48 protein-coding genes and 1 other RNA gene (1 of these 49 cut by a window edge) are annotated in these 57,523 nt (G+C 61.2%); 21 read left to right on the top strand and 28 right to left on the bottom strand.

All coding sequences use genetic code 11. From position 1 onward, the window contains the following. On the top strand, window positions 1-1,478 hold the 3' portion of the coding sequence (gene rlmKL / locus CAF90_RS26640; RefSeq protein ID WP_085609035.1) for a bifunctional 23S rRNA (guanine(2069)-N(7))-methyltransferase RlmK/23S rRNA (guanine(2445)-N(2))-methyltransferase RlmL. Its footprint begins 793 nt before the window's first position; the window shows 1,478 of its 2,271 coding nt (coding positions 794-2,271); the start codon falls outside the window, past its left edge; it ends in the stop codon at window positions 1,476-1,478. A 146-nt stretch (window positions 1,479-1,624) separates the two neighbouring features. Further along, window positions 1,625-4,009: a diguanylate cyclase gene (locus CAF90_RS26635; protein WP_085609034.1), complete on the top strand. Its 2,385-nt coding sequence runs from the start codon at window positions 1,625-1,627 to the stop codon at window positions 4,007-4,009. A 141-nt stretch (window positions 4,010-4,150) separates the two neighbouring features. Here the strand turns inward: CAF90_RS26635 and dacB are convergent, their stop codons facing one another. Further along, window positions 4,151-5,611 (bottom strand): D-alanyl-D-alanine carboxypeptidase/D-alanyl-D-alanine-endopeptidase, encoded by a 1,461-nt coding sequence (gene dacB / locus CAF90_RS26630; RefSeq protein WP_007952030.1) that lies wholly within the window; start codon window positions 5,609-5,611, stop codon window positions 4,151-4,153. Window positions 5,612-5,845: 234 nt separating this feature from the next. Here dacB and CAF90_RS26625 point away from each other — a divergent pair, with 234 nt between their 5' ends. Continuing rightward, entirely contained in the window at window positions 5,846-6,190 is a 345-nt protein-coding gene (locus CAF90_RS26625; protein WP_007952029.1) for a YggL family protein, read from the top strand. A 61-nt stretch (window positions 6,191-6,251) separates the two neighbouring features. On the opposite strand, the gene CAF90_RS26620 is transcribed toward CAF90_RS26625, so the two are convergent. Further along, on the bottom strand, window positions 6,252-7,442 hold the full coding sequence (locus tag CAF90_RS26620; protein ID WP_085609033.1) for a benzoate/H(+) symporter BenE family transporter: 1,191 nt from the start codon (window positions 7,440-7,442) through the stop codon (window positions 6,252-6,254). A 224-nt stretch (window positions 7,443-7,666) separates the two neighbouring features. Here CAF90_RS26620 and CAF90_RS26615 point away from each other — a divergent pair, with 224 nt between their 5' ends. Continuing rightward, entirely contained in the window at window positions 7,667-8,431 is a 765-nt protein-coding gene (locus CAF90_RS26615) for a GntR family transcriptional regulator (protein WP_007952027.1), read from the top strand. Between the two features lie 187 nt (window positions 8,432-8,618). Here the strand turns inward: CAF90_RS26615 and guaD are convergent, their stop codons facing one another. The 4 genes from guaD to xdhA all read right to left on the bottom strand — a co-directional run bounded on the left by guaD (window position 8,619) and on the right by xdhA (window position 14,778). After that, window positions 8,619-9,923 (bottom strand): guanine deaminase, encoded by a 1,305-nt coding sequence (guaD, locus tag CAF90_RS26610; RefSeq protein ID WP_085609032.1) that lies wholly within the window; start codon window positions 9,921-9,923, stop codon window positions 8,619-8,621. 13 nt (window positions 9,924-9,936) lie between these two features. Then, complete coding sequence (gene xdhC, locus CAF90_RS26605) at window positions 9,937-10,794, bottom strand: xanthine dehydrogenase accessory protein XdhC (RefSeq protein WP_085609031.1); 858 nt, start codon at window positions 10,792-10,794, stop codon at window positions 9,937-9,939. A 137-nt stretch (window positions 10,795-10,931) separates the two neighbouring features. Further along, entirely contained in the window at window positions 10,932-13,331 is a 2,400-nt protein-coding gene (gene xdhB / locus CAF90_RS26600; protein ID WP_085609030.1) for a xanthine dehydrogenase molybdopterin binding subunit, read from the bottom strand. Further along, the gene (gene xdhA, locus CAF90_RS26595) at window positions 13,324-14,778 is read right to left on the bottom strand and encodes a xanthine dehydrogenase small subunit (RefSeq protein ID WP_085609029.1); all 1,455 of its coding nucleotides are present in this window, start codon (window positions 14,776-14,778) and stop codon (window positions 13,324-13,326) included. Before xdhA ends, xdhB begins: the two co-directional genes overlap by 8 nt. Window positions 14,779-15,044: 266 nt before the next feature. Here xdhA and CAF90_RS26590 point away from each other — a divergent pair, with 266 nt between their 5' ends. The 7 genes from CAF90_RS26590 to CAF90_RS26560 all read left to right on the top strand — a co-directional run bounded on the left by CAF90_RS26590 (window position 15,045) and on the right by CAF90_RS26560 (window position 26,481). Then, window positions 15,045-15,704: a GntR family transcriptional regulator gene (locus CAF90_RS26590; protein ID WP_085609028.1), complete on the top strand. Its 660-nt coding sequence runs from the start codon at window positions 15,045-15,047 to the stop codon at window positions 15,702-15,704. 2 nt (window positions 15,705-15,706) lie between these two features. Further along, on the top strand, window positions 15,707-19,195 hold the full coding sequence (gene smc, locus CAF90_RS26585) for a chromosome segregation protein SMC (RefSeq protein WP_085609027.1): 3,489 nt from the start codon (window positions 15,707-15,709) through the stop codon (window positions 19,193-19,195). Between the two features lie 258 nt (window positions 19,196-19,453). Further along, a complete protein-coding gene (gene zipA / locus CAF90_RS26580; RefSeq protein WP_007951644.1) occupies window positions 19,454-20,320 on the top strand; it encodes a cell division protein ZipA in 867 nt (288 codons plus the stop codon). Window positions 20,321-20,407: 87 nt separating this feature from the next. Continuing rightward, on the top strand, window positions 20,408-22,765 hold the full coding sequence (gene ligA, locus CAF90_RS26575) for an NAD-dependent DNA ligase LigA (RefSeq protein ID WP_085609026.1): 2,358 nt from the start codon (window positions 20,408-20,410) through the stop codon (window positions 22,763-22,765). Window positions 22,766-22,922: 157 nt separating this feature from the next. Continuing rightward, window positions 22,923-24,089: a putative zinc-binding metallopeptidase gene (locus CAF90_RS26570; protein WP_085609025.1), complete on the top strand. Its 1,167-nt coding sequence runs from the start codon at window positions 22,923-22,925 to the stop codon at window positions 24,087-24,089. Window positions 24,090-24,200: 111 nt separating this feature from the next. Next, an RNA gene (gene ffs, locus CAF90_RS26565) (signal recognition particle sRNA small type) lies at window positions 24,201-24,297 on the top strand. Window positions 24,298-24,525: 228 nt separating this feature from the next. After that, a complete protein-coding gene (locus CAF90_RS26560) occupies window positions 24,526-26,481 on the top strand; it encodes a hypothetical protein (protein WP_085609024.1) in 1,956 nt (651 codons plus the stop codon). 9 nt (window positions 26,482-26,490) lie between these two features. On the opposite strand, the gene CAF90_RS26555 is transcribed toward CAF90_RS26560, so the two are convergent. Then, a complete protein-coding gene (locus CAF90_RS26555) occupies window positions 26,491-27,240 on the bottom strand; it encodes an ABC transporter substrate-binding protein (RefSeq protein WP_085609023.1) in 750 nt (249 codons plus the stop codon). 145 nt (window positions 27,241-27,385) lie between these two features. Here CAF90_RS26555 and dnaX point away from each other — a divergent pair, with 145 nt between their 5' ends. The 5 genes from dnaX (at window position 27,386) to CAF90_RS26530 (ending at window position 33,056) form a co-directional block, all read left to right on the top strand. Beyond that, complete coding sequence (gene dnaX, locus CAF90_RS26550; RefSeq protein ID WP_085609022.1) at window positions 27,386-29,464, top strand: DNA polymerase III subunit gamma/tau; 2,079 nt, start codon at window positions 27,386-27,388, stop codon at window positions 29,462-29,464. 67 nt (window positions 29,465-29,531) lie between these two features. Next, window positions 29,532-29,870: a YbaB/EbfC family nucleoid-associated protein gene (locus CAF90_RS26545; protein WP_007951650.1), complete on the top strand. Its 339-nt coding sequence runs from the start codon at window positions 29,532-29,534 to the stop codon at window positions 29,868-29,870. 262 nt (window positions 29,871-30,132) lie between these two features. Next, the gene (locus tag CAF90_RS26540; protein ID WP_085609021.1) at window positions 30,133-31,167 is read left to right on the top strand and encodes an NADP-dependent oxidoreductase; all 1,035 of its coding nucleotides are present in this window, start codon (window positions 30,133-30,135) and stop codon (window positions 31,165-31,167) included. A 66-nt stretch (window positions 31,168-31,233) separates the two neighbouring features. Further along, window positions 31,234-31,836, top strand: a complete 603-nt coding sequence (gene recR / locus CAF90_RS26535) for a recombination mediator RecR (protein ID WP_007951652.1) — start codon at window positions 31,234-31,236, stop codon at window positions 31,834-31,836. Window positions 31,837-31,907: 71 nt separating this feature from the next. Continuing rightward, window positions 31,908-33,056 (top strand): acyl-CoA dehydrogenase family protein, encoded by a 1,149-nt coding sequence (locus CAF90_RS26530; RefSeq protein ID WP_085609020.1) that lies wholly within the window; start codon window positions 31,908-31,910, stop codon window positions 33,054-33,056. A gap of 127 nt (window positions 33,057-33,183) precedes the next feature. Here the strand turns inward: CAF90_RS26530 and CAF90_RS26525 are convergent, their stop codons facing one another. Continuing rightward, on the bottom strand, window positions 33,184-33,732 hold the full coding sequence (locus tag CAF90_RS26525) for an adenine phosphoribosyltransferase (RefSeq protein WP_003223345.1): 549 nt from the start codon (window positions 33,730-33,732) through the stop codon (window positions 33,184-33,186). A gap of 78 nt (window positions 33,733-33,810) precedes the next feature. Further along, entirely contained in the window at window positions 33,811-34,545 is a 735-nt protein-coding gene (gene fnr / locus CAF90_RS26520; RefSeq protein ID WP_007951654.1) for a fumarate/nitrate reduction transcriptional regulator Fnr, read from the bottom strand. A 155-nt stretch (window positions 34,546-34,700) separates the two neighbouring features. Between fnr and CAF90_RS26515 the strand changes: the two genes are divergently transcribed. Beyond that, window positions 34,701-35,183: a hypothetical protein gene (locus CAF90_RS26515; RefSeq protein WP_085609019.1), complete on the top strand. Its 483-nt coding sequence runs from the start codon at window positions 34,701-34,703 to the stop codon at window positions 35,181-35,183. On the opposite strand, the gene hemN is transcribed toward CAF90_RS26515, so the two are convergent. The 7 genes from hemN to CAF90_RS26475 form a co-directional block, all read right to left on the bottom strand. Next, complete coding sequence (gene hemN / locus CAF90_RS26510) at window positions 35,180-36,562, bottom strand: oxygen-independent coproporphyrinogen III oxidase (RefSeq protein WP_011333280.1); 1,383 nt, start codon at window positions 36,560-36,562, stop codon at window positions 35,180-35,182. The genes CAF90_RS26515 and hemN overlap by 4 nt on opposite strands. A gap of 82 nt (window positions 36,563-36,644) precedes the next feature. Continuing rightward, complete coding sequence (locus CAF90_RS26505) at window positions 36,645-37,328, bottom strand: sulfite exporter TauE/SafE family protein (RefSeq protein WP_039770036.1); 684 nt, start codon at window positions 37,326-37,328, stop codon at window positions 36,645-36,647. Then, complete coding sequence (gene ccoS / locus CAF90_RS26500) at window positions 37,321-37,533, bottom strand: cbb3-type cytochrome oxidase assembly protein CcoS (protein ID WP_007951659.1); 213 nt, start codon at window positions 37,531-37,533, stop codon at window positions 37,321-37,323. Before ccoS ends, CAF90_RS26505 begins: the two co-directional genes overlap by 8 nt. A 22-nt stretch (window positions 37,534-37,555) precedes the next feature. Beyond that, window positions 37,556-40,006 (bottom strand): heavy metal translocating P-type ATPase, encoded by a 2,451-nt coding sequence (locus tag CAF90_RS26495; protein WP_085609018.1) that lies wholly within the window; start codon window positions 40,004-40,006, stop codon window positions 37,556-37,558. 133 nt (window positions 40,007-40,139) lie between these two features. Further along, window positions 40,140-40,679, bottom strand: a complete 540-nt coding sequence (locus CAF90_RS26485; RefSeq protein ID WP_007951661.1) for a FixH family protein — start codon at window positions 40,677-40,679, stop codon at window positions 40,140-40,142. 11 nt (window positions 40,680-40,690) lie between these two features. Next, the gene (gene ccoG / locus CAF90_RS26480; protein ID WP_085609016.1) at window positions 40,691-42,106 is read right to left on the bottom strand and encodes a cytochrome c oxidase accessory protein CcoG; all 1,416 of its coding nucleotides are present in this window, start codon (window positions 42,104-42,106) and stop codon (window positions 40,691-40,693) included. A 264-nt stretch (window positions 42,107-42,370) separates the two neighbouring features. Then, window positions 42,371-42,559 carry a hypothetical protein gene (locus tag CAF90_RS26475; RefSeq protein WP_085609015.1) on the bottom strand — a complete coding sequence of 63 codons (189 nt, stop codon included), beginning with the start codon at window positions 42,557-42,559 and terminating at the stop codon, window positions 42,371-42,373. Window positions 42,560-42,928: 369 nt separating this feature from the next. On the opposite strand from CAF90_RS26475, the gene CAF90_RS26470 reads away from it, so the two are divergent. Then, window positions 42,929-43,933, top strand: coding sequence for a metallophosphoesterase (locus tag CAF90_RS26470; RefSeq protein ID WP_085609014.1), 1,005 nt, complete (start codon window positions 42,929-42,931; stop codon window positions 43,931-43,933). A 76-nt stretch (window positions 43,934-44,009) separates the two neighbouring features. On the opposite strand, the gene CAF90_RS26465 is transcribed toward CAF90_RS26470, so the two are convergent. The 10 genes from CAF90_RS26465 to ccoN (CAF90_RS26420) all read right to left on the bottom strand — a co-directional run bounded on the left by CAF90_RS26465 (window position 44,010) and on the right by ccoN (CAF90_RS26420) (window position 51,742). Next, window positions 44,010-44,417, bottom strand: a complete 408-nt coding sequence (locus CAF90_RS26465) for a type II toxin-antitoxin system VapC family toxin (protein ID WP_085609013.1) — start codon at window positions 44,415-44,417, stop codon at window positions 44,010-44,012. Then, window positions 44,418-44,672, bottom strand: coding sequence for a type II toxin-antitoxin system Phd/YefM family antitoxin (locus CAF90_RS26460; RefSeq protein ID WP_039770179.1), 255 nt, complete (start codon window positions 44,670-44,672; stop codon window positions 44,418-44,420). A gap of 172 nt (window positions 44,673-44,844) precedes the next feature. Beyond that, window positions 44,845-45,828, bottom strand: coding sequence for a cytochrome-c oxidase, cbb3-type subunit III (ccoP, locus tag CAF90_RS26455; RefSeq protein ID WP_085609012.1), 984 nt, complete (start codon window positions 45,826-45,828; stop codon window positions 44,845-44,847). Beyond that, entirely contained in the window at window positions 45,825-46,010 is a 186-nt protein-coding gene (locus CAF90_RS26450) for a CcoQ/FixQ family Cbb3-type cytochrome c oxidase assembly chaperone (RefSeq protein WP_003175465.1), read from the bottom strand. The genes ccoP (CAF90_RS26455) and CAF90_RS26450 overlap by 4 nt, the downstream gene beginning before the upstream one ends. A gap of 5 nt (window positions 46,011-46,015) precedes the next feature. Next, complete coding sequence (gene ccoO, locus CAF90_RS26445; protein WP_011333287.1) at window positions 46,016-46,624, bottom strand: cytochrome-c oxidase, cbb3-type subunit II; 609 nt, start codon at window positions 46,622-46,624, stop codon at window positions 46,016-46,018. After that, complete coding sequence (ccoN, locus tag CAF90_RS26440) at window positions 46,624-48,066, bottom strand: cytochrome-c oxidase, cbb3-type subunit I (RefSeq protein WP_007960352.1); 1,443 nt, start codon at window positions 48,064-48,066, stop codon at window positions 46,624-46,626. Before ccoN (CAF90_RS26440) ends, ccoO (CAF90_RS26445) begins: the two co-directional genes overlap by 1 nt. Window positions 48,067-48,547: 481 nt before the next feature. Further along, complete coding sequence (gene ccoP, locus CAF90_RS26435) at window positions 48,548-49,501, bottom strand: cytochrome-c oxidase, cbb3-type subunit III (protein WP_085609011.1); 954 nt, start codon at window positions 49,499-49,501, stop codon at window positions 48,548-48,550. Next, the gene (locus CAF90_RS26430) at window positions 49,498-49,695 is read right to left on the bottom strand and encodes a CcoQ/FixQ family Cbb3-type cytochrome c oxidase assembly chaperone (protein WP_085609010.1); all 198 of its coding nucleotides are present in this window, start codon (window positions 49,693-49,695) and stop codon (window positions 49,498-49,500) included. The genes ccoP (CAF90_RS26435) and CAF90_RS26430 overlap by 4 nt, the downstream gene beginning before the upstream one ends. Before the next feature lie 3 nt (window positions 49,696-49,698). Beyond that, window positions 49,699-50,307: a cytochrome-c oxidase, cbb3-type subunit II gene (gene ccoO, locus CAF90_RS26425; RefSeq protein ID WP_007960355.1), complete on the bottom strand. Its 609-nt coding sequence runs from the start codon at window positions 50,305-50,307 to the stop codon at window positions 49,699-49,701. A gap of 10 nt (window positions 50,308-50,317) precedes the next feature. Continuing rightward, on the bottom strand, window positions 50,318-51,742 hold the full coding sequence (gene ccoN, locus CAF90_RS26420; RefSeq protein ID WP_085609009.1) for a cytochrome-c oxidase, cbb3-type subunit I: 1,425 nt from the start codon (window positions 51,740-51,742) through the stop codon (window positions 50,318-50,320). Between the two features lie 95 nt (window positions 51,743-51,837). Here ccoN (CAF90_RS26420) and CAF90_RS26415 point away from each other — a divergent pair, with 95 nt between their 5' ends. The 3 genes from CAF90_RS26415 (at window position 51,838) to CAF90_RS26405 (ending at window position 54,318) form a co-directional block, all read left to right on the top strand. Beyond that, window positions 51,838-52,518: an alpha/beta family hydrolase gene (locus CAF90_RS26415; RefSeq protein ID WP_085609008.1), complete on the top strand. Its 681-nt coding sequence runs from the start codon at window positions 51,838-51,840 to the stop codon at window positions 52,516-52,518. Window positions 52,519-53,504: 986 nt separating this feature from the next. Then, on the top strand, window positions 53,505-53,870 hold the full coding sequence (locus tag CAF90_RS26410) for a DUF6124 family protein (protein ID WP_085609007.1): 366 nt from the start codon (window positions 53,505-53,507) through the stop codon (window positions 53,868-53,870). Between the two features lie 88 nt (window positions 53,871-53,958). Next, complete coding sequence (locus CAF90_RS26405; RefSeq protein WP_085609006.1) at window positions 53,959-54,318, top strand: DUF6124 family protein; 360 nt, start codon at window positions 53,959-53,961, stop codon at window positions 54,316-54,318. Between the two features lie 524 nt (window positions 54,319-54,842). Here CAF90_RS26405 and CAF90_RS26400 read toward each other — a convergent pair. Both CAF90_RS26400 and CAF90_RS26395 read right to left on the bottom strand, forming a co-directional pair. Beyond that, the gene (locus tag CAF90_RS26400) at window positions 54,843-56,408 is read right to left on the bottom strand and encodes a PAS domain-containing methyl-accepting chemotaxis protein (protein ID WP_085609005.1); all 1,566 of its coding nucleotides are present in this window, start codon (window positions 56,406-56,408) and stop codon (window positions 54,843-54,845) included. Between the two features lie 102 nt (window positions 56,409-56,510). Next, entirely contained in the window at window positions 56,511-57,302 is a 792-nt protein-coding gene (locus tag CAF90_RS26395; protein WP_085609004.1) for a CPBP family intramembrane glutamic endopeptidase, read from the bottom strand. Between the last annotated feature and the right edge of the window lie 221 nt (window positions 57,303-57,523).

The following is a 57,523-nucleotide window of genomic DNA, read 5'->3' as shown; positions in this document are numbered from 1 at the left end:
TTCGTGGTTATGAAGCCGACCCACGGCTGATCCAGCCGGGCCGCAACAACGTCGAACGCGCCGGTCTGAGCGAGTGGATCAAGATCTATCAGGGCGAAGTCGCGACCTTCGAACCGCGTCCGGACCAGAACCAGAAAGGTCTGGTCATCTGCAACCCGCCGTACGGCGAGCGTCTGGGCGATGAAGCCAGCCTGTTGTACCTCTACCAGAACCTCGGCGAGCGTCTGCGTCAGGCCTGCCTGAACTGGGAAGCCGCGGTGTTCACCGGCGCGCCGGACCTGGGCAAACGCATGGGCATCCGCAGCCACAAACAGTATTCGTTCTGGAACGGCGCGCTGCCGTGCAAGCTGCTGTTGATCAAGGTCCTGCCGGATCAGTTCGTCACCGGCGAGCGCCGCACCCCGGAGCAGCGTCAGGCCGAGCGCGAGCAAGCCGCCTACGATCAGACGCCGAACGAGCCGCAAGAGCGCAAGTTCAACAAGAACGGCAACCCGATCAAACCGACGCCGGCCCCGGCGCCCGTGATCGAGCAGCCGCGCCTGAGCGAAGGCGGGCAGATGTTTGCCAACCGCCTGCAGAAGAACCTCAAGGCGATGGGCAAGTGGGTCAAGCGCGAAGGCATCGACTGCTACCGCGTCTACGATGCGGACATGCCGGAATACGCCATGGCCATCGACCTGTACCACGACTGGGTGCACGTTCAGGAATACGCCGCGCCGAAGTCGATCGACCCGGAAAAGGCCTCGATCCGCATGTTCGATGCGCTGGCGGCCATTCCGCAGGCGCTGAACATCGATAAGAGCCGCGTGGTGGTCAAGCGCCGCGAGCGTCAGAGCGGCACCAAGCAGTACGAGCGTCAGGCGGCCCAGGGCAAGTTCAATGAAGTGACCGAGGGTGGCGTGAAGTTGCTGGTCAATCTCACCGACTACCTCGACACCGGGCTGTTCCTCGATCACCGGCCGATGCGCATGCGGATTCAGAAAGAGGCCGCCGGCAAGCGCTTCCTCAACCTGTTCTGCTACACCGCGACCGCTTCCGTCCACGCAGCCAAGGGCGGCGCGCGCAGCACCACCAGCGTCGACCTGTCGAAAACCTACCTCGACTGGGCGCGCCGCAACCTGTCGCTCAACGGTTTCTCCGACAAGAACCGTCTGGAGCAGGGCGACGTGATGGCGTGGCTGGAGAATTCCCGCGACGAATACGACCTGATCTTCATCGATCCGCCGACGTTCTCCAACTCCAAGCGCATGGAAGGCATCTTCGACGTGCAGCGTGATCAGGTGCAGTTGATCGACCTGGCCATGGCCCGTCTGGCCAGCGGTGGGGTGTTGTATTTCTCCAACAACTTCCGCAAGTTCCAGCTCGAAGACAACCTGGCCGAGCGTTACGCGGTCGAGGAAATCACCGCCAGCACCATCGACCCGGATTTCGCCCGCAACGGCAAGATCCACCGCGCCTGGAAAATCACGGCTCGTTGACACTCTGCAAAATTGGATCCACAGAGCCTTGATTTTTAAAGGCTCTTGGATCCGTTCAGAGCTAGCCAAATTAGTGGCTAATAGCTATAACTCACACACGGCCGATGGGGTTTTTCCCGCAGATGCTGACGTAGTGAGTGGCTTTTATGTCGTTGCACCCCGTGCGCCCGAAGATATTGGGTTTTATCAGCGAAGAAGTCTCGGCCTGGCTGGTCGCGCTGCTGGTATTGCTCGCCGGCGGGATTCTCACGGGGCTGCTCGCCTGGGGCACCCTCAATCAGTTTCACAGCCAGTTGCGCCAACGCTTTCAGCTGCTGGCGAACGAGCGCTACAGCCGGATCGAAGAACGTTTTCAGGATCAGGAGCAACGCCTCGATGGCCTGCGCCGGTTCTTCGCCAACTCCGAATCGGTGTCTCGCGCCGAATTCGACGGCTACACCCAACCTTTATTACTGCGCACCCAGGCCTATTCGTTCGCCCTGCGGGTGAGCGGCGCCGAGCGTGCAGCCTTTGAACAGCGGGCGCGGGATGAAGGCCTGAGCACCTTCAGCGTGCGCGAACTCAATGCCCGCGGCGAACTGCAACTGGCTTCGGCCCGCGATGAATACGTAGTGGTGTTGTACAGCCAGACCCAGAGCCGGCTCGGCTCGCCGCTGGGGTACGACTTGCTGGCCCAGCCGCTGCGCCGCACGACCCTGGAGCGCGCCGACCAGATTGGCGGCCTGGCGGTGTCGCAGCCGATGCATCTGGTGGCGATCGAACCCGCCTATGCGCGCGGCGTGCTGCTGGTCGGGCCGGTGGTGCGTCCCGGCGAGACAAAGTCATTCGGCTACGTGATGGCCGTCATCAGCATGCGTCAGCTGCTGGCGGACGGTTTGCCGGATGCGTTCCATGATTATCTGTCGGTGCGCATTCTTGATCTGTCTACCAACGATCAGCATGAAGTGCTGTTCGAATCGACCAATGAACCGGCGCCGAGCGATCTTTCCGCTACCCGGCTGGTGCGCATGGCCGATCACGACTATCAGGTGGATATCCTGCCGAGCGAGGCGTTCATGCAGGCCAACCATTCGGCGGTGGGTAGCGTGGTGGTGCTGGGCGGGTTGCTCAGTCTGCTGTTGAGCGCGCTGCTTTATGTGCTGGTCAGTCAGCGCCAGCGCGCGTTGCGCATGGTCGAGTTGCGCACTCAGGAACTGCATGAGCGTGAACAGGAACTGCGCGGCACCCACGGCCAGTTGCGCGGGGTACTCAACGCGGCGACCCAGGTGGCGATCATTGCCACCGACCTGCGCGGCGTGATCAACACCTTCAACCCCGGCGCCGAGCAGATGCTCGGTTATCTCAGCAGCGAAGTGGTCGGCCACATGACCCTGGAAAACCTGCACTTTCCCCGGGAACTGGTGGCCCGCGCGGCGGAGCTCAGCGCTCGTTATGGCAAAACCATTCCGACCTGTCAGGCGATGCTGGTGGAGGGCGGCGAAGTCGGCGGGCACGAGGCGCGGGAATGGACGCTGGTGCGCAAGGACGGCAGCCACATCCCAGTGAACATGCTGGCCACGCCAGTGCTGGACGAGCAGGGGCTGTGGGTCGGACATCTGGCGATCTGCATCGACATCACCGAGCGCAAACGCGTGCACGAAGCTCTGGCCGCGCGGGACGTGCTGTTGAAGAAACTCAGCGCCCACGTTCCCGGCGGGATCTATCAATTCAAGATGGAGTTCGACGGGCGCTTCAGTGTGATCTACGCCAGCGACGGCATCCGCGAGATCTACGAGCTGGAGCCGGACGTGCTGCTGCTCAACGCCGAAGCCATTTTCACGCGCATCCACCCGCAGGACGTCAGCCGCGTGCGCAAGTCGATCCGTGCCTCGGCAGACAACCTCAGCCCGTGGCGCGAGGAATACCGCGTGCAACTGCCCGAGCGCGGCCTGCGCTGGGTTCGCGGCGAGGCGACCCCGGAGGAACTGCCGGGCGGCGGCGTGCTGTGGCACGGTTATATCTCCGACATCTCCGACCTGAAGCGGGTTGAAGAAGAGTTGCGCGCGCTGTCGGTGACCGACGCACTGACCGGCATTCACAACCGGCGCTATTTCCAGGAGCGCCTGACCACCGAAATGGCCCGGGTCGAACGTGGCGGTGGCGAGTTGTCGGTGATCATGCTCGATATCGACCACTTCAAGCGGATCAACGATCAGTACGGTCACGCAGCGGGCGACCGCGTGTTGCAGGCGGTCTGCGAGCGCATCGGCCATCGTCTGCGGCGTACCGACGTGTTCTGCCGGTTGGGCGGCGAAGAGTTCATGGTGCTGTGCCCGGACATCGACGGCGATCACGCGCACATGCTGGCCGAAGAGTTATGGCAAAGCCTGCGCGGTGCGCCGATCGACGTGGTGGGGGTGGTGACGGCCAGTTTCGGGATTGCCAGCTGGCGACCCGGGGAGGGCGCGGACGCGTTGTTGCTGCGGGCGGATTCGGGGGTTTATGCGGCGAAGCAGGGCGGACGGGATCGGGTTGAGCGGCAGATGAACTAGATATCGAGCCCGTGATCGTTCCCACGCTCTGCGTGGGAATGCCTCCGGGGACGCTCCGCGTCCAGTGACGCAGAGCGTCACGGGCTGTATTCCCACGCGGACGGTTCGACGCCTCGACGTGGGAACAATCATTTACGGGGATTACAAAACCGAAGCGGTCTGCGGCGTCCGCGGCTGCTTGTACAGATCCAGCAGCACCTGATCCAGCACCGACGACGCGCCGAACGGGGCCTTGTCGTTGAGGATCGCCACCACCGCCCAGGTGTTGCCGTTGACGTCGCGGCTGAAGCCGGCGATTGCCCGCACGGTGTTCAGGGTGCCGGTCTTGACGTGGGCTTCGCCGCGCATCGCGGTGGTTTTCAGGCGTTTGCGCATGGTGCCGTCGGTGCCGGCAATCGGCAGCGAGCTGATGTACTCGGCGGCGTACGGGCTGTGCCAGGCCGCCTGCAGCATGCTGGCCATCTCACGGGCGCTGACCCGCTCCGAACGCGACAGACCGGAGCCGTTCTCCATCACCAGGTGCGGCGCGGTGATGCCTTTCTTCGCCAGCCACTGACGGACCACGCGTTGCGCGGCCTTGGCGTCATCGCCGTCGGCGTCGTTGCGGAATTTCTGGCCCAGGCTCAGGAACAGCTGCTGAGCCATGGTGTTGTTACTGTATTTGTTGATGTCGCGGATGATTTCCGCCAGATCCGGCGAGAACGCCCGGGCCAGCACTTTGGCGCTGCTCGGGGTCGGGGCCAGACGATCCTTGCCCTGGATGCTGCCGCCCAGTTCCTTCCAGATCGCCCGCACGGCGCCAGCGGTGTAGGTCGCGTGGTCGAGCAGCGACAGGTAAGTCTGCGAGCTGCAGCCTTCGCCCAACTGGCCGGCCACGGTCACGGTCACGCTGCCATCGGCCTGCGGCACCGGGTTGTAGCGCACGCCGCCGGTGCACTGTTTGGAGTTGAGCGCTTTGACGGTGTTTTCGATGTTGATGCTGGCAATCGGCGGTTCGACCGAGATCAACACCCGGCCATTGTCGTTGCGGGCCACGAAACGCAGGGCCTTGAGGTTGACCAGCAGCGAATCCGGCTTGACCAGGAACGGCTTGTTCTCGTCGTTGCCGTCATCGTTGAATTCCGGCAGTTGCGGCTGCACGAAGAAGCTGCGATCAAGCACCAGATCACCGGTGACCTGGGTCACGCCATTGGCGCGCAGGTCGCGCATCAGCAGCCAGAGTTTTTCCATGTTCAGCTTCGGATCGCCGCCACCCTTGAGGTAGAGGTTGCCGTTGAGGATCCCGCCGTTCAGGTCGCCGTCGGTGTAGAACTCGGTTTTCCACTGATGGTTGGGGCCGAGCATTTCCAGCGCCGCGTAAGTGGTGACCAGCTTCATGGTCGAGGCCGGGTTGACCGAGACGTCGGCGTTGTACACGGTCGGCGTGCCCGGGCCGTCCAGCGGCACCATCACCAGCGACAGGGCAGTGGGCTGCAGCTTGCTGGCCTTGAGGGCTTTTTCGACGTTGGGGGTCAGGGCGGTGTTGATGGTGGCAGCGGAGACGGGCAGGGCCAGCGGCAGAAGAAGACCGGCCAGGAGCAGAGGACGCAACGATTTGATCATATGAAATAAAACCCTACAGCCGAGGGGAAAAAAGACGAGGACATGGATGAAAAGGCCCTCAGTGGTCATGAAAGTGTCGGCATTATGCCCCAAGGTGTAACAGCTTGTGCCTTTCGCAAGGGCGCCAATTCGTTATTTTTTTACAGGCGGTCGCACGCACGTCCCAGAGAGTCGGGCAATCGCCGGCTTAAACTGGTAAAGTGCCGGCCGTTATTACTTAAGAGGATTGTTCCAATGGCGACTAACCGTTCCCAGCGTCTGCGCAAAAAACTGTGCGTCGATGAATTTCAAGAGCTGGGTTTCGAACTGAACCTGGGCTTCAAAGAAGACCTGTCCGAAGAAGCCATTGACGCTTTCCTCGAAGCATTCATCAAAGAAGCCATGGAAGCCAACGGTCTGGGCTATGTCGGCGGCGACGACTTCGGTCTGGTTTGCCTGCAGAAGCGTGGTTCGGTCTCCGAAGAGCAGCGCGCTGCTGTTGAAGCCTGGCTGAAAACCCGCTCCGAGCTGACTTCTACTGAAATCAGCCCGCTGCTGGACGTTTGGTATCCGGAAAAGCCGATCAACGCGGCTAAGTGATACTGAAAAAAACGGCGACCTGAGGGTCGCCGTTTTTTTATGCCTGCTTTTTAACCAGGCCTCAATCCTTGCGCCAGTTGAGGATCAGCAAGGTCAGCACCCCCGCGACAATCCCCCAGAACGCCGAACCGATGGAAAACAGCGTCAGCCCCGACGCCGTGACCATGAAGGTGATCAGCGCCGCTTCCCGTTCCTTCACTTCGGTCATGGCGATGCTCAAGCCGTTGATGATCGAGCCGAACAGCGCCAGCGCAGCAATCGACAGCACCAGCTCCTTCGGCAGCGCGGCAAACAGTGCCGCCAGCGTGGCGCCGAACACCCCGGCAATCCCGTAGAAAATCCCGCACCACACCGCAGCGGTGTAGCGTTTGTTGCGATCTTCATGGGCATGTGGCCCGGTGCAGATCGCCGCGCTGATCGCCGCCAGGTTGATGCCGTGGGAACCGAACGGCGCAAGCAGCAAGGAAGCGATGCCGGTGGCGGTGATCAGCGGCGAGGCCGGGACGTTGTAGCCGTCGGCGCGCAGCACGGCGATGCCGGGCATGTTCTGCGAGGTCATCGCTACGACAAACAGCGGGATGCCGATGCTGATGGTCGCGGCCAGGGAAAAGTGCGGCGTGGTCCAGACTGGTGTCGCGACTTCCAGATGAAAGCCGCTGAAGTCCAGCAAACCCATGAAGCCCGACAGCGCGGTGCCGATCAGCAGCGCAGCGAGCACCGCATAGCGCGGCGACAGGCGTTTGACGATGAGATAAGTGAAGAACATCCCCAGCACCAGGCCGGTGCGGTGTTGCGCGGCGACGAAGATTTCGCTGCCGATCTTGAACAGAATCCCCGCCAGCAGCGCTGCCGCGAGGGACGCCGGAATCTTTTTCACCAGCCGTTCGAAGCTGCCGGTCAGGCCGCAAATGGTCACCAGTACCGCGCAGGTGATATAGGCGCCGATGGCTTCGCCATACGTAACGCCGCCGAGGCTGGTGATCAGCAACGCCGCGCCGGGTGTCGACCAGGCGATGGTAATCGGCGTGCGATAACGCAGGGACAGGCCGATCGAGCACACCGCCATGCCGATGGAGATCGCCCAGATCCACGACGAAATCTGCCCGCTGGTCAGGCCCGCCGCTTGCCCGGCCTGGAACATCAGCACCAGCGAACTGGTGTAGCCGGTCATCATCGCGATGAACCCGGCGACGATGGCGGAGGGCGATGTGTCCGCCAGCGGGCGCAGTCGGGTGTGGGTAATTTCGTTCATGACAGCGGCGTTCCTTGTTCAAGCCACGGATTTCGGGTTTAAGCCTAAACTCAAACGTAACGGAGCGTTGCAATACAGCCAAAGCCACAAACAGCCGTACAGTCGTGTTGCCACCTTCCATTGTGTACAATCGCGCTGTTTTTTACGCGATACTTGCCAGCGACCCACTGTGCCGTATTACAGTCACGGTCAATTCGCCGCAGTTCTTCCCGACTCGAGTGCCCATGAACGAACAGTTGCAACCCCTCAAGAAACAACCGCGAGCAGGCAAAGCCGGCCGCAGCGGAACCCAGGACGATATTGTCTATGCGCATATCTTCGAGGCCATCCTCGAACAGCGTCTGGCGCCCGGCACAAAGTTGAGCGAAGAAGCGCTGGGGGAAATTTTCGGGGTCAGCCGCACCATCATTCGCCGTGCGCTCTCGCGTTTGGCCCATGAAGGCGTGGTGCTGTTGCGGCCGAACCGTGGCGCGGTCGTCGCGAGCCCGAGCGTCGAAGAGGCGCGTCAGGTGTTCCTCGCCCGACGTCTGGTGGAACGCGCGATCACCGAGCTGGCGGTGCAGCACGCCACCGCCGAGCAGATCGCCGAACTGCGCCAGATGGTCAACGACGAGCGCGACAGCTTCTCCCGTGGCGATCGTGGCGCCGGCATCCGTCTCTCGGGCGAATTCCACCTGAAACTGGCCGAAGCGGCGAAGAACGCGCCGTTGATCAGTTTCCAGCGCAGCCTGGTTTCGCAGACGTCGCTGATCATTGCCCAATATGAAAGCGGCAACCGCTCGCACTGTTCCTACGACGAGCACACCCAGTTGATCGACGCCATCGAAGCGCGCAACGGCGAGCTGGCGGTGGACCTGATGATGCATCACATGGATCACATCGACAGCAAGCTCAACCTCGACGAGGAAAGCGCGTCCGACGATCTGCATGCGGTGTTCTCGCATCTGTTGCAGACCAAGAAGCCGGGGCGGCCGGCGGTCAAGCTCTGAGGCGAATCGACAGGCAATAAAAATCCCCCGGACTGCAAAGTACCGGGGGATTTTTTTTGTCCGTCTGATCGTGATGATCGTTCCCACGCTCAGCGTAGGAATGCAGCCCGTGACGCTCTGCGTCACTGGACGCGGAGCGTCCCCAGAGGCATTCCCACGCAGAGCGTGGGAACGATCGAGCAATCAATTAGCGCTGGTGTACCAGCGCGCCTGCCGCATAGGTCTGGGCCACAGTGCGGTCATCGCCCAGGGTCATCAACACGAACAGCGTCTCGGCAATGTTGTTGGCTTGCTTCAAGCGGTAGCTCAGCAGCGGCGTGGCGTTGTAGTCCAGCACCAGGAAGTCGGCGTCGGAGCCCGGTTGCAGGTTGCCGATCCTGTCTTCCAGACGCAGTGCCCGCGCACCGCCGAGGGTGGCGAGGTACAGCGACTTGAACGGGCTCAGGCGCGCACCTTGCAGCTGCATCACCTTGTAGGCTTCGTTCAGGGTTTGCAGCAGCGAAAAACTCGTGCCGCCGCCGACGTCAGTCCCGAGGCCGACGTTCAGCTTGTGCTTTTCGGCCATTGGCAGGTTGAACAGGCCGCTGCCGAGGAAGAAGTTCGAGGTCGGGCAGAACGCGACCGCCGAGCCGGTCTCCGCCAGACGCGCGCATTCGTCGTCGCACAGGTGCACGCCGTGGGCAAACACCGAGCGCTCGCCGAGCAATTGATAGTGATCGTAGACGTCGAGGTAGCCTTTGCGCTCCGGGAACAGCTCCTTGACCCACTCGACTTCCTTGAGGTTTTCGCTGATGTGGGTCTGCATGTACAGATCCGGGTATTCGCTGAGCAACTGGCCGGCGAGGGTCAGCTGTTCCGGGGTGCTGGTCGGGGCGAAACGCGGGGTGACTGCATAGTGCAGACGACCCTTGCCGTGCCAGCGCTCGATCAGCGCCTTGCTGTCGACGTAGCTCGATTCCGGGGTGTCGGTCAGGTAGTCCGGCGCGTTGCGATCCATCATTACCTTGCCGGCGATCATCCGCAGGTCCAGCTTCTCGGCGGCTTCAAAGAACGAGTTCACCGATTGCGGGTGCACGCTGCCGAACACCAGCGCGGTGGTGGTGCCGTTGCGCAGCAGTTCCTTGATGAAAATGTCCGCCACTTCATCGGCGTGGGCCTTGTCGGCGAACTGGCTTTCGCACGGGAAGGTGTAGGTGTTCAGCCAGTCCAGCAGTTGCTCGCCGTAGGCGCCGACCATGCCGGTCTGCGGCAAGTGGATGTGGGTGTCGATGAAGCCCGGGGTGATCAGCGCATCCTTGTGATGCGTGATCTCGATGTCCGCCGGCAGGGTCGGCAGCAGTTCGCTGGCGTGGCCGAGGGCGCTGATCTTGCCGTCATCGACCACCAGCAGGCCGTCCTCGAAATACTCGTAGGAGGCTTCGATGCCGACCTCGGCAGGGTCGGCGATGCTGTGCAGGATGGCGGCGCGGTAGGCTTTGCGAGTCAGAGGCATGAGGGTTCTCTAATCAGTTTGAGGCTTTGAGTGTGGCGGCCTGACTGCGGCGCGAAACCGGCAGCAGTTTGGCAATCGGTTCGGCGCTGGCGGTGTGCTGGCCGAAATTGGCGTTATAGGTGGCGATAATTTCGCCGGCGATGGAGATGGCGATTTCCACAGGCAACTTGCCTTTGACTTCGCCGATGCCCATCGGGCAGCGCATGCGTTGCACGACACTGGCGTCGAAACCACGATCACGCAAACGGTGTTCGAACTTGGCCCGTTTGGTCTTCGAGCCGATCAGGCCGAACCAGGTGAAGTCGTTACGCTTGAGGATCGCGGCGGTGAGTTCCAGATCCAACTGATGGTTGTGGGTCATGACGATGCAGTAGCTGCCGGCGGGCAGGTCGTCGATTTCATCCACAGGCTCCTCGGCGACGATTTTGCGCACGCCGTGGGGAATCTGCTCGGGGAATTCCTCTTCCCGGGAATCGATCCAGCGCACCCGGCAGGGCAGGCTGGCGAGCAAGGGTACCAGCGCGCGACCGACATGGCCGGCGCCGAACACGGCGATCTGCGCCTGCACCTGGCCCATCGGTTCGAACAACAGCACTGTGGCGCCGCCGCAGCACTGACCGAGGCTGGCGCCGAGGCTGAAGCGCTCCAGATGGGTTTCCTGCTTGCCGCTGGCGAGCATCTCGCGAGCGATCTGCATGGCTTTGTATTCCAGGTGCCCGCCACCGATGGTGTCGAACGTCTGGCGGGCGCTGACGACCATCTTCGAGCCGGCATTGCGCGGCGTCGAGCCGAGCTCTTCGATGATCGTCACCAGAACGCAGGGTTCGCCCTGGTTCTGCAGGTCGGCGAGGGCGTCGATCCAGTTGTACATGTTCACCTCGACATCTGTCGTTGTCTGTTCGGGCCTCTTCGCGAGCAAGCCCGCTCCCACATTGAATTTGCACAAGTCCAACAGTCAGCGCATATCACTGTGGGAGCGGGCTTGCCCGCGAAGGCCGCACCTCGGTCTTAGAGCGGAGCCAACTCGGTTTCAGCTTCTACGGCTTTCACCGCCTTGAGCTGGCGCATCTGCTCGCAACCCCACAACACCCGCTCCGGGGTCGCCGGCGCGTCGATCTTCGGTTGATGCTTGTAGTCACCAAGGCTGGCCACCGCATCCTTGATCGCGCACCACGCAGCGATGCCGAGCATGAACGGTGGCTCACCCACAGCCTTGGAGTGGAACACCGTGTCTTCCGGGTTCTTGCGGTTTTCCACCAGCTTCACCCGCAGGTCCAGCGGCATGTCCGCCACGGCCGGGATCTTGTAGCTGGCCGGGCCGTTGGTCATCAGCTTGCCCTTGTTGTTCCACACCAGTTCTTCCATGGTCAGCCAGCCCATGCCCTGAACAAAACCACCCTCGACCTGGCCGATGTCGATGGCCGGGTTCAGCGAGGCGCCGACGTCATGGAGGATGTCGGTACGCAGCATCTTGTACTCGCCGGTCAAGGTGTCGACGATCACCTCGCAGCACGCCGCGCCGAAGGCGAAGTAGTAGAACGGCCGACCACGGGCCTGGCTGCGGTCGTAGTAGATTTTCGGGGTCTTGTAGAACCCGGTGCTCGACAGCGACACCTGATTGAAATACGCCAGCTGGATCAGCGCTTCAAAGGTCAGGATATGGTCACGAACCCGCACGTGGCCGTTGTGGAATTCCACGTCCTCTTCGCTGACCTTGTAGTGCCGCGCGGCGAATTCGACCAGTCGCTGCTTGATGATCTCGGCAGCGTTCTGCGCGGCTTTGCCGTTCAGGTCGGCGCCGCTGGAGGCCGCGGTTGGCGAGGTGTTCGGCACCTTGTCGGTGTTGGTCGCAGTGATCTGCACGCGGTCCATTTCCACCTGGAACACTTCGGCCACGACCTGCGCGACTTTGGTGTTCAGGCCCTGGCCCATTTCCGTGCCGCCGTGGTTCAGGTGAATGCTGCCGTCGGTGTAGACGTGCACCAAGGCACCTGCCTGGTTGAGGAAACTGGCGGTGAAGGAAATGCCGAATTTTACCGGGGTCAGCGCCAGGCCTTTTTTCAGGATCGGGCTGTTGGCGTTGTAGCGACGGATCGCTTCGCGGCGCTCGGCGTACTGGCTGCTTTCTTCCAGTTCGGCGGTCATCTCTTCGAGCATGTTGTGCTCGACGGTCTGGTAGTAATGGGTGACGTTGCGCTCGGTCTTGCCGTAATAGTTGGCCTTGCGCACGGCCAGCGGATCGAGGTTGAGGTGACGGGCGATGGCGTCCATCACTTCTTCGATCGCGACCATCCCTTGCGGGCCGCCGAAACCACGGTAGGCAGTGTTCGACGCGGTGTTGGTCTTGCAGCGGTGACCGTTGATGGTCGCATCGCCGAGGTAGTACGAGTTGTCCGAGTGGAACATCGCCCGGTCGACAATCGAGGCCGACAGGTCAGGCGAGCAACCGCAGTTACCGGCCAGATCCATGGCGATCCCGTGCAGGCGCCCGGTGCTGTCGAAGCCGACGTCGTACTCGACGTAGAACGGGTGGCGCTTGCCGGTCATCAGCATGTCTTCGACCCGTGGCAGGCGCATCTTGGTCGGCTGGCCGGTGAGGTGCGCGATCACTGCGCACAGGCACGCCGGGCTGGCGGCCTGGGTTTCCTTGCCGCCAAAGCCACCGCCCATGCGGCGCATGTCGACCACGATCTTGTTCATCGACACGTCGAGGACTTCGGCCACCAGTTTCTGCACTTCGGTGGGGTTCTGGGTCGAGCAGTAGACGATCATGCCGCCGTCTTCGGTCGGCATCACCGAGGAGATGTGGGTCTCCAGATAGAAGTGTTCCTGGCCGCCGATGTGCAGCGTGCCTTGAATGCGATGTTCGGCCGTGGCCAGAGCCGTGGTCGAATCGCCGCGCTGATGGGTGTGGCTGTCGAGCACGAAGTGGCGCTTGCGCAGGGCTTCGACCACGTCCAGCACCGGTTCCAGATCTTCGTATTCGATGATCGCAGCCATGGCGGCTTTGCGTGCGGTTTCCAGGTCTTTCGCGGCAACGGCCAGCACCGGTTGACCGACGAACTGCACGTCATCGATGGCCAGCAGCGGATCGCCCGGCAGCAGCGGGCCGATGTCTTTCAGGCCCGGCACGTCTTCGTGGGTGATGGCGATGCGCACGCCTTCGAAGGCGTAGCAGGGCTGGGTGTCGATGCTGATGATTTTCGCGTGGGCGCGATCCGACAGCCGCGCGTAAACGTGCAACTGGTTGGGGAATTCCAGGCGGTCATCGATGTACTGCGCTTCACCGGACACATGCTTGGCGGCGCTGTCGTGCTTGACGCTGCGGCCGACACCGGTGGTCAGGTCCTTGGCGAACAATTCAGCCAGTTCAGCTTGAGTTTTCTCTACGCCGTGATGGTTAGACATAAGCGGTCACCCGAGTCTCGATGTGCGGTGTTTGCAGTTCGATGAAGTATTTGCGCAGCAGGTTCTGCGCGCTGAGCAGGCGGTATTCCTTACTGGCGCGGAAGTCCGAGAGCGGGGTGAAATCCTCGCCCAGTGCGGTGCAGGCGCGTTCCACCACTGCGTTGTTGAACGGCTGACCGAGCAGCACGGCTTCGCAATGAGCGGCGCGTTTCGGGATCGCGGCCATGCCGCCGAAGGCGACGCGGGCGTCGGTGATCACGCCGTTCTCGACCCGCAGGTTGAACGCGGCGCAGACGGCAGAGATGTCGTCGTCCAGACGCTTGGAGACTTTGTAGGCGCGGAAACGCTGCTCGGCCGTGGCGCGTGGGACGATGATTTTTTCGATGAACTCGCTTTCCTGACGCGCGGTGACCCGGTAATCGATGAAGTAATCCTCGAGGGCCAGCGTGCGGCGGGTCTCGCCCTTGCACAGCACGATCTGCGCGCCGAGGGCGATCAGCAGCGGTGGCGAGTCACCGATCGGCGAGGCGTTGCCGATGTTGCCGCCGAGGGTGCCCTGGTTGCGAATTTGCAGGGAGGCGAAGCGGTGCAGCAGTTCGCCGAAGTCCGGGTACTCGGCGTTCAGCGCTTCGTAGCAGTCGGAGAGGGCGGTGGCGGCGCCGATTTCAATGCGATCTTCGAAGTGCTCGATGCGCTTCATTTCGGCGACGTTGCCGACGTAGATCATCACCGGCAGCGTGCGGTGGAACTGAGTGACTTCCAGCGCCAGATCAGTGCCGCCGGCCAGCAGGCGAGCCTGTGGATAAGCGTCGTAGAGATCGGCCAGATCGGCGACGGTCAGCGGCACCAGGCAGCGTTTGTCGCCGCTGTTGAGTTCGCCGATCGATGTCGGGGCAATGGCTTTGAGGCGGGAGATGGTTTCCGCTTCGCGGGCGTCGAACTGGTCCGGTTGCTTGCCGCAGCAGGATTGTTCGGCAGCGGCCAGAATCGGCCGGTAACCGGTGCAGCGGCAGAGGTTGCCGGCCAGCGCTTCGTGGGCCTTGGCCTGATCCGGTGCATCGCTGTTCTTTTGCAGGGCGAACAGCGACATCACGAAACCGGGGGTGCAGAAACCGCACTGCGAACCGTGGCACTCGACCATGGCTTTCTGCACGCTGTGCAGTTCGCCCTTGTGCTTGAGGTCTTCGACACTGATCAATTGCTTGCCGTGCAGCGACGAAACGAACGTCAGGCACGAGTTGAGGCTGCGATAGCGAATGTGCTCGCGGCCATCGTCATCCGTCTGCAACTCGCCGACCACCACCGTACAGGCGCCGCAGTCACCGCTGGCGCAGCCTTCTTTGGTGCCGGATTTACCCACGTGTTCGCGCAGGTAGTTGAGCACAGTCAGGTTCGGGTCCAGGGCGTGCTCGCTACGGAGTTCCTGGTTAAGTAAAAACTGGATCACGGAAGGCCTCGCAGACTCATTATTGTTGTTGAGCGACTTGAGCCGAATTTAGCAGGTCTGACTTTTCGGTCAATGGTTTTCTGACTTAAAGGTCAGGAAAAACCGTTTTGTCGCTCAACCACGTGTCTCTTCAGTATTGACCCTCATTGGATCAAGCGCTTTTTTGCGGGATTCGTGCCAAAAACCGCTGTGCGGGCACTCCGCCATGACCGCGCATTGCGCTACACTGCGCCGCTTGTGCAGATCGAAGAGTTTGAAGGACAACCATGACGTTCAAGGCGCCGGACAGCCTCGCCGAGCAAATCGCTCACCACCTCGCCGAACGGATCATTCGCGGCGAAATGAAGCCGGGAGAGCGTATCCAGGAACAGAAGGTCACGCTGGCGCTGAACGTCAGCCGCGGCTCGGTCCGCGAAGCCTTGCTGATCCTCGAGCGCCGTCACCTGATCGCGATCCTGCCGCGCCGCGGCGCCCATGTCACCGAGCTTACGGCGCACAAGGTGCAGAGTCTGTGCACGCTGATGAGCGAGTTGTACATCCTGCTCGGCAACGCAGTGGCCAATGGCTGGCAAGTCCAGTCCGACATGACGCCGTTCGTGCAGATCCAGCAGCGCCTGACCGCCAGCTACGAGCGTCAGGACATCCGCACCTTCGTTGACGACAGCTTCAACGTGATGCGCGCCGCGTACCCGTTCGCCAATAACCCGTACCTGCAGGAAACGGTGGAGAACCTGCAACCGGCCATGAGCCGCGCGTACTTCCTCGCGCTGGAGCAGCGCAAGGCCGAGATGAGCGAATTCCTCGAACTGTTCGAACGCCTGCTCGCCGCCGTCCTCGCCCGTGACCTGCCGCAGATCCGCATCGTGCTGACGGCTTACGCCCAGCGCAGCTGCGATCTGGTGGTGTCCGCCCTGACGGTTGCCTGACCTTGCGGCTCAAGTGCATCAAGCTGGCGGGGTTCAAATCCTTCGTCGACCCGACCACGGTGAACTTCCCCAGCAACATGGCGGCAGTCGTCGGGCCGAACGGTTGCGGCAAGTCGAACATCATCGACGCCGTGCGCTGGGTAATGGGCGAAAGCTCGGCCAAGAACCTGCGCGGCGAGTCGATGACCGACGTCATCTTCAATGGCTCGACCAGCCGCAAACCGGTGAGCCAGGCGAGCATCGAGCTGGTGTTCGACAACTCCGACGGCACGCTGCTGGGCGAGTGGGCGGCCTACGCGGAAATTTCGATCCGCCGCAAGGTGACCCGCGACAGCCAGACGACTTATTACCTCAACGGCGCCAAATGCCGTCGTCGCGACATTACCGACATCTTCCTCGGCACCGGCCTCGGCCCGCGCAGCTACTCGATCATCGAGCAGGGGATGATCTCCAAGCTGATCGAGTCCAAGCCTGAAGACCTGCGTAACTTCATCGAAGAAGCCGCCGGTATCTCAAAGTACAAGGAGCGCCGGCGCGAGACCGAAAACCGCATCCGCCGCACCCACGAAAACCTTGCCCGTCTGACCGACCTGCGCGAAGAGCTCGAACGCCAACTCGAACGCCTGCACCGTCAGGCCGAGGCCGCCAAGAAGTATCAGGAATACAAAGCCGAAGAACGCCAGCTCAAGGCGCAGCTGTCGGCCCTGCGCTGGCAGGATCTGAACGATCAGGTCGGTCAGCGCGAATCGATCATCGGCAACCAGGAAATCAGCTTCGAAGCGCTGGTCGCCGAGCAACGCAACGCCGACGCGGCCATTGAACGCCTGCGCGACGGTCACCATGACCTGTCCGAGCGCTTCAATCTGGTGCAGGGGCGCTTTTATTCGGTCGGCGGCGACATCGCCCGGGTCGAGCAGAGTATCCAGCACGGCCAGCAGCGTCTGCGCCAATTGCAGGACGATCTGAAAGAAGCCGAACGCGCACGCCTCGAAACCGAATCGCACCTGGGCCACGACCGCACCTTACTGCTGACTCTGGGCGAAGAGCTCGATCAACTGACTCCCGAGCAGGAAATCACCAACGCCGCGGCCGAAGAAGCCGCCGCTGCGCTGGAAGACTCCGAAACCGTCATGCACGGCTGGCAGGAACAGTGGGACGCCTTCAACCTGACTGCCGCCGAACCCCGTCGTCAGGCCGAAGTGCAGCAGTCGCGCATCCAGCAGCTGGAAACCAGCATGGAGCGTCTGGCCGATCGGCAAAAACGTCTGGGCGAAGAACGGGCGCTGCTGTCGGCCGATCCGGAAGACGCGGCGATCATGGAGCTCAGCGAACAGCTCGCCGAGTCCGAAGCGACCCTTGAAGATTTGCAGACCAGCGAAGAAGCCCAGGTCGAAAAGCTCGAGCAACTGCGCCAGGAATTGCAGCAAGCGCTGACCGCGCAGCAACAGGCACAGGGCGATTTGCAGCGCCTCAATGGTCGCCTCGCATCCCTCGAAGCCTTGCAGCAGGCTGCGCTCGATCCGGGCACAGGCACCGCTGAATGGCTGAAGGAACACAACCTCGCCGAGCGTCCGCGTCTGGCCGAAGGCCTGAAGGTCGAGGCCGGTTGGGAGCTGGCGGTGGAAACCGTGCTCGGCGCCGACCTGCAAGCGGTGCTGGTGGATGATTTTGACGGCTTCGATCTGTCCGGTTTTGCCCAGGGCGATCTGCGTTTGCTCAGCCCCGGCAATGACGGCGTGCGCGTGGCTGGCAGCCTGCTGGACAAGGTCGAGGCGCAGGTCGATTTGTCGCCCTGGCTCGCTCAGGTCAAACCGGTCGACAGCCTTGAACAGGCACTGGCCCTGCGCGGCCAACTGGCTGCCGGGCAAAGCCTGATCAGCCGCGACGGTTACTGGGTAGGCCGGCACTTCCTGCGGGTGCGCCGCGCCAGCGAAGCCGAAAGCGGCATGCTTGCGCGCGGCCAGGAAATCGAATCGCTGCATCTGGAACGCGAAGAGCGCGAAGCCACGGTCGAGGCCATGGAAGCCCGTCTGCAGACCCTGCGCGCGCAACAGCGTCAGCAGGAAAACGGTCGCGAACATCTACGTCGCTTGCTGCAAGACGAAGCCCGTCAGCAAGGTGAATTGAAAGCCCAGTTGTCCGCCGGTAAAGCCAAGGCCGAGCAGTTGAACCTGCGTCGCACCCGTCTCGATGAAGAGCTGGTCGAGCTCGCCGAGCAGCGCGAACTGGAACACGAAAACATCGGCGAAGCGCGGATCCAGTTGCAGGACGCCCTCGATGCCATGGCCCTTGACACCGAACAGCGCGAATTGCTGCTGGCCCAGCGCGACAGCCTGCGCGAGCGGCTGGATCGCGTACGTCAGGAAGCCCGCCAGCACAAGGACCACGCCCATCAATTGGCCGTGCGTCTGGGTTCGCTGCGTGCACAACATGATTCGACGCGTCAGGCCCTTGAACGTCTGGAAATGCAGGCCGAGCGGCTCACCGAAAAGCGTGAACAGCTCAGCCTGAATCTGGAGGAGGGCGAGGCGCCGCTGGAAGAGCTGCGCCTCAAACTCGAAGAGTTGCTCGACAAGCGCATGAGCGTCGACGACGAACTCAAGACCGCCCAGATCGCTTTGGAAGACGCCGACCGCGAACTGCGCGACGCGGAAAAACGCCGGACCCAGGCCGAGCAGCAATCGCAATTGATCCGTGGCCAGCTCGAACAGCAACGCATGGAATGGCAGGCCCTGACCGTGCGCCGCAAGGCCCTGCAGGATCAACTGCTGGAAGACGGCTACGATCTGCACGGCGTACTCAACACCCTGACCGCCGAGGCCAGCGAGAAGGCTGCCGAAGAGGAACTTGAACGCATCGCCGCGCGCATTCAGCGTCTGGGCGCGATCAACCTCGCGGCGATCGATGAATACACGCAACAATCCGAGCGTAAACGTTATCTGGATGCCCAGGACGCCGATCTGGTGGAAGCGCTGGAGACGCTGGAAAACGTCATCCGCAAGATCGACAAGGAAACCCGTAACCGTTTCAAAGATACCTTTGATCAGATCAATGGCGGTTTACAGGCGCTTTTCCCGAAAGTTTTCGGTGGTGGGCGCGCGTATTTGGAACTGACGGGCGAAGATCTACTCGATACAGGGGTGACGATCATGGCGCAGCCGCCCGGGAAGAAGAACAGCACCATCCATTTGCTCTCCGGCGGTGAGAAAGCCCTGACGGCACTGGCATTGGTTTTTGCGATCTTCAAATTGAATCCGGCGCCGTTCTGCATGCTCGATGAGGTTGACGCACCACTGGATGACGCTAACGTTGGACGCTACGCACGATTGGTCAAAGAGATGTCGCAGACCGTGCAGTTCATCTATATCACCCACAACAAGATCGCCATGGAAATGGCTGACCAGTTGATGGGCGTGACGATGCATGAGCCGGGTTGTTCGCGACTGGTAGCCGTGGATGTCGAGGAGGCGATGGCGATGGTGGATGCCTGAGCCGGCGCTGTCGGAAAAGGTATTTGTAGTCTGTAGGACATATTTACCGGCTTCGACTTGCTGGCCAATCGACATAATCGCGCAAGCCAATGAGACAGACGGTGTAAAGTTGTCTTTGGTCGTGCTAGTTTAATGTCAATTTTTCGTATACGTGGGCAAAACGCCTGTCAGAACATAGAGTTGGCGCCACGTTTTAAAGCGGTTTGCACAGTGTAAACCCCTTATTTTTCAGCATTTTTTATAGAGGCACGGGATTACATGGAAATCGGTCTGCGCGAGTGGCTGATCGTCATCGGCATCATTGTGATAGCCGGTATTCTTTTCGATGGCTGGCGCCGTATGCGCGGCGGCAAGGGAAAACTGAAATTCCGTCTTGACCGAAGTCTGTCCAACCTGCCGGACGAGGACACCAGCGCCGAGCTGTTGGGCCCGGCCCGCGTGCTGGATACCCATAAAGAGCCGCAACTGGACGAACACGATCTGCCATCGGTGAGCATGCCGGCCCGCGAAGCACGCGAGCCTCGCGAATCCGGTTCCAAGCGCGGCAAGCGTGGCAGCAACGGTCCGGCCCAGGGCGACCTGAACCTTGATCTGGATCTGGACGGCGGCCCGAGCTTCAGCAGCCGCGACGATGATTTCGTCGAGCCTGCCACCAAATCGTCGGCGGCAGTGGCTGATAAAGATCAGCCGCAAGCCGAAGAAGTACTGGTGATCAGCGTGATCTGCCGCGATCCGGCCGGCTTCAAGGGCCCGGCACTGCTGCAGAACATTCTGGAAAGCGGTCTGCGTTTCGGCGAGATGGATATTTTCCACCGTCACGAAAGCATGGCCGGCAACGGTGAAGTGCTGTTCTCCATGGCCAACGCGGTCAAGCCGGGTATCTTCGATCTGGACGACATCGACCATTTCAGCACCCCGGCGGTGAGCTTCTTCCTCGGCCTGCCAGGCCCGCGTCATCCGAAGCAGGCCTTCGACGTGATGGTGGCGGCAGCCCGCAAGCTGTCCCAGGAACTGAACGGCGAGTTGAAAGATGACCAGCGCAGTGTCCTGACCGCGCAGACCATCGAGCACTACCGTCAGCGCATCGTTGAATTCGAACGTCGCGCCCTGACCCAGAAGCGTTGATTGAAAAGGTTGCCTCGCAATAAAGGGGCAATCGGCAAAATAGATTGAGCAGCCTCGGCTGCTCTTTTGCTTTATGAGAGAACACCCATGACTGCCGCCGAAACCCGCATTCTAGAGCTGCGTGCTGAACTAGATCAGCACAACTACCGTTACCACGTTCTCGATGAGCCGAGCATTCCGGATGCCGAGTACGACCGGTTGTTCCACGAGCTCAAGGCGCTGGAAGCGGCCAACCCGGAACTGATCACCAGCGACTCGCCGACCCAGCGCGTCGGCAGCGTGGCGCTGACCGCGTTCACCCAGGTGCGTCACGAGGTGCCGATGCTCAGCCTCGGCAACGCCTTCGAAGAAACCGACATGCGCGAGTTCGACCGCCGGGTGACCGAAGGTCTGGATCTGCCGGCCGGCGACCTGTTCGGCGGTGGCGCGGCGGTGGAATACAGCTGCGAGCCGAAACTCGATGGTCTGGCGGTCAGCCTGTTGTATCAGGACGGCGTACTGGTGCGCGGCGCCACCCGCGGCGACGGCACCACTGGTGAAGACATCAGCGTCAACGTGCGCACCGTGCGCAACATCCCGCTGAAGCTGCACGGCGAAGGCTGGCCGGCGACCCTGGAAGTGCGCGGCGAAGTCTTCATGTCCAAGGCCGGTTTCGAACGCCTCAATGCCTCGCAACTGGAAGTAGGTGGCAAGACCTTCGCCAACCCGCGCAACGCCGCCGCCGGCAGCCTGCGCCAGCTGGATTCGAAGATCACCGCCAACCGTCCGCTGGAATTCTGTTGCTACGGCATCGGTCAGGTGTCCAACGACATCGCCGACACCCACATCGGCAACCTCAAGCAACTGCAAGCCTGGGGCATGCCGATCAGCCACGAATTGAAGCTGGCCAAGGGCATCGGCGAATGCCTGGATTACTACCGCGATATCGGCGAGCGCCGTAACTCGCTGGCCTATGAAATCGACGGTGTGGTGTTCAAGGTCAACAGCATTGCCGACCAGCGCGAACTGGGCTTCCGCGCCCGGGAACCGCGCTGGGCCATCGCCCACAAATTCCCGGCCATGGAAGAACTCACCGAACTGCTCGATGTGGAATTCCAGGTCGGCCGCACCGGCGCCGTCACCCCGGTGGCGCGGTTGAAACCGGTCAAGGTTGCCGGCGTCACCGTGGCCAATGCCACGCTGCATAACATGGACGAAGTCGCCCGGTTGGGCCTGATGATCGGCGACACGGTGATCATTCGCCGCGCCGGTGACGTGATCCCGCAAGTGGTGCAAGTGGTCATGGAGCGTCGCCCTGAAGACGCGCGGCCGGTGCAGATTCCGGAGAGCTGCCCGGTCTGCGGCTCCCACGTCGAACGCACGCAACTGGTCAAGCGCAGCAAGGGCAAGGAAACCATCAGCGAAGGCGCGGTGTATCGCTGCGTTGGCCGACTGGCCTGCGGTGCGCAACTGAAGCAGGCGATCATTCACTTTGTATCGCGCCGCGCGATGGACATCGAAGGCCTCGGTGACAAGAGCGTCGAGCAACTGGTCGATGAAGGTCTGGTCAGTTCGCCGGCTGATCTTTACGCGTTGAAGTTCGAGGACATCGTCGATCTCGAAGGCTTTGCCGAGGTTTCGAGCAACAAGTTGCTGGCCGCCATCGAGGACAGCAAGAAGCCGGGTCTGGCGCGCTTCATCTATGCGCTGGGCATTCCGGATGTCGGCGAGGAGACAGCCAAGGTTCTGGCACGTTCGCTCGGGTCGCTGGAGCGTGTTCAGCAAGCCTTGCCGCAGGTGCTGACGTACTTGCCGGACATCGGCCTGGAAGTGGCGCACGAGATTCACAGCTTCTTCGAAGATGCGCACAACCAGCAGGTGATCACCGAGCTGCTGGGCCACGGTTTGCAGATTCAGGATCAGGGCGAGCTGGGCGCCGAGTTTGCCGCGAGCACCACGCTGGGTGGCTTCCTCGACAAGCTGCACATTCCTTCGGTCGGGCCGGGTGGCGCGCAGAAGCTGGCGGACAAGTTCGAATCGCTGGAAGGGGTGATGAACGCGGACTGGCTGGACATGCGCCAGGCGTTGCCGGAGAAGCAGGCCAATTCGGTCCGCGAGTTTTTCGCCTTGCCCGAGCATCGTCAACTGGCTGAAGACGCCGAGAAGCAACTGCGCGATTTCGGCATGCACTGGCAGAGCGAAAAGAAAGTCGTCGAAGGCCTGCCGCTGGCTGGCGAAACCTGGGTGCTGACCGGCAAGGTCGAGCTGATGAGCCGCGATGTCGCCAAAGAACACCTGGAAAGCCTCGGCGCCAAGGTCGCCGGTTCCGTGTCGGCCAAGACCCATTGCGTGGTCGCCGGGCCGGGCGCGGGGTCGAAACTGACCAAGGCCAACGAACTGGGCGTGAAAGTGATGGATGAAGAGGCGTTTATCGCGTTCCTGAAAGGACACGGTATCAGCGCTTAACCGATGATCGTTCCCACGCTCCGCGTGGGAATGCCGCCCCGGACGCTCCACGTCCGCTGTGACGCAGAGCGTCACGGTATGCGTTACCACGCGGAGCGTGGGAACGATCTGCGTGCAGGAATGATCTAGTCTTGGCAAGCCCAAGGGAGAGATCGCCATGTACCGCTTTTTCGAGCAGCTCAGTTCCCGCATCGTCGCGCCGTTCATGGGCGAATCCTCGCGCAACAGCAAAATCTGGCCGTGCCGCTGCGGCCAGTCGCTGTTCTTTCGCAACAGTCAGTGCCTGGCCTGCAACGCGGCGCTGGGTTATCAACCGGAACACAGTCGCCTGACCTCGCTGCAACCGGGGCCGCAAGAGGGCACCTGGACGCTGGACGTTGATCCCGAGGCTGGACTGTTCCGGCGCTGCGCCAACCTCAACACCCCGGCGGCCTGCAACTGGCTGCTGCCCGCCAACGATCACGACACCCTGTGCGCGGCCTGCGATCTGAATCGCACCATCCCCGATCTGTCCGTCCCGGAAAACCCCGAACGCTGGCGCAAAGTGGAAATCGCCAAGCGGCGGCTGGTGGCGCAACTGATCAGCCTCGGCCTGCCGGTCGTCCCGAAAACCGTCGACGAAGCCACCGGCCTGGCCTTCGATTTCATCGGCGTCGACCTGCAAGGCAACGCGCCGATGACCGGCCACGCCAACGGCCTGATCACCCTCGACATCGAAGAAGCCGACGACGCCCACCGCGAGCGGGTCCGGGCGCAGATGCATGAACCTTATCGCACGCTGCTAGGGCATTTTCGCCATGAGGTCGGGCACTACTACTGGGATCGCCTGATCGACAACGGCCCGTGGCTCGGTTCATTCCGCAATCTGTTCGGCGATGAACGCGCCAGTTATGCCGAGGCGCTGGAGCGGCATTATCAACAGGGCGCGCCGGCGGACTGGTCGCAGCACTACGTCAGCGCCTACGCCACCATGCACCCGTGGGAAGACTGGGCGGAAACCTGGGCGCATTACCTGCACATGATGGACGCAGTGGACACGGCGCTGGGCTTCGGCATGAGCGCCCGGGAGATGGACCTCGACTACCAGCCGTTTCCGCCGAGCACGCTGTACGATCCCGAGCATCCCGGCGGCGCGGCGTTCCTGTCGTTCGTCAACGCATGGATCGAACTGGCCGGCATGCTCAACGAGCTGTCCCGCAGCATGGGCCAGCCGGATTTCTATCCGTTCGTGCTACCGCCGGCGGCGATCGCCAAGCTGCACTTCATTCATCTGGTGATCCAGCAAGAGGGCGGCCGCGCGGACGAGGTGCTTCAGGCGCAATAGCAAGTGCTTGAAGCCCTTCATATTTTTAATCTGCAACCAGCGGTTGTAACTTCGTCTCAGATAGGTACAATGGCGCGGCTCGCCGACAGGCGAGTGTCGTTATGGTGACCCTATCGGTCCCCCCGCAACGATTACCCGTGAACCTGGTCAGAGCCGGAAGGCAGCAGCCACAGCGGGAACATTGTGTGCCGGGGTGTGGCTGGTAGGGTTACCACCTTAACGAACATCGAACGCGTCGACTGAACTGCATGGGTTTTGCCCACTGCGGTTTTTTTATGCCTGCGATTTGCCGGTTCGTACCCAAACCTCCTGCTCTCGAGTGCGCCGACACGGGGTAATCATTTGCTCTTCAATCGCGCATACTCGCAGCCGCCGAAATAAATGAAGAGTCTGGCTGGGATCGACCTTAGGGTCTGCGCCCTGGCCGCGAGGTTTTATGCTCCCGGAACATTCCGATCTATCCAGCCCTGTGTTCTTGCCCGTCACGGATGAAACCTGCGCGAACCTGTTGCAGGCGGGTGGGGCCAAAGTGCTCGAAAGCCTGACCGATCCGGAGTTGGCGGCGGTGCTGGTCATCCAGAATCTGGTGCAGACGAAAGAGCAGGATCTCGGCGCCGTGGCGGCCGAGAAGATTCTGGCCAAGCTGTTGGCGTGGGCTGTCGATACTCGTCAGGCAACGACCGCGGGCCTGCTGTCCGAAGCCCAGCGACTGTTCGACCCGCGCAAACTGTATTTCGGCCTGAAGGTCCTGAACCCTCTGAACCTGCGTTTTCTGTTGGCTGAAGAAATATCGGCACGCGACTACTTGTTGCCCGACGGCCAGTGGGATTTCGAATACAAAGTCCGGCGCCATCGCAGTCATGACCCGTTCAGCCAGCCGATAGTGACGCCCCGTTACCGCGAGCGCTGGTTGAGCCCGGCGCAGGACAAACTGGTCAGGACCTTCCGCGCCAACCTGGACGAAGACCTGCACGTTCAAGGTTACGCGGGTATCGGCAAGAGCCATCTGCTGGTCGCTTTGCTGGAACATCTGCGCCCGGAAAAGACCCTGTTGCTGGCGCGCACCCCGGCCAAACTGGAAGTTCTTCGCCAGCGCATGGTGGGGCCGAGCGAGAAGAAGGCCGGCAAGACCTTCCTGGCGTTTGCGCAGTCGCTGATGCTCGGGCGCAGGCCTCAGGAGGAGGCAGGGCGAATCCCGACCCGTCAGGCGCTGGCGCAGGAACTGAATATCTTCGGTTTTCGCCACCACGACGGGCAGGCGACCCTTGAACTCTGCCTCAAAGTGATCGAACGCTACTGCCGCTTCCGCGATCACACCTTTTCGGCGAAGCATCTGCCGCATTTCAACCAGCCGCTCTCCAGCGTCGACGCTCAGGTGTTGCTGGAGTATTCGAGCCGGGTGTGGGGCTACCTCGAGCTCAACCCGGCGTGGGGCAGCCAGACTGGCTTCGAAGCGCTGCTGATGATCAAGCGCGCCTGCATCGCCGGCTGCGTGGTGCCCGCGCGCTACACGCACGTGCTGATCGACGAGAGCCAGGACATTCCCGGCTCACTGTTGCAGATTATCGAACGCGGTCGTCAGGTGTTGATCACCCTCGGCGACGAGTACCAGCAGGCCAGCGGTGTGCCGGTCAAACGGCACCGTGAGGTTCGCCAAAGCGATATCAGCTATTCCGTGCGTTCGGGTCGCAACGTCGAACGGCTGGTCAACCCGCTGATCGCCCGGCATTCGCAGAAGGGCAAGATTCCGTTCGAAGGCGCCAGCGATGCTGATGTCGTCATCAAGGAATACCCGGAAGGTTTCGTGCCGTCCGAGGGTTGCGTAGTGCTGACGGCATCGCCGTGGGACAGCATGATCTGGGCCATCCACCTGCACGATTCCAACTGCAAGTTCAGATTCCCGGACAAGCGAACCCAGGATGAGCTCAAGCATTTCATGGCCACCGCCATCGAACTGTTCAAACCTGATTTCTATCGTTCCGAATTCAGCGAAAACGGCGTGCATCCGTACTTCAGCGACCTGCCTGACTGGCAAGCCGTGTGCGATGCCAATCAGTTCGACGAGTCGTTTCTGCGGGTCAAGGCCAAGCTGGAAAGCGGCTTCATGATTGCCGACCTGACACGCCTGAACCGAATGATCGACAACGCCGGCAATGGCTGCCTGCTGATGCTCGCGGAAGAGGCGGGGGGCATGGAGTTCGACAAGGTCCTGCTGACACCGGGGTTGCTGACCAACGAGAAATTCAAGGATGCCTACGCGTTCGACCAGCGGATCTGCGCCGTGTACATCGCCATCTCCCGCGCCAGGCTGAAGCTATACGTGCCGTACGATGTGGTGGCGTGGGTCGAGTATCACGAGTACCAGCAGTTTCGTGATACGGCGGGGCATTGAGGGGCTGCCTCACGGTTCGCCGCCCGCGCTGCCGGTATACAACCGAATAATGTCATCAATCTCCCCCGACATTTTCATTCGCAGCAACGTCCTCAATATCCGCTGCACCGGCACATTCGGATCGTTGCGCACATAGCAGCCGACTTTCTGCTCCTGCAACACCGCCACCGCTTGCAGTTGCTGCCCCGGCAGCAGGCGCTGGTTGAACCAGTCCAGGGTCCATTGATTGCTCACGGCGTAGCGGTAGCGGCCGGCCAGCAGTTTGTCGAGCACTTGTTCCTGATTGCGTGCGTCTTCGCGCCAGAGTCGGTCGGTGTCGAATATCGGTTGCAGCGTAGGGTAGCTGTAGCCGAGCACGGTGCCGATCGACTGGCGGGGCAGGTGGGCAGGATCGGCGTTGGGCGGTTGGTCCTGGCGGCTGATCAGCAGGTCACGCTGGAACAGCAGCGGAATGCTCCAGATGTAATCCCCGGACAGGTTCGGCAGCCAGGATTGTGCGGCATAGCAGCGCACGTCGACTTCGCCGTGTTCCATGGCGTTCTGCACCCGGGCGCGGGGCAGGACGTGAAATTGTGCTGGCACGCCGACCTGGGTCGCGAGGCTGAGCATCATGTCGTAGAGGATGCCCTGGGTCGGGCGGCCGCGTTCGATCTGCACCATCGGCATTGCCCAGCTGTCGGCAACCACGAAGCGCAGCGGCGGTGGCGACGCCATCGCGCTCAGGCTCAATCCCAGTAATGCCCCCACGGCCCACCGCATAAACGCTCCGGTAATTCCTGATCCCGAGCCGACAAAAGCCCTCGCTCATGCAGCTTAGCCAGAATAGACGAGCACACCGGATGCAATTTTGGCCTTGCTCCGCTAGCATTAGCCGCTTCTGCTTCCTTTGCCGCGACGGTTTTCGATGAGTTATCAGGTTCTTGCACGTAAATGGCGTCCGCGCTCGTTCCGCGAAATGGTCGGCCAGACCCATGTGCTCAAGGCTCTGATCAATGCCTTGGACAGCCAGCGGCTGCACCACGCCTACCTCTTCACGGGTACGCGGGGCGTCGGCAAGACCACGATTGCGCGGATCATCGCCAAATGCCTGAACTGTGAAACAGGTATCACTTCAAGCCCCTGCGGCGAGTGTTCGGTGTGCCGCGAGATCGATGAAGGCCGTTTCGTCGACCTGATCGAGATCGACGCCGCGAGCCGGACCAAGGTCGAGGACACCCGCGAGCTGCTCGACAACGTGCAGTACGCCCCGAGCCGCGGGCGCTTCAAGGTCTACCTGATCGACGAAGTGCACATGCTCTCCAGCCATTCCTTCAATGCGCTGCTGAAAACCCTCGAAGAGCCGCCGCCCTACGTCAAGTTCATCCTGGCGACCACCGACCCGCAGAAACTTCCGGCAACGATTTTGTCGCGATGCCTGCAGTTCTCCCTGAAGAACATGACGCCCGAGCGCGTGGTCGAGCATTTGACCCACGTTCTGGGCGCCGAAAACGTCCCGTTCGAAGACGACGCGCTGTGGCTGCTCGGCCGCGCGGCCGACGGTTCGATGCGTGACGCCATGAGCCTGACCGACCAGGCCATCGCCTTCGGTGAAGGCAAAGTGTTGGCCGCCGATGTACGGGCGATGCTCGGTACGCTGGATCACGGCCAGGTCTACGACGTGCTGCACGCGCTGATCGAAGGCGACGCCAAGGCGTTGCTCGAAGCCGTGCGTCATCTGGCTGAACAGGGCCCGGACTGGAACGGCGTGCTCTCGGAAATTCTCAACGTGCTGCACCGCGTCGCCATCGCCCAGGCCTTGCCGGAAGGTGTCGACAACGGCCACGGCGACCGTGACCGAGTGTTGGCGCTGGCCCAGGCGTTGCCGGCCGAAGACGTGCAGTTCTATTACCAGATGGGCCTGATCGGTCGCCGCGACTTGCCGCTGGCGCCGGACCCGCGAGGCGGTTTCGAAATGGTGCTGCTGCGGATGCTGGCCTTCCGGCCGGCAGACACGGCGGACGCCCCGAGGCAACCGCTAAAGCCAGTGGGGATCAGCCAGGCCACAGTTGATTCCGCAAACTCAGTGGCTGCCGCGCCAAAACCTGCGCCGGTAGTTGCTGCGGCTGTTGCGCCCGCGCCAGCGCCGGTGGTTGAACCTGCGCCGGCTCTCGAGCCTGCACCGGTTGCCCCGGTGATTGCGCCTGAACCCGTTCCTGAGCCTGAGCCGGTCGCCGTTGAAGAAGTCGTCGACCTGCCGTGGAATGACCCGGTAGAACCGGCGCCTGTGCAGCAGCCAGCGGTCGAGCCGGTGCTGGAAACCACCGCCGAACAGCCGGACCTGCCGCCCATGCCGCTGCCGACCCCGGACAGCGTCGTGCCGGACGCTCCGGAATGGGCCGCCGCGCCAATTCCCGAGCCGTCGGTGGCCGACGTCGATGCCGCAACACCGGGCATGGACATGGACGACGAGCCGCCGCTCGACGAGGACTACATCGAGCCGGACATGGATTCGGCCTACAGTTACCTCGACGATCTGGCCAGCGAACACGCCGCAGAACCGGCTCCCGAACCCGAGCCGGAGCCTGCCGCCGCGCCGGCCACCGGTCTGGCCCTGCAATGGCTGGAGCTGTTCCCGCAACTGCCGATCTCCGGCATGACCGGCAGCATCGCCGCCAACTGCACGCTGATCGCGGTCGATGGCGACAACTGGCTGATGCACCTGGACCCGGCCCACAGCGCCTTGTTCAACGCCACCCAGCAGCGTCGTCTGAACGATGCGCTGAACCAGTTCCACGGGCGCACGCTGACCCTGACCATCGAGCTGATCAAGCCCGAGCAGGAAACCCCGGCCCAGGCCGCGTCCCGGCGCCGTGCCAACCGTCAGCGCGAGGCGGAGGAATCGATCCACGGCGATCCGTTCATCCAGCAGATGGTGCAGCAGTTCGGTGCGGTCGTGCGACACGATACTATTGAACCTGTCGACGCCCTGGTCAGTCAGGGCTAATAACTGAGGGCGTCCGGCCTGTCTGGCCGGGCGCTGTTTTGATCCAAGTACTTTTGAGGTGATTCCCATGATGAAAGGTGGCATGGCCGGCCTGATGAAGCAGGCGCAGCAGATGCAGGAAAAAATGGCCAAGATGCAGGAAGAACTGGCCAACGCCGAAGTCACCGGCAAAGCCGGTGGCGATCTGGTCACCGTGGTGATGACCGGTCGTCATGACGTGAAAAAAGTCAGCATCGACCCGAGCGTACTGCCGGGCCTGGACGAAGACGACCGCGAAGTGGTCGAGGATCTGGTGGCTGCAGCCGTCAACGCCGCCGTGCGTCAGATCGAAGCCAACAGCCAGGCCAAGATGGGCAGCATGACCGCTGGCATGAACCTGCCGGCCGGTATGAAACTGCCGTTCTGATTCGCCTTTGCGGGTTGGATGAGCTACAAAAAATGCCAGGCATCGCGCCTGGCATTTTTGTTTCTGGCCGGTAGAGATGTGTTGGCTGTAATGACGCCTTCGCGAGCAAGCCCGCTCCCACATGGGATTGCATTTCAAATGTGGGAGCGGGCTTGCTCGCGAAAGCGTCAACACGATTTGCCGGAATAAACATCGAACACCCCACCGCCCCAAGGGTCTGCTTCCTATACCCTCGAATTCATCATTCAAAGGAGACGCTGACATGTCCGACCCTCTGACCCTCAATCAACGCTTCGTGCTGGCCTCGCGGCCGGTAGGTGCGCCAACGCCCGAGAACTTCCGTCTGGAGCGCGAGGCGCTGCCGGACCTTGAAGACGGCCAAGTGTTGCTCAAGACCCTGTACCTGTCGCTCGATCCCTACATGCGCGGGCGCATGAGTGACGCGCCGTCCTACGCGGCACCGGTACAAATCGGCGAGGTGATGACCGGCGGGGCTGTCAGCCGGGTCGAACAGTCGCGTCATCCGAAATTCCACCCTGGCGATCTGGTGGTCGGTGCCACCGGTTGGCAAAGCCACAGCATCAGCGATGGCCGCAACATCATCCCGATCCCGTCCGGCCTGCCGAGCCCGTCGATGGCGCTCGGCGTACTGGGCATGCCCGGCATGACCGCGTACATGGGCCTGATGGACATCGGCCAGCCAAAAGAAGGGGAGACCCTGGTGGTTGCCGCCGCGTCCGGCGCCGTGGGTTCGGTGGTCGGCCAGGTCGCCAAGATCAAAGGCCTGCGCGCCGTTGGCGTGGCCGGTGGAGCCGAGAAGTGCAAATACGTGGTCGAGGAACTGGGCTTCGACGCCTGTATCGATCACAAGGCGCCAGACTTCGCCGAGCAACTGGCCAAGGCCTGTCCCAATGGCATCGACATCTATTATGAAAACGTCGGTGGCCATGTCTTCGATGCGGTTGTGCCGCTGCTCAATCCCAAGGCGCGGATCCCGCTGTGCGGCCTGATCGCCGGCTACAACGCCTCGGAAGCGCCGAAAGGCCCGGATCGCCTGCCTGCACTGCAACGCACCTTGCTGACCAAGCGCGCACGGATTCAGGGTTTCATCGTGTTCGACGACTACGGCGACCGTCAGCCGGAATTCATCAGCGCCATGGTGCCTTGGGTGCGCGACGGCAAGGTGAAATTCCGCGAGGACGTGGTCGAGGGCCTGGAGCAGGCGCCGCAAGCGTTTATCGGGCTGCTGGAGGGGCGCAACTTCGGCAAACTGGTGGTGAAGGTCGCCCAGGACTGAGGATTTGACGCTGGCCGGAGGCGCGGGTATAAACCGCGTCTCGTTGTTTTGTCGGACTTTTCCCCCATGAGCTTCAGCCCTTTGATTCGCCAACTGATCGACGCCCTGCGAACTTTGCCGGGCGTGGGTCAGAAAACTGCCCAGCGTATGGCGTTGCAGTTGCTCGAACGTGACCGCAGCGGCGGTACGCGTCTGGCCCAGGCCTTGAGCCAGGCCATGGAAGGGGTCGGACACTGCCGCCAGTGCCGCACGCTGACCGAAGACGATCTGTGCCCGCAATGCGCCGACACCCGTCGCGACGACACGCTGCTGTGCGTGGTGGAAGGGCCGATGGACGTCTACGCGGTCGAACAGACCGGATTCCGTGGTCGCTATTTCGTGCTCAAGGGGCATCTCTCGCCGCTGGACGGCCTGGGCCCGGAAGCCATCGGCATTCCGCAGTTGATGGCGCGGATCGAAGAGGCGGGCACCTTCACCGAAGTCATCCTCGCCACCAACCCGACCGTGGAAGGCGAAGCGACGGCGCACTACATCGCTCAGTTGCTGCAGAACAAAGGCCTGATCGCCTCGCGCATCGCCCACGGCGTACCGTTGGGCGGCGAACTGGAGCTGGTGGACGGCGGCACGCTGGCTCACTCGTTTGCCGGGCGCAAGCCGATTTCCCTCTGAGCCACACAATCCTGTTGAAAACCAAGCAAGCGCTCGGTTAAGTTCGGCGAACCCTTCCATGGAGTTCGCCGATGCCCGCCTTCCAGGAATACTTCGACCCCAGCCATCAAATGGTCCGCGACAGCGTCAGACGTTTCGTCGAGCGCGAGATCCTGCCGGACATCGATGCGTGGGAAGAAGCCGAAAGCTTTCCCCGTGAGCTGTACCTCAAGGCCGGTGCGGCCGGCATTCTCGGCATCGGTTACCCCGAAGCGCTGGGCGGCAGTCACGAAGGTGATCTGTTCGCCAAGATCGCCGCCAGCGAAGAACTGATGCGTTGCGGCTCCGGCGGGCTGGTAGCCGGGCTCGGTTCGCTCGACATCGGTTTGCCGCCGATCGTCAAATGGGCCCGACCCGAAGTGCGTGACCGTGTCGTCCCTCAAGTGCTCAGCGGCGAGAAAATCAGCGCATTGGCCGTTACCGAACCGGGCGGTGGCTCCGACGTCGCCAACCTGCAGACCCGCGCCGTACGCGATGGCGATCATTACCGGGTCAGCGGCAGCAAAACCTTTATCACCAGTGGCGTACGCGCCGACTACTACACCGTCGCGGTGCGTACCGGTGCGCCCGGTTTTGGCGGTATCAGTCTGCTGCTGATCGAGAGGGGCACGCCGGGTTTCACCGTCGGCCGGCAACTGAAGAAAATGGGCTGGTGGGCGTCGGACACGGCTGAATTGTTCTTCGACGATTGCCGGGTGCCTGTGGGAAATCTGATCGGCGCTGAAAACATGGGATTCGCCTGCATCATGGGTAACTTCCAGAGCGAACGTCTGGCCTTGGCGCTGATGGCCAACATGACCGCGCAACTGGCGCTGGAAGAAAGCCTGAAGTGGGCGAAGGAGCGTGAAGCGTTCGGCAAACCCATCGGCAAGTTCCAGGTGATCAAGCATCGCCTCGCGGAAATGGCCACGGCGCTGGAAGTCTCGCGGGAGTTCACCTACCGGCAGGCGGCGAAAATGGCGGCGGGGCAGAGCGTGATCAAGGAGATTTCCATGGCCAAGAACTTCGCCACGGACACCTCGGACCGCATCACCAACGAGGCGGTGCAGATTCTTGGCGGGCTGGGTTATATGCGCGAAAGCCTGGTGGAGCGGCTGTATCGGGATAACCGCATCTTGTCGATTGGCGGCGGGACGCGGGAAGTGATGAACGAGATCATCAGCAAACAGATGGGGCTTTAGATTTTTTGGTGACGCTGGTGGCCCTTTCGCGAGCAAGCCCGCTCCCACATTCGATCGTGCTCCATCAGGGGAATGCGGTCGAATGTGGGAGCGGGCTTGCTCGCGAAGGCGTAACGGCAGGCGCCGCTTACTTGTCAGTCAACGCAAACTGCGTCAGGCAGAACGTCGGAATCCCCATGTCCTCAAGACGCTGCGAACCACCCAGCTCCGGCAGATCGATGATCGCTGCCGCTTCATGAACGCGGGCGCCCATGCGGCGGATCAGGTTGGCCGCTGCGATCAGCGTGCCGCCGGTGGCGATCAGGTCATCGAACATCACCACCGAATCGCCTTCACACAGGCTGTCGGCGTGCACTTCGAGGAACGCTTCGCCGTACTCGGTCGCGTAACCTTCAGCCAGCACGTCCGCCGGCAGTTTGCCTTGCTTGCGGAACAGCACCAGCGGCTTGTTCAGCTGATAGGCCAGCACCGAACCGATCAGGAAACCGCGCGCATCCATCGCACCGATATGGGTGAAGTCGGCTTCCACATAGCGGTGGGCGAAGCTGTCCATCACCAGGCGCAGGGCCTTGGGCGACTGGAACAGCGGGGTGATGTCGCGAAAGATCACGCCCGGTTTCGGGAAGTCGATCACGGGGCGGATCAGGGATTTGATGTCGAAGGAGTCGAAGACCATCGTCGAGGTGTCCTGGCAGGGCTGCAAACGGCGCAGTATACCCGCGGCTGAAACGATACGCTCGGCCGCGGGTCGAGATCAGACTTCGAGCGAGCCGCCGGCCAGGGCGCAGAGCTGGATCGGGTCGAGGATATGGATTTCCTTGCCCTCGGCTGCGATCAGTTCGTTCTGCTGAAAGCGGGTGAAGACCCGGGACACGGTTTCCACCGCCAGCCCCAGGTAGTTGCCGATTTCATTGCGCGACATGCTCAGGCGGAACTGGTTGGCCGAGAACCCGCGAGCGCGGAAACGCGCCGACAGGTTGACCAGGAAGGTGGCGATGCGCTCGTCGGCGGTCTTCTTCGACAGCAGCAACATCATCTGCTGGTCGTCGCGGATTTCCCGGCTCATCACGCGCATCAACTGGCGGCGCAGCTGCGGCAATTGCAGGGCCAGTTCGTCGAGGCGTTCGAATGGAATCTCGCAGACCGAAGTGGTTTCCAGCGCCTGGGCGGAAACCGGGTGTTTCTCGGTGTCCATGCCGGACAGCCCGACCAGTTCGCTCGGCAGGTGGAAGCCGGTCAGTTGTTCTTCGCCGGTGTCGCTCAGGCTGAAGGTCTTGAGGGCGCCGGAGCGTACTGCATAAACGGAATCGAAGGTGTCGCCCTGGCGGAACAGGAACTCACCCTTTTTCAACGGGCGGCCACGTTTAACGATTTCGTCCAGCGCATCCATGTCTTCCAGATTCAGCGAAAGTGGCAGGCAGAGAGGGGCCAGGCTGCAATCCTTGCAATTAGCCTGGTTGTGAGCGCGCAGTTTAACTGGCTCGGACATTTCTTAAATCCTTGTGGGAAAACACACATAAGGCGTAAGGGTAACCCAGCGGAGGACATTCAGGCCAGTCTGTGGCGAGATTGCCCCCACGGCATAAAGCCGCAGGGATGACGGCCGATAAACAGGTATCTGACGGCATGCAAGGAACCGCTTCGATGACTGCTATTGGTACGCTGACCCCCGGTAACAGTGGCGTTGCGTCGTTGCTGGAAAGTGCTGAAACCTCCGTTGACGATGAGTCCGGCACAGACGCGGCATCGTTGGGAAGCCCGACCTTGGTCGAGGGCGTCAAAGTGTCGCTGTCCGGTGCCGCCATTGCAAAATCCGCCGGTGCCGGCGGGAAAAACCGCGATATCGAAGAAAGCGGTTTGCCTGAAAACGTCCAGCAATTGCTGAAGATGATCCGCAAGTTTCGCCAGCAGATCGCCGAAAAGAACGCCCAGATCAACGCGCTGATGGCCAACAAGACCCTCTCCAACGAAGAGCGATTCGCCAAGATCGCTGCCCTCAAAGGCGCCATCTCCGCCCTCAACAACGGTCTGATCACCGCCAACCTGTCTCTGGCCAAAGTCATCGACCAATCGGGCCTGACCGCAGACCAGAACCTGAAAACCAACTCGCTGCTGATGAAGAGCTAAATCACCCGCGAAAAACGCTGGCGGTTCTGCTGTTCCAGATACGCGTCGAACACCATGCACACCGAACGCACCAACAGGCGCCCGGCCGGTAGCACGGTGATGCGCTCGCGATCCAGTTCGATCAGCCCGTCCTGCGCCATGCCCTGCAATTGTGGCCAGAGCGCGCCGAAGTAACCCTGAAAATCGATGTTGAAGCTGCGCTCGATCTCGGCGAAGTCCAGGCTGAAATTGCAGATCAGTTGCTGGATCACCGCGCGGCGCAAGCGATCGTCAGCGTTGCACACCAAACCCCGGCTGGTGGCCAGTTGCGCGCCGGCGAGGGTGTTCTGGTAGTGATTGAGGTCGCTGCTGTTCTGGCAGTACAGATCACCAATCTGGCTGATCGCCGACACGCCCAGACCGATCAGGTCGCAATGACCGTGGGTGGTGTAACCCTGGAAATTGCGTTGCAAGGTCGATTCTTCCTGAGCAATCGCCAGTTCATCGTCGGGCAGGGCGAAATGGTCCATGCCGATGTAGCGGTAGCCGGCGGCGGTCAGTTGTTCGATGGTGCGTTGCAGCATTTCCAGCTTCTGCGCCGGGCTCGGCAGTTCGTTGCCGTTGATCCGCCGCTGCGGCATGAAGCGTTCCGGCAGGTGCGCGTAGTTGAACACCGACAGCCGGTCCGGTTGCAGGCTGATAACTTCCTCGACGGTGCGGGCGAAGTTGTCCGGAGTCTGCTTGGGCAGGCCGTAGATCAGGTCGATGTTGATCGAGCGAAATTGCAGGGTGCGTGCCGCGTCGATCACCGCACGGGTTTCTTCCAGGCTTTGCAGGCGATTGACCGCCCGTTGTACTGCCGGGTCGAGATCCTGCAGGCCGATGCTGACCCGGTTGAAGCCCAATTCCCGCAGCAGGCCCATGGTCGACCAGTCGGCTTCGCGCGGGTCGATCTCGATGCCGTAGTCGCCGGAGTCATCGTCCAGCAAATTGAAATGCTTGCGCAGGTGCGCCATCAACTGGCGCAACTCATCGTGGCTAAGAAAGGTCGGCGTGCCGCCGCCGAAGTGCAGTTGCTCGACTTTCTGCGCCGGGTCGAGGTGGCAGGCGATCAGCTGGATTTCCTGCTCAAGCCGTTGCAGATAGGGCAACGCGCGGCCGCGATCCTTGGTGATGACCTTGTTGCAGGCGCAGTAGTAGCAGATGTTCGCGCAGAACGGCACGTGCACGTACAGCGACAGCGGGCGCAGGGCTTTGCGGCTGTCGCGCAGGGCGTGGAACAGGTCGAAGGTGCCGACCTGACTGTGAAATTGCACGGCCGTCGGGTACGAGGTGTAGCGCGGCCCCGCCAGGTCGTAGCGGCGGATCAAATCGGTGTCCCAACGAATGGCGTCGAGCATGCGGGCATTCCCCCGGATAGGCTGGCAGTGTGCCGAGTCTAGGGGAGGGCACAAAAAGGCATCTTGATTTGCATCAACGGGATCAGTGGCCCATCAGCCAGTGCTGGTGCGGCCCCGGCAGGGTCCAGATGCCGAACAGGATCACCAGCAGACCGCCGGCCATGCGCACGCTGCGTTTGCGCAACAGCGCGGTCACTCGTTCGGCCGCGAGGCCGGTTGCCAGCAACACCGGCCAGGTACCGAGCCCGAAGGCGAGCATCAGCAACGCGCTGTCCAGTGCATTGCCCTGACTGGCCGACCACAACAACGTGCTGTAAACCAGCCCGCACGGCAGCCATCCCCACAGCGCGCCGAGCAGCAAAGCCCGGGGCAGGCTCGAAACCGGCAGCAGGCGATTGGCGACTGGCTGGATGTAACGCCACAGTCCGCGACCGAGGCTTTCGATGCGGGTCAGGCCGCTCCACCAGCCCGCCAGATACAGGCCCATGGCGATCAGCAGCAACCCGGCGAGCACGCGCATGAACAGCGCAGCAGGACTGTTGGCCACCGCCCATCCCGCCAGCCCGATCAGCAATCCGGCCGTGGCATAGCTGAGAATCCGCCCGAGGTTATAGGCCAGCAACAATCGAAAGCGTCGGCTGCGTTGTTCCTTGGGAATCGCCAGGGTCAGCGCGCCCATCAAGCCGCCGCACATGCCCAGGCAATGCCCGCCGCCGAGCAGGCCAAGAATCAACGCAGACACCAGCAGTGGCGCCAGTTCAAGCATGGGGTGGCGCCTTGTCGTCCGGTTTGGCGGGGTTGGCTTCGTCTACCGCAGCGGTGTGGTTCGGGTCCTGGTCGTCGAACAGGATGCTGTGGGCCGGGCCGTCGAGGTCGTCGTACTGGCCGCTGTCCACCGCCCAGAAGAAGATGTAGACGGCGATGGCCACGATCAGCAGCGCGGCCGGAATCATCACGTAGAGAGCTGGCATCTGTACTCCATGCCCGCGCGGCTCAGGCCGGCAGAGGGCGGGTTTCTGACGTGGTGCTGACGGCCGGCGCGCTCGGCAGGCGAGTCAGGCGCAGGGCATTGAGCACCACGGTCAGCGAACTGATCGACATGCCGACGGCGGCCCACACCGGAGTGATCCAGCCGAGGGCGGCGAACGGCAACATGAGGCCATTGTACAGCGCGGCCCACAACAGGTTCTCGATGATCACCCGGCGAGTGCGGCGGGCCAGCGTGAAGGCTTGTACCAAGGCGTCGAGGCGGTTGGACAGCAACACCGCATCGGCGCTGGTTTTCGCCAGATCAGTGGCCGAGCCCATGGCCACGCTGATGTCCGCAGCGGCCAGCACTGGAACGTCATTGACGCCGTCACCGAGCATCAACACCTTGCGGCCGTCCTTGTGCAGTTGTTGCAACACTTGCAGCTTGTCGTCCGGGCGCAGACCGCCACGGGCCTCATCGATACCCAGTTCGGCGGCGACGCTGGCGACCATCGGCGAACTGTCGCCCGACAGCAACAACGTGCGCCAGCCGCGCGCCTTGCACGCCGCGAGCAGGGCCGGGGCGTCGTCGCGCAGACGGTCATCGAGGGCGAACCAGGCCAGCGGCCCCTGACGGTCACCGAGCAGCAGCCATTGCCCCGGCTCCTTCGGCATCGATGGCACCGGCGCGCCGCCGAGATCACAGACAAAATCCGCCTGACCGATGCGCAAGCGCTGTTCGCCAACCAACCCTTCAAGCCCCAGCCCCGGCGTACTGTGGACATCTTCGGCAGCCAGCGGCGCGCGACCGAAGGCGCGGGCGATCGGGTGTTCGGAACGGTTTTCCAGGGCGGCGGCCAGACTCAGGCACTGATCGCTGTCGAGGGCGCCGAGCGGGCGGATCGAACGCAGCACCAGTCGGCCTTCGGTGAGGGTGCCGGTCTTGTCGAAAATCACCGTGTCGATCTGGTTCAGGCCTTCCAGCACATGGCCGCGGGTCAGCAGCAGGCCGAGTTTGTGCAGGGTGCCGGTGGCGGCGGTCAGCGCGGTCGGTGTCGCCAGCGACATTGCGCACGGGCAAGTCGCCACCAACATGGCGAGGACGATCCAGAACGCTCGCGACGAGTCCAGCTCCCACCACAGCAGACCGATTGCGGCCGCCGCGATCAGCGACAGCAACAAAAACCATTGCGCGGCGCGGTCGGCGATTTCCGCCAGTCGTGGTTTTTCCGCCTGGGCGCGATCCAGCAGGCGGACGATGGCCGAGAGTCGGGTGTCCTGGCCGAGCGCCTGCACCTCGACGGTCAGCGCGCCTTCCACGTTCAGCGTGCCGGCGGTGACGGCGTCGCCCTTGGCGCGCGGTTGCGGGAGGTATTCGCCGGTCAGCACCGATTCGTCGATGCTCGACTGGCCATCGAGAATCTTGCCGTCCGCCGGCAGCACCGAACCGGGCTGCACCAGCACGCGATCACCGAGGCGCAGTTCGCTGAGCAGGATGCGCTCACTCTGGCCGGCGTCGTCGAGGCGCAGGCACGAGGCGGGCAGCAGATTGACCAGTTGCGCGGTGGCAGCGGCGGTGCGCTCGCGGGCGCGGCGTTCGAGGTAACGCCCGGCGAGCAGGAACAGCGCGAACATGCCTACCGCGTCGAAGTACAGCTCGCCGACCCCGGTGATCGAAGTCCAGATCCCGGCGACATAAGCCGCGCCGATCGCCAGTGATACCGAGACGTCCATGGTCAGGTGACGGGTGCGCAGGTCGCGCATGGCCCCTTTGAAAAACGGCGCGCAGCTGTAGAACACGATCGGCGTGGTGAGGAACAGCGCGACCCAGCGCAGAATCGTATGTAGCTCCGGGCTGAGGTCGATGTTGAATTCCGGCCAGGTTGCCATGGTCGCCATCATCGCCTGGAACCACAGCAGGCCGGCGACGCCAAGCTGACGCAGGGCGAGGCGGTTTTCGCTGGCCAGTTGTTCGCTGGCGCGGTCGACCTGATACGGGTGTGCGGCGTAGCCGATGTGGCGCAGCTCGCCGAGGATCTGGCTCAGTGGCAGCTGAGCGTCAGCCCAGCGCACATGCAGGCGATGGTTGGACAGGTTCAGTCGCGCCTCGGCCACGGCGGGCAGGGTGCGCAGGTGTTTCTCGATCAGCCAGCCGCAGGCGGCGCAACTGATGCCTTCCATCAGCAGCGTGGTTTCGGCCAGTTCACCTTCGTGGCGCACGAAGGGTTGCTGCACGTCGGCGCGGTCGTACAGCTCAAGCTCATCGACCAATTGCACTGGCAGCGCTTCGGGGTTGGCCGAGGCTTCGCTGCGATGCTGGTAATAACTTTCCAGCCCTCCGGCGACGATGGCTTCGGCCACCGCCTGACAGCCGGGGCAGCAGAACTCGCGGGATTCCCCGAGCACGACGGCGGTGAAGCGGCTGCCCGACGGAACGGGCAGGGCGCAGTGGTAGCAGGGGATTGGAATGGTCATGAGGCGTTCCGATGATCGTTCCCACGCTCCGCGTGGGAATGCCTCCCTGGACGCTCCGCGTCCGCTTCGGCTGGGACGCCGAGCGTCCCTGGCTGCGTGCCCACGCAGAGCGTGGGAACGATCAGTGTAAGGCTTATTTTTTCAGGTCTTCGGCGCCTTGCAGCGGCTCATCACCCAGCAACAAATCCTTGTCATGGCTGACCAGCTCTTCCTCGAACATCCGCCAAACGTGATCATCCTGAGTGCCCAGCAATTCAACAAAACGCCGCCCTTCGATCTTGTCGCTCAACTGGCCAATGTAGCGCCCCGTTTCAGTCTCGCTGCGAGCCAGGACGATCTTGCGATCCTTCTCCGGCTGGGTCGGCGAGATCAGGTTCAGCTCCAGGGTTTTCGGCTGGCTATCGCCGCTCAGGCGCAGGTCGACTTCGCCGGTGACGTCATCCAGATGCACGGCAGCGCGCATCTTCAGGGTCTGCGCCAGCAGTTCGCGATCCAGCGAGCGGTTGATGCCCTTGCCGGCCTCGTAGTAGTTGTCGTTGACCAGGTTGTCCGGGTTGTTCACCGCGATGGTCACCATGGACAGCGTCAGGGTCACCGAACAGGCCAGAATCCCGATGATGATCCATGGCCAAAGGTGCTTGTACCAGGGACTTGCGGCGTTTGCTGCGGGCATGTTCAGTTCTCTCAACGATTTTGTGGGCCGATGAACCGGCTCTTGGCTTCTACGTGGACGCTGTCGTCATCGGCATCCCTGAGGATGAATTTCACCTCGTTGGTGCTCGATGGCAATTGTTCAGGCGCGCTCGACAGTTCGACCGGCATGCTGAAGATTTCCCCGGCCGGCACCTTGATCTCGCGCTTGCCTTGCAGGCGCAGATCCGGCAAACCGGCGGCTTCCAGCACGTAGGTGTGGTCGCGCTGATCCTTGTTCATGATCTTCAGGCTGTAGACGTTTTCGATCCGGCCTTCGGCGTTTTCGCGGTACAGCACGCGGTCCTTGCTGACGTCGAAACCTACCAGTGAACGCATGAAGAATGCCGTCACCAACAGGCTGATCATCGCCAGCAGCACCACGGCGTAACCGATCAGACGTGGCCGCAGTTTATGGGTTTTCTGCCCGGACAAGTTGTGTTCGGTGGTGTAGCTGATCAGCCCGCGCGGGTAATCCATCTTGTCCATGATGCTGTCGCAGGCGTCGATGCACGCGGCGCAGCCGATGCACTCGATCTGCAGGCCGTCGCGGATGTCGATGCCGGTCGGGCAGACCTGAACGCACATGGTGCAATCGATGCAGTCGCCCAGGCCCTGAGCCTTGTAGTCGACGCCTTTCTTGCGCGGGCCACGGCTTTCACCGCGACGCGGGTCGTAGGAAACGATCAGCGTGTCCTTGTCGAACATCACGCTCTGGAAGCGCGCATACGGACACATGTAGATGCACACCTGCTCACGCAGCCAGCCGGCGTTGCCGTAGGTGGCGAGGGTGAAGAAACCGACCCAGAAATATGACCAGCCATCGGCCTGCCCGGTGAAGAACTCGAACACCAGTTCGCGGATCGGCGAGAAGTAGCCGACGAAGGTCATGCCGGTGACGAAACCGATCAGCAGCCACAGCGCGTGCTTGGCGAATTTGCGCAGGAATTTGTTGGCGCTCATCGGCGCCTTGTCGAGCTTGATGCGCTGGTTGCGGTCGCCTTCGGTGACCTTCTCGCACCACATGAAAATCCACGTCCACACGCTTTGCGGGCAGGTGTACCCGCACCAGACCCGGCCGGCATACACGGTGATGAAGAACAGGCCGAACGCCGCAATGATCAGCAGCCCGGAAAGCAGAATGAAGTCCTGCGGCCAGAACGTGGCGCCGAAAATGAAGAACTTGCGCTCCGGCAGGTTCCACCACACGGCCTGATGGCCGCCCCAGTTCAACCACACCGTTCCGAAATACAGCAGGAACAGCGCCGCGCCGCCCATCATCCGCAGATTGCGGAACAGGCCGGTGAAAGCACGGGTGTAGATTTTTTCTCGAGAGGCGTAAAGGTCGACGCTGTTGTTCGCGTTCTTGCTGGGTGGCGTGACGTCGTGTACCGGAATCTGGTTGCTCATCATTGCATCCCACGGCAGTGGAAAAATGCCTCGGTCGATACGTGCCGGCCGGGGTCAAAAAGGGGTGTTGCGGTGGCGCAATGATACGCCTGTCATGCCGACGAACGGGTGCGACCTTTGGTCGCGTTGGGGAAAAATCATGAATGGTGTAGCGAATGTAACAAAGCATGATGCAGATCAATTGACTATAGACGATAGGTGCTGCTGACAGCGCGACGGCGATGCTGTGGAAGTGCAGGCATTGCCGCCGCTTTCATCAGTCGGTCAAGGTAACCGGCCGCCACCGAGGCTATCGATCCCGCCGGTACTGCGCTTTCTGTCGGCAGTGGCTTCGCTCACTAGGGAGCGTTTTTGCCGACTCAGGCTGTCGCCGTTGGCCGCATCATTTTGTGGCGTCTGTTCACCCGTTTGAGTCGGCTGATCAGTATCCTGATTCTGATGTTGCTCTTTCATCGTTTAGCTTCCTTGCAAGATGAGTCGTGGGGTAGTCAGCACATCGGCTGCAGCAGGACGTTATCGCTTGCCAGCCAATGTGCCCATCGAATTTCAGTTGCGAGATGTGAAGCTGCGATGTGGTTCTTTTAGTCCCACAGATTGATCTGCGTGGCCGAAAACCGGTTCTTTCTTGTTCGGTTTCCAGTCGTCAAGATTAGACAGGTCTCGTTGAAGTAAAGAAATTCTGGTTTCTGTTGTTGTGTTTGAAATAAGTTTATTTAATTGCCTGTGTAGTCTGCTTTGAAAAGCTCTATTTGATCGAATATGTTTGCGTCTGGCGATATTCGGTCGCTAGTTATTATTCAAGTTAAATGGAGTTTCGAGGCTATGGCTTTTAATGGAATTGTAAAATTTCTGCTGGGTGTCTGTTTATTCTCTTCTGTTACTTTGGCTCATGCCGTTGAGGGCGCTCCACGGCATATGGTGTTCGCGTCCGACACGCAATATCCCTGGACTGACAAGACCGACAGTAGAGAGCCGGAATCCGATGCGGACTTCGAAAAACGTGCCAAGTGGCTGGTGGACAGCCAGTTGGGCAGTATCGCTGCGTTTCGAAACGCCCATGGAGGGCAGGCGGCAATCCCGTTGATGATCAACGGTGACATTACTGCTTTTGGCCATGGCTGGCAGCGGTCCTATATGAAATCGGCCCTGGAAAAATACTTCAAGGGTGATTACCTGTACGGCTTGGGTAATCATGATTACGAAAATAATGTGGATGACTGTTTCAGTAATAGTTGTGCGGCGGGTAGCATTGTCGAGTTCAACGAACATCATAAGGGGAAGGTGGATAACTTTGACCTCGAGGTCACTGGGGCTTTTCTGGATATTCGTTATTCGGGCAGTCTCGCGTACTCGAAAAATGTCGGAGACGTTCATTTGGTACAACTCAATAATGAGCCCACCTACACCACGAAGATTGCTCATGCGTTGAATCCGACAACTTTCAATATCACCAGCGCTCTGGACTGGCTTGAAACGGATTTAAGGCTTGCGCGGGTATCGGGTTACGCCATCATCATCAACATGCACAAGTGGGATGACTGGCAGGGAGACTGGCAACAGCAACAGCGCTTTCTGGACATGATCGAGAAGTATGAGGTCACCGCCATCTTTGCCGGTCATTACCATACGCAAGGTGGTGGCAGGCGCTGGATGGGCAAGGTGCCGATGTTTCTCAGCGGCGCAACGTCCCAGCAGACGTACCTGACAGCTAGCTTTTCGGATGATCGCAAGCTACTGCATGTCAACCTGATCGAGAACAATGATTGGCAAAAGCCGCATTTCGTGCACACGGTTCTGGTGAAATCCCTCTGGGCCAGTCGCCCATAAGCAACGGCCCCGCCAATTCTCATTGGCGGGGCCGTTTCATTTTCGGGCATGGCTTTTATTCGGTAAGGCGAATGCCTCAGTCCCATGGATTGATGACGTCAACGCCGCTGGATGCAAAGTCACCGGTGTTGCGAGTGACCACTGTCAACCCATGAACCAGCGCCGTTGCCGCGATCAGGGCATCGCTTTCATTCGCCTGATCCGGCACATGAATGCGCGCGCAGCGCAGGGCGACAGCGGCATCGACCGGCAGGATTCGCGCATCGAAGGCCGGCATCACGTGGCGCTTGAGCCAGGTGCGCAGAACCTTTCCCTGAGCCGGGTCTCGGCGCTCCATGCGTAGGACGCCGGTCTCCAGTTCCTTCAAGGTAATGGCCGAGATAAACATGCGAGGGGCAATGATCGTTCTGGCCCAGGCGACAACGTTCTTGTCGGCCTGGGGTTTGCGCAATTCGGAAATTACATTGGTGTCTAGCAAATACATTCAGGACAGGTCCACAGGGCGGTGAGTGATCACGGCACGCTCGGTTTCGAACTCGATGTCTGCCGCTTCAGGCATGACCAGCAGATCGACGATGCTCGCGTTGAGGCCGGTGAGTTTTTCGTACTCCTCAATGCTTAGCAGTACGTGGGCGGGCTTGCCACGATCCGTGATGATCACCGGCCCATTGCGCGCGGCTTTTTTGGCACTGCTTGTGTCCTGATTGAATTCGCGGCTGGAAATGGTGGTGATGGCCATCATTGCGACCTCTCCTGAAAAAGATATGTAGCAACGTTACTACTGCGTCCGGCGACCCACAACCGGGAAGGCCTGACGAGCCTGACCGCTGGTCGGCCATTCAAAGGGCAGAAACAAAACGGCCCCGCCAATTCTCATTGGCGGGGCCGTTTTTTTGCTTCAAGCGTTGGCCTTACTGGGCCTCGGCTTCCGCTGGTTTTTCACCGTGGGACAGGCTGTAAACGTACGCCGCCAGCAGGTGAACCTTGTCGTTGCCTTGCAGTTGTTCCTGGGCAGGCATCTGGCCCTGACGGCCGTAACGGATGGTCTGCTGCAGTTGGGCGAAGCTCGAACCGTAGATGAACGCGGCCGGGTGGGTCAGGTCAGGTGCGCCCATCGCTGGCGTACCTTTGCCCGCCGGGCCGTGGCACGCCACGCAGTTGGCGGCGAACAGTTTCTGGCCGTTGGCCGGATCAGCCTTGGTGCCTTCCGGCAGCTTGCGGCCATCCAGATTGCTCACCACGAACGCGGCCACGTCGGCCACGCCTTGCTCGCCGATCACTTCAGCCCAGGCCGGCATCACGGCGTGACGACCGCCCATGATGGTGGTCTTGATGGTTTCCGGCTCGCCGCCCCAGCGCCAGTCGGCGTCGGTCAGGTTAGGGAAACCATAAGCGCCCTTGGCGTCGGAACCGTGGCAGACCGAGCAGTTGGAGGCGAACAGACGGCCACCCATCTTCAGGGCTTGCGGATCCTTCGCGACTTCTTCGATCGGCATGGCGGCGAACTTGGCGAAGATCGGACCGAACTTGGCGTCCGAGCGAGCCATTTCCTTTTCCCACTCGTGAACGCCGGTCCAGCCGGTCTGGCCGTTGGCGAACGCGGTCTGCTTCTCGGTATCGAGGTAGTTGTAGCCCGGCAGCAGGCCTTTCCAGTTGCCCAGGCCCGGGTACAGCACCAGATAACCCAGAGCGAACACGATGGTGCCCACGAACAGCATGAACCACCATTTCGGCAGCGGGTTGTCGTACTCCTCGATCCCGTCGAAGGAGTGGCCGACCGTCTCGTCGGTCTGTTCGGTGCGCTGGCCCTTGCGGGTCGACAACAACAGCCAGGTCAGGGAAAAGATCGTACCGAGACTGAGGACTGTGACGTACAGACTCCAGAGTGTAGTCATTCTTTGTTACTCCTAGAAGCTTGCTCGACGTGCTTGATGGCTTCGGGATCATCCGCGAAGGGCAGCAAGGTCGCGTCTTCAAACTCCGACTTGCGCTTGGGGCTGAACACCCACAACGCCAGGCCGATGAAGGCAACCATCACGACAACGGTGCCCAGGCCTCGAATCATCCCGATATCCATCTAGATCACCGTTTGCTTTTGATGATGGTGCCCAGGCCTTGCAGATAGGCCACCAGCGCGTCCATTTCGGTTTTGCCCTTCACGGCATCTCTTGCACCGGCGATGTCTTCGTCGGTGTAAGGGACGCCGAGCGTGCGCAACACTTCCATTTTCTTGGCCGTGTCTTTGCCATCGAGCTTGTTTTCTACGAGGAACGGGTAGGCCGGCATTTTCGACTCGGGGACGACGTTGCGCGGGTTGTACAAGTGCGCACGCTGCCAGTCATCGGAGTAACGACCGCCGACGCGGGCCAGGTCCGGACCGGTACGCTTGGAACCCCACAGGAACGGGTGATCCCAGACGCTTTCACCGGCGACCGAGTAGTGGCCATAGCGTTCGGTTTCGGCACGGAACGGACGGATCATCTGCGAGTGGCAGCCGACACATCCGTTGGCGATGTAAACGTCGCGGCCTTCCAGTTCAAGGGCGGTGCGCGGCTTCATGCCTTCGACCGGCTTGTTGGTGACGTCCTGGAAAAACAGCGGAACGATTTGGGTCAGACCACCGACGCTGACGGCGATGACCATGAAGAAAGCCAGCAGGCCAATGTTCTTCTCGACGGCTTCATGCTTCATCAGTGAGCTCCAACTACGGCAATCTTGGCGGCGGCTTCGGCTTCAGCCGGGTTCGAGGCGCGAACGGTGCGCCATACGTTGTAAGCCATCAGCAGCATGCCGCTGGCGAAGAACGCACCGCCCAGGGCGCGGACGATGAAACCAGGGTGGCTGGCCTGCAGCGCTTCGACGAACGAGTAGGTGAGGGTGCCGTCATCGTTGATTGCACGCCACATCAGGCCCTGGGTGATGCCGTTGACCCACATCGAAGCGATGTACAGAACGGTACCGATGGTCGCGAGCCAGAAGTGCGCGTTGATCAGGCCGGTGCTGTGCATCTGCGCACGGCCGAACAGTTTCGGGATCATGTGGTAGATCGCGCCGATCGAGATCATCGCTACCCAGCCGAGTGCGCCGGCGTGTACGTGGCCGATGGTCCAGTCGGTGTAGTGCGAGAGCGAGTTGACGGTCTTGATCGCCATCATCGGACCTTCGAAGGTCGACATGCCGTAGAACGCCAGCGATACCACGAGGAAGCGCAGGATCGGGTCGGTGCGCAGCTTATGCCAGGCGCCCGACAGGGTCATCATGCCGTTGATCATGCCGCCCCAGCTCGGTGCCAGCAGAATGATCGACATCGCCATGCCCAGCGATTGTGCCCAGTCAGGCAGTGCGGTGTAGTGCAGGTGGTGCGGACCGGCCCAGATGTACAGGGTGATCAGCGCCCAGAAGTGCACGATCGACAGACGATACGAGTAGATCGGACGTTCGGCCTGTTTCGGCACGAAGTAGTACATCATCCCCAGGAAGCCGGTGGTCAGGAAGAAGCCCACGGCGTTGTGGCCGTACCACCACTGGATCATCGCGTCGGTGGCGCCCGAGTAAGCCGAGTAGGACTTGAACAGGCTGACCGGCAGCGACATGTGGTTGACGATGTGCAGCATCGCGGTCACCACGATGAACGCACCGTAGAACCAGTTACCGACATAGATGTGCTTGGTCTTGCGCTTGGTGATGGTGCCGAAGAACACCAGACCGTAGGTGACCCAGACAATGGCCAGCAGAATGGCGAGGGGCCATTCCAGTTCCGCGTATTCCTTGGTGGTGGTGTAACCCAGCGGCAAGGTAATGATCGCGCCGACGATCACCGCTTGCCATCCCCAGAAGGTGAAGGCCGCGAGGCTGTCGGAAATCAGTCGCGTCTGGCAGGTTCGCTGCACGACATAGTAGGAAGTGGCAAACAGTGCACAACCACCGAAGGCGAAAATCACCAGGTTTGTGTGCAACGGGCGCAGGCGTCCAAAGCTCGTCCACGGCAGACCGAAATTCAACTCCGGCCAGACCAGTTGCGAGGCGATGAAGACACCGAGCCCCATGCCAAGGATCCCCCAGACCACCGTCATGATGGCGAACTGGCGGACTACCTTATAGTTATAAGCAGTCGGACTGATTGCTGTGCTCATTCTAAGGTTCCACGGTTTGGGTGTTTTATTAGGATTAAAATCGGCCGCAAGTATGTAGAAAGCAGGGGGTCAATGCAACGCGCCATGACCTGGGTCAATGCTTTCCAACGCTGATTCTGCGGCCTTTCCATGCGCCGCGTAAGGACAAAATTGCCCTCGGGCAAAATGTCGCAGCGGACGAAAAAAGCGAGGGGTCCCGGTCGGATGTAACGGGGTGTGTTCGAACGCTCGGTTCGGGTGACGGACGGTAATTGGCACGACAGCCGGTATCTACCGGCCTTTGCGGCCATGTCAGTCAGCCGATTCGTTCAACGCCTCGCTCGGGGTCGACCTGGAACCGGCACGGGCCAGTCCGCATCGAGCAAGCGTAGACCCGAATCCGGGTAACCGAAAGGAGAGGGGGTGAAGGGGTGCGACAATGCGTCGCAAAGGGGCTGGAAACTGCCGCACTGGAAACGTGCGGCAGTCTTGTGCGCAATGATTACTTTTTATTGTCCTCAGTAATCAGTTTTTCTGTATTCAATCCGTTGCTCAGGCTGTACACATAAGCGGCCAGCAATTGCACTTTATCGTTGCCCAGCAGCTCGTTCTGAGCGGGCATGTGGCCTTGACGGCCATGGCGAATGGTTTGCTCGAGCTGGGTCAGGCTGGTGCCGTAGATGAAACCGGCCGGGTGCGTCAGGTTCGGCGCGCCCATGGCTTCGGTGCCCTGGCCGTTTGCCCCGTGACAAGCCACGCACATGGTGTTGAACGCTTGCTGCCCGGCTTGCAGGTCGGCCTTGTTGTCCGCCGCCAGTGGCAGGCCGGCCAGTTCGTGACGCACATACGCCGCCACGTTTTTCACCCCGGCCTCGCCCAGTGCGTCGCCCCACGCCGGCATCGCTGCCATCCGGCCACCCATGATGGTGGTCTTGATGGTGTCGGCGTTGCCGCCCCAACGCCAGTCCTTGTCGGCGAGGTTAGGGAAACCGAACGCGCCCTTGGCGTCCGAGCCGTGGCACACCGAGCAGTTGGAGGCGAACAGGCGGCCGCCCATTTTCAGCGCCTGCGGATCCTTCGCCACTTCTTCCACCGGCATCGCGGCGAACTTGGCGAAGATCGGCCCGAACTTGGCGTCAGCCTTGCTCATTTCCTTTTCCCACTCGTGGACGCCGGTCCAGCCGTCTTCGTAGCCGGGCAGGATGCCTTTCCAGTTGCCCAGACCCGGGTAAAGGATCAGATAACCCACGGAAAACACCAGCGTGCCGGCGAACAGCATGAACCACCACTGCGGCAGCGGGTTGTCGTACTCCTCGATGCCGTCGAAGCTGTGGCCCATGGTCTGGTCGACGCTGCCCTTGGTTTCGCCCCGACGGGTGCCGACCAGCAGCCAGGTCAGGCCGATCAGGCTGCCGATGGTCAGTACGCAGATCCACGTACTCCAGAAGGTGGTCATGGCCGGGTACTCCTTGTTTCAGATGCTTGGGTTGGGTCGGGTTGCGGCTCGTCGGCAAACGGCAGCAGGCGCGCTTCGGCGAATTCCGGCGTGCGCTTGCGGTTGAATACCCACAGGGTCAGGCCGACGAAGGCCACGAACACCACGACCGTGCCGAGGCCGCGTATCAGCCCCGCGCTCATTTCAAAGACCATGGCTCACCTCTTGCTCTTGATCGCAGTGCCAAGCACTTGCAGGTAGGAGACGAGGGCGTCCATTTCGGTCTTGCCCTTGAGGCTGGCCACCGCGCCGCTGATGTCGTCGTCGGTGTACGGCACGCCGAGGGTGCGCATGACCTTGAGCTTGGTTTCGGTGTGGCTGCTGTCGACCGGTTGGGTGACCAGCCATGGGTAGGCCGGCATTTTCGATTCCGGTACAACGTTGCGCGGGTTGTACAAGTGCGCACGGTGCCAGTCATCCGAGTAGCGCGCGCCAACCCGGGCCAGGTCCGGACCGGTACGTTTCGAGCCCCACAGGAACGGGTGATCCCACACGCTTTCGCCGGCCACCGAGTAGTGCCCGTAGCGTTCGGTTTCGGCGCGGAACGGACGGATCATCTGCGAGTGGCAGCCGACGCAGCCTTCGCGGATGTAGATGTCGCGGCCTTCCAATTGCAGCGCGGTGTAGGGCTTCATGCCTTCCACCGGTTTGTTGGTCACGTCCTGGAAGAACAGCGGGACGATCTGGGTCAGGCCGCCGATGCTCACGGCAAACACCATCAGCAGCATCAGCAGGCCGACGTTCTTTTCAATCGTTTCGTGTTTCATGGCGGACTCCTCAGGCCATCTGCGCGGCAGCAACGACGTCAGCAGGCTGCGAGGCCCGCACGGTGCGCCAGGTGTTGTAAGCCATCAGGAACATGCCGCTGAGGAAGATCGCCCCGCCAATCAGCCGCACGACGAAGCCTGGGTGGCTGGCCACCAGGGTTTCGACGAAGGAGTAGGTCAGCGTGCCGTCCTCGTTCACCGCACGCCACATCAGGCCCTGGGCGATGCCGTTGACCCACATCGAAGCGATGTAGAGCACGGTGCCGATGGTCGCGAGCCAGAAGTGCGCGTTGATCAGGCCGATGCTGTGCATCTGCTCTTTGCCGAAGATTTTCGGGATCATGTGGTACAGCGCGCCGATGGAAATCATCGCCACCCAGCCGAGGGCGCCGGCGTGTACGTGGCCGATGGTCCAGTCGGTGTAGTGGGAGAGGGCGTTCACTGTCTTGATCGCCATCATCGGACCTTCGAAGGTCGACATGCCGTAAAACGCCAGCGACACCACGAGGAAGCGCAGGATCGGGTCGCTGCGCAACTTATGCCAGGCGCCCGAGAGGGTCATCATGCCGTTGATCATGCCGCCCCAGCTCGGCGCCAGCAGTACCAGCGACATCACCATGCCCAGCGACTGCGCCCAGTCCGGCAGCGCGGTGTAGTGCAAGTGGTGCGGGCCGGCCCAGATGTACAGGGTGATCAGCGCCCAGAAGTGCACGATCGACAGGCGATACGAATACACCGGACGTTCGGCCTGTTTCGGCACGAAGTAGTACATCATCCCGAGGAAACCGGCGGTGAGGAAAAAGCCTACGGCGTTGTGGCCGTACCACCATTGCACCATCGCGTCGGTTGCACCGGCGTACACCGAGTAGGACTTGGTGAAGCTCACCGGCAATTCAAGGTTGTTGACGATGTGCAGAATCGCCACGGTGATGATGAACCCGCCGAAGAACCAGTTGCCCACATAAATGTGCTTGGTCTTGCGCTGCATGATCGTGCCGAAGAACACGATCGCGTAGGCGACCCAGACGATGGTGATCAGGATGTCGATCGGCCATTCCAGCTCGGCGTATTCCTTGGAACTGGTGTAACCCAGCGGCAGGCTGATGGCTGCCAATAGAATCACCAGCTGCCAGCCCCAGAAGCAGAAGGCGGCAATTTTCGGCGCAAACAGTTGGGTCTGGCAGGTGCGCTGCACCGAGTAGAACGAACTGGCGAACAAGGCACAGCCGCCGAACGCGAAGATCACCGCGTTGGTGTGCAGCGGGCGCAGGCGTCCGAAGCTGGTCCACGGCAGGTTGAAGTTGAGTTCGGGCCAGACCAATTGAGCCGCGAGAAAAACCCCGAGCCCCATGCCGACGATGCCCCACACCACCGTCATAATGGCGAATTGGCGGACCACCTTGTAGTTGTAGGCGGTACTGATAGAAGTGTTCATGGTTCCCCATCCACGGTTCAGCCGAAGTGAGCGCGCGCAGAAAACGCCGCGAATCCTTCGCCTGGAGTTATAGGCAGACTAAAAGCGAGGCAAGCATGGACAAACAGCACAAGGCCAGTATTGACGGGGATCAATGGGCGCAGTGCCTGCAGGATCACGGGTGGCTTTGGGATGCCGCTGTTGGTGAGGCTTCGGCGACGCTCATCCTGGCGCATGGGGCGGGGGCGCCGATGGACAGTGAGTGGATGACGGATGTGGCTGGGCGCCTTGCTGGGCTTGGTATCAACGTGCTGCGGTTTGAGTTTCCTTATATGGCGCAGCGGCGGGTTGATGGCAGCAAACGTCCGCCGAATCCGGCGCCGAAGTTGCTCGAATGTTGGCGTGAGGCTTATGGCTTGGTGCGACTTCATGTCGCTGGGGTTTTGGCGGTTGGCGGGAAGTCGATGGGGGGGCGGATGGCCAGTCTGCTTGCCGATGAGCTTGGCGCTGATGCGTTGGTTTGTCTGGGTTATCCGTTTTATGCGGTGGGGAAACCGGAGAAGCCTCGGGTCGAACATCTGGCTGGGTTGAAGACTCGGACGTTGATTGTTCAGGGGGAGCGGGATGCGCTTGGCAATCGGGGCGCTGTCGAGGCTTACGATCTATCGCCGAGTATTGAGGTGTTTTGGCTGGCTGCGGGGGATCATGATTTGAAGCCGCTCAAGGTTTCCGGGTTTACGCATGAGCAGCATTTGGCTGCCGCCGCGCAGAAAGTGGCTGCGTTTCTCAAGCACTGATCGAGATTTTTGAACCGCATGAAGATCGGCTCCCTTTCCCCCTTGCCCCCTGGGGGAGAGGGCTGGGGTGAGGGGGTAGATCTTGAACGCGACACACTTTTCGATCTGTGTGCATATCCGTTTCTGCGGTCAAGCCCACCTAGGGTTTCGCCCTTACGGCGACTCACTTTTTTGACAAACACCTCAAAAAAGTAAGCAAAAAAAGGCTTGCTCCTACGTCCGGCCCGCTCGCTAAAGCTCGGGGTTCCTTCGTTCCGGGATTCATCCGGGGGGCATCGCCTACGGTTTGCTTCGCTGCACCTCCTCTCGATGTGTTTGGCTTCGCCAAACGGTCGCTGCGCTCCCACCCCCGGACGAATCCCTCCACTCAGCCTTCCGACGTCGCCCGTGGATCAAGATCAAAAGCGGTACTCGAGCTAACGCTCATCGTGTTGAGTGGTGAGAAGCGGATGCGAGCTGCTTTCGTTTTCTGTGGGAGCCAGCCTGCTGGCGATGGCGGCCTGACAGCCGACCAGTTTTTACAGACTGCATGCAATCCCTGTGGGAGCGGGCTTGCTCGCGAAAGCGGTCTGCCAGAGCACAGCAAAGGAACAGTCAAACATCCGGCTTTTTGGCGCATAAACGTAATTCTGCAAGCACGTTTAAAGTACACGAACCGTTACGCCATAAGGGCTACAACACCTTGCGTCGTTGCCTACGCGTACGCCAGAATCCGCCGGCTTACGCGGTTCGGAAAGGGCTATATCGTTTCCCTGTCACTGAAAAACAGTGATCGGGTTTGGTAGCCCGCTTCGAAACCGTCGTATGGCGTCACCATATGCAGTCCCTTGTTTGGGGCTCAGTTTTTTATGGTGGGCATGCGCGGGGCTCCTTTGTGAGCGCCGGGTTTCCCGTTTCGACCGGTCTACCAACCCGCGTATGGCCACCACCCTTCGTTTGGTAGCGAGGGTGATGGCTCCTAAACATTCGAAACTGGAGTTACGTCTATGTTCAAAGCCACACCAAACCCGCCAGAAACCGATTCAATCCCCTACGACGCCGCACTCGAAGCCGAAAACATAAAAACGGCAACCGAGCGGGCGATCAATCATTACCTCGATCCTGGCGCACAGAAGACGTCCAAGCCATCGCGCAAACCCGGAAAGATCTATCTGGTCAATCCAACAATGGATGACGAAACGCTGCTGGTCGAAGCGTGCGAAACGCTGTCATCGGCCAGTGACATGGCCCGGGATCTCGGCGACACCGTCGATCCCTCGCAGCGCAAGGCGATGCAGATTCTGCAGCAGGTCATCATGCTGAGTGAGCTGCTGGTCAATCGTGTGCTGGATAACCATCACGTCTCGCGGTAGTTGCCGCCTCGGTGAGGGGCTTGTCCCCTCACTGCCTGGCAGCCGTCTACACAAATCCTCAAGCGACTCTTTTCCGGAGTTCCAGCTGATGTCCAAGACCGTCATTCCACCGATAGAAGACCCGGTGTCCCCGTACGAATTTCCCGATTCAAGAAAACTCCACGACGCCGCCGAACGCGCTCTCGACTACTACCTGACACCCGCAGCCCAGATCATGGCCACGCCTTACACTCCAAACGACATGTTCATGGTCAACCCGCAAACCGACACGGAGTCCTTGCTGGCCAACGCCTGCGAATCCCTCGCGTCAGCCACGGTCATGCTCGGTGACTTTGCCGGCCTGCTGGAAGGGCCGAACCGCAAGACCCTGTTGGGCATTGCGCAAGTGGTGATGTTGGGCGAGTTGGCGGTGAATCAGGCGCTGGATAACCTCGTGCCGAAGGAGTAAACGGCACAAAAAACCGGAAGTGTTTGGCTTCCGGTTTTTTTATCGATATCAAAAGGTCACAGCCTGCCAGTGATCACAAATTTATCGAATGCTTTTTGCCCATCACGTGCCGCTCGCCGCACATCAAGGAATGTCAGTTCAGCCCGGACTTCCTTTCTTACAGGTTTGTCGGTCGTGACCATCGGATTCTGCGTAGGGGATGTATTCATGCTGGTTAGCTCGTGTGAATAGGTTCGGACGACAAAGTAGAGCCGGGCTTCATTGCGTGCCAGTCAGTTGGGTCTGATTCAGTTGTAGGCACTGTCCGCGTTTTTTGAATGAGATTTTCGTCAGCAGGCCGGGCCTCTTCGCGGGCAAGCCCGCTCCCACAAGGATGGTGGTGTTGCGAGATTTCGTGGCCAATGCGAAACCCTGTGGGAGTGGGCTTGCCCACGAAGAGGGCGGTGCTGGCTACGTCCATTTCAAACAGGCAATAAAAAACCCGGAAGCTTTCGCTGTCCGGGGTTTTTTTATTGCCAGAACAATCAGCGGTTAAACCGCTCCACCAACGAATACTGCGTGTTGGCAGTCTTGGTCAGCTCTTCACTCAGCAGCGCCGAGTTATGCGCCTGTTCCGAGGTCTGGTCCGCCAGTTCCGAGATGTTGCTGATGTTGCGGCTGATTTCTTCAGCCACGGCACTTTGCTCTTCGGTCGCGGCGGCGATCTGGGTGGTCATGTCGGTGATGTTGGCCACCGCTTCGCTGATGCCCACCAGGGCCTGGTCTGCTTCCAGTACGCGCGCAACACCTTCTTCGGCCTGGCGGTGGCCGGCTTCCATGGTTTGTACGGCGCTGGAGGCAGTCTGTTGCAGCTTGGCGATCAGGGCGTGGATCTGGCCGGTGGATTCGCTGGTGCGTTGTGCCAGTTGGCGGACTTCGTCGGCCACCACGGCAAAACCACGGCCCATCTCGCCGGCACGCGCTGCTTCAATCGCAGCGTTGAGCGCGAGCAGGTTGGTCTGGTCGGCGATGCCTTTGATCACGTCGACCACGCCACCGATTTCGTCGCTGTCCTTGGCCAGTTGCGTGACGGTCAGACCGGTTTCACCGACCACGACAGACAGGCGCTGAATGGCTTCGCGGGTTTCGCCGGCGATGTCGCGGCCGCGACCGGTCAGGCGGTTGGCTTCTTGGGTGGCGTCGGCGGTGCGTTGTACGTGGCTCGCCACTTCTTGCGTGGTGGCGGCCATCTGGTTGACGGCGGTAGCGACCTGTTCGGTTTCCACGCGCTGACGTTCCAGACCGCTGGAGCTGTTGTGCGCCAGGGCGTCGGACTGTTTGGCCTGATCGGTCAGGTGCTCGGCGGTGTCCTGCAGACGGGTCAGGCAGGTTTTCAGGCGGGCTTCCTGGCTGAGGATCGACATCTCCAGACGGGCCTGAGGGCCGCGACTGTCGGTGTACATCTGCGCGATCAGCGGGTCGGACGTGGTCTGCTCGGCCAGACGCAGCAGGCGTTTGAGCCCGCGTTGTTGCCATTGCAGGCCCAGCAGGCCCAGCGGCACCGACAGACCGGCGGCGAGGGCGAAGCCCCACTGCGAGTTCAGGGTGGCGCCGATCATGAAGCTCAGCTGGCTGACCAGAATGAACGGCAGCCAGTCCTGCAGCACCGGCAGCCATTTGTCAGTTTGAGGGATCGCCGACTTGCCCTGGTTGATGCGTTGGTAGAGCGCTTCGGCACGGCGGATCTGTTCGGCGGTGGGTTTGACCCGCACCGACTCGTAACCGACCACCTGACTGCCATCGAACACCGGCGTTACATAGGCGTTCACCCAGTAATGATCACCGGTCTTGCAGCGATTCTTGACAATGCCCATCCATGGCAAGCCTTGTTTCAGTGTGCCCCACATGTGCGAAAACACCGCAGCCGGGACGTCGGGGTGACGAACCAGGTTGTGCGGCGCACGGATCAGTTCCTCACGCGAAAACCCGCTGATTTCGACGAAAGCGTCGTTGCAGTAGGTGATCACGCCCTTGGCGTCGGTTGTGGAAATCAACCGTTGCTGAGCCGGGAAAGTCCGTTCGCGTTGTGTAATGGGCTGGTTGTTACGCATGGTTTTTCAATCCGCAAGGCTTTGAAAGGTTGTCGGCGGGGTCGGCCATTTATTGAAATTTTTTTTCATTTATAAGTACGGCGTCGCAAAACCGACCTTGCTTCAACCCGCGAGCATCGGATAGGTGAACAGGCCGAAGTGCAGCAGGTTCAGGCCAAAGTGCGTGGCGATCGCCGCACCGAGCCCGCCAAAACGGTAGGCCAGACCATAGCCGACACCCGCCAGGCTCGCCAGCAACACCCATTGCCAGCCGGCGCCCACATGCACCAGGCCGAACAGCAGGGACGCGAGCAGCAGCGCGAGGTTTTCGCCGTAGGGCAGGTGTTTGAAACGCCGGCTCAGGCCGCCCTGGATATAGCCGCGAAACAGCGCTTCTTCGACCAGCGTCACCAGCAGCAGATTGTTCAGCACCCACAGCCACGCCTGATCCGGCCATTTCGGCGCCCAGGTGATCATGCCCAGCAACACCGCGCCGCCCAATGCGAGGATTACGCTCAGCGTCAGTGCCAGCGCGGTGGCGTACACCGTCAGGCGCAATGAGCGTCGCGCGACGATCCATGGGCAGACCAGTAGCAGCCAGAAGCCAATCAGTGGTTTGTCGAGATTCAGGTACATCGAGAACGGCACGGCGTTGTCGGTGAAGCGCTGCGGCTCGATGGCCCGGCCGTTGTAGAAGCCCGGCAGCCAGTGCAGGGCCAGCGCCAGAGCCAACACGATAAACAGGCCATGGCCGAGATAACGCCCGACCGGCACGGTTTGCTGGCGCACGGCGTAACCGGCGAAAACCAGCAGTGCAATGGAGATCAGCGCCAGCCAGCCGAGCTGGCCGAAACTCAGCGCCAATCCGTAACCAAGGCTGAGAAGCCCGAGATAGAGCCATGGCAGAGCTGTCATGGAAAGTCCTTGTGCACGATTTGTGGACAGGCTTTCTACACGGGTGGGGGCGAGGGGACAAGTGAAGGTGTGGCGAGAAACCGGGACAACAACAAAGCCATTGGCCAAACACAAATCCCAATGTGGGAGCAACTGTCTTAACCCTGCCATTCGTCACCGCCATTCGGTGCCGTCACGCAGCATGGCATTTAGTCTGATCAGTAGTATCCGCATGCAGGCGA

Source organism: Pseudomonas sp. B37(2017), assembly GCF_002112885.1.
In the GTDB taxonomy this organism is placed as follows: Bacteria; Pseudomonadota; Gammaproteobacteria; order Pseudomonadales; family Pseudomonadaceae; genus Aquipseudomonas; species Aquipseudomonas paraglycinae.
Note: the sequence above shows the minus strand (reverse complement) of the source record. Positions and strands in the feature narration are given on the sequence as shown.

Bases quoted from the DNA above. Each gene is read 5' to 3' on its own strand.
- CAF90_RS26635 (WP_085609034.1), top strand. From the start codon at position 1,625: ATGTCGTTGCACCCCGTGCGCCCGAAGATATTGGGTTTTATCAGCGAA.
- dacB (WP_007952030.1), bottom strand. From the start codon at position 5,611: ATGATCAAATCGTTGCGTCCTCTGCTCCTGGCCGGTCTTCTTCTGCCG.
- CAF90_RS26625 (WP_007952029.1), top strand. From the start codon at position 5,846: ATGGCGACTAACCGTTCCCAGCGTCTGCGCAAAAAACTGTGCGTCGAT.
- CAF90_RS26620 (WP_085609033.1), bottom strand. From the start codon at position 7,442: ATGAACGAAATTACCCACACCCGACTGCGCCCGCTGGCGGACACATCG.
- CAF90_RS26615 (WP_007952027.1), top strand. From the start codon at position 7,667: ATGAACGAACAGTTGCAACCCCTCAAGAAACAACCGCGAGCAGGCAAA.
- guaD (WP_085609032.1), bottom strand. From the start codon at position 9,923: ATGCCTCTGACTCGCAAAGCCTACCGCGCCGCCATCCTGCACAGCATC.
- xdhC (WP_085609031.1), bottom strand. From the start codon at position 10,794: ATGTACAACTGGATCGACGCCCTCGCCGACCTGCAGAACCAGGGCGAA.
- xdhB (WP_085609030.1), bottom strand. From the start codon at position 13,331: ATGTCTAACCATCACGGCGTAGAGAAAACTCAAGCTGAACTGGCTGAA.
- CAF90_RS26590 (WP_085609028.1), top strand. From the start codon at position 15,045: ATGACGTTCAAGGCGCCGGACAGCCTCGCCGAGCAAATCGCTCACCAC.
- zipA (WP_007951644.1), top strand. From the start codon at position 19,454: ATGGAAATCGGTCTGCGCGAGTGGCTGATCGTCATCGGCATCATTGTG.
- ligA (WP_085609026.1), top strand. From the start codon at position 20,408: ATGACTGCCGCCGAAACCCGCATTCTAGAGCTGCGTGCTGAACTAGAT.
- CAF90_RS26570 (WP_085609025.1), top strand. From the start codon at position 22,923: ATGTACCGCTTTTTCGAGCAGCTCAGTTCCCGCATCGTCGCGCCGTTC.
- CAF90_RS26560 (WP_085609024.1), top strand. From the start codon at position 24,526: ATGCTCCCGGAACATTCCGATCTATCCAGCCCTGTGTTCTTGCCCGTC.
- CAF90_RS26555 (WP_085609023.1), bottom strand. From the start codon at position 27,240: ATGCGGTGGGCCGTGGGGGCATTACTGGGATTGAGCCTGAGCGCGATG.
- dnaX (WP_085609022.1), top strand. From the start codon at position 27,386: ATGAGTTATCAGGTTCTTGCACGTAAATGGCGTCCGCGCTCGTTCCGC.
- CAF90_RS26545 (WP_007951650.1), top strand. From the start codon at position 29,532: ATGATGAAAGGTGGCATGGCCGGCCTGATGAAGCAGGCGCAGCAGATG.
- CAF90_RS26540 (WP_085609021.1), top strand. From the start codon at position 30,133: ATGTCCGACCCTCTGACCCTCAATCAACGCTTCGTGCTGGCCTCGCGG.
- recR (WP_007951652.1), top strand. From the start codon at position 31,234: ATGAGCTTCAGCCCTTTGATTCGCCAACTGATCGACGCCCTGCGAACT.
- CAF90_RS26530 (WP_085609020.1), top strand. From the start codon at position 31,908: ATGCCCGCCTTCCAGGAATACTTCGACCCCAGCCATCAAATGGTCCGC.
- CAF90_RS26525 (WP_003223345.1), bottom strand. From the start codon at position 33,732: ATGGTCTTCGACTCCTTCGACATCAAATCCCTGATCCGCCCCGTGATC.
- fnr (WP_007951654.1), bottom strand. From the start codon at position 34,545: ATGTCCGAGCCAGTTAAACTGCGCGCTCACAACCAGGCTAATTGCAAG.
- CAF90_RS26515 (WP_085609019.1), top strand. From the start codon at position 34,701: ATGACTGCTATTGGTACGCTGACCCCCGGTAACAGTGGCGTTGCGTCG.
- hemN (WP_011333280.1), bottom strand. From the start codon at position 36,562: ATGCTCGACGCCATTCGTTGGGACACCGATTTGATCCGCCGCTACGAC.
- CAF90_RS26505 (WP_039770036.1), bottom strand. From the start codon at position 37,328: ATGCTTGAACTGGCGCCACTGCTGGTGTCTGCGTTGATTCTTGGCCTG.
- ccoS (WP_007951659.1), bottom strand. From the start codon at position 37,533: ATGCCAGCTCTCTACGTGATGATTCCGGCCGCGCTGCTGATCGTGGCC.
- CAF90_RS26495 (WP_085609018.1), bottom strand. From the start codon at position 40,006: ATGACCATTCCAATCCCCTGCTACCACTGCGCCCTGCCCGTTCCGTCG.
- CAF90_RS26485 (WP_007951661.1), bottom strand. From the start codon at position 40,679: ATGCCCGCAGCAAACGCCGCAAGTCCCTGGTACAAGCACCTTTGGCCA.
- ccoG (WP_085609016.1), bottom strand. From the start codon at position 42,106: ATGAGCAACCAGATTCCGGTACACGACGTCACGCCACCCAGCAAGAAC.
- CAF90_RS26475 (WP_085609015.1), bottom strand. From the start codon at position 42,559: ATGAAAGAGCAACATCAGAATCAGGATACTGATCAGCCGACTCAAACG.
- CAF90_RS26470 (WP_085609014.1), top strand. From the start codon at position 42,929: ATGGCTTTTAATGGAATTGTAAAATTTCTGCTGGGTGTCTGTTTATTC.
- CAF90_RS26465 (WP_085609013.1), bottom strand. From the start codon at position 44,417: ATGTATTTGCTAGACACCAATGTAATTTCCGAATTGCGCAAACCCCAG.
- CAF90_RS26460 (WP_039770179.1), bottom strand. From the start codon at position 44,672: ATGGCCATCACCACCATTTCCAGCCGCGAATTCAATCAGGACACAAGC.
- ccoP (WP_085609012.1), bottom strand. From the start codon at position 45,828: ATGACTACACTCTGGAGTCTGTACGTCACAGTCCTCAGTCTCGGTACG.
- CAF90_RS26450 (WP_003175465.1), bottom strand. From the start codon at position 46,010: ATGGATATCGGGATGATTCGAGGCCTGGGCACCGTTGTCGTGATGGTT.
- ccoO (WP_011333287.1), bottom strand. From the start codon at position 46,624: ATGAAGCATGAAGCCGTCGAGAAGAACATTGGCCTGCTGGCTTTCTTC.
- ccoN (WP_007960352.1), bottom strand. From the start codon at position 48,066: ATGAGCACAGCAATCAGTCCGACTGCTTATAACTATAAGGTAGTCCGC.
- ccoP (WP_085609011.1), bottom strand. From the start codon at position 49,501: ATGACCACCTTCTGGAGTACGTGGATCTGCGTACTGACCATCGGCAGC.
- CAF90_RS26430 (WP_085609010.1), bottom strand. From the start codon at position 49,695: ATGGTCTTTGAAATGAGCGCGGGGCTGATACGCGGCCTCGGCACGGTC.
- ccoO (WP_007960355.1), bottom strand. From the start codon at position 50,307: ATGAAACACGAAACGATTGAAAAGAACGTCGGCCTGCTGATGCTGCTG.
- ccoN (WP_085609009.1), bottom strand. From the start codon at position 51,742: ATGAACACTTCTATCAGTACCGCCTACAACTACAAGGTGGTCCGCCAA.
- CAF90_RS26415 (WP_085609008.1), top strand. From the start codon at position 51,838: ATGGACAAACAGCACAAGGCCAGTATTGACGGGGATCAATGGGCGCAG.
- CAF90_RS26410 (WP_085609007.1), top strand. From the start codon at position 53,505: ATGTTCAAAGCCACACCAAACCCGCCAGAAACCGATTCAATCCCCTAC.
- CAF90_RS26405 (WP_085609006.1), top strand. From the start codon at position 53,959: ATGTCCAAGACCGTCATTCCACCGATAGAAGACCCGGTGTCCCCGTAC.
- CAF90_RS26400 (WP_085609005.1), bottom strand. From the start codon at position 56,408: ATGCGTAACAACCAGCCCATTACACAACGCGAACGGACTTTCCCGGCT.
- CAF90_RS26395 (WP_085609004.1), bottom strand. From the start codon at position 57,302: ATGACAGCTCTGCCATGGCTCTATCTCGGGCTTCTCAGCCTTGGTTAC.